Annotated in this window: 53 protein-coding genes and 2 riboswitches (1 of these 55 cut by a window edge); of the genes, 20 read left to right on the top strand and 33 right to left on the bottom strand. The window is 72.8% G+C overall.

The window, feature by feature from the left end:
• Positions 1–767 carry the 5' portion of a metallophosphoesterase family protein gene (locus tag ABWI07_RS35780; protein ID WP_353821279.1) on the bottom strand. 1 nt of this gene lie to the left of the window's left edge, so 767 of the gene's 768 nt are visible here — the first part of the coding sequence; the start codon lies at positions 765–767; its stop codon straddles the left edge of the window (only 2 of its three bases are visible, at positions 1–2).
• A gap of 92 nt (positions 768–859) precedes the next feature.
• Complete coding sequence (locus tag ABWI07_RS35775; protein ID WP_353821278.1) at positions 860–1,555, bottom strand: copper homeostasis protein CutC; 696 nt, start codon at positions 1,553–1,555, stop codon at positions 860–862.
• A 232-nt stretch (positions 1,556–1,787) separates the two neighbouring features.
• Here ABWI07_RS35775 and ABWI07_RS35770 point away from each other — a divergent pair, with 232 nt between their 5' ends.
• Positions 1,788–3,578: an AMP-dependent synthetase/ligase gene (locus tag ABWI07_RS35770; protein ID WP_353821277.1), complete on the top strand. Its 1,791-nt coding sequence runs from the start codon at positions 1,788–1,790 to the stop codon at positions 3,576–3,578.
• Positions 3,579–3,597: 19 nt separating this feature from the next.
• On the opposite strand, the gene ABWI07_RS35765 is transcribed toward ABWI07_RS35770, so the two are convergent.
• The 12 genes from ABWI07_RS35765 to ctaE form a co-directional block, all read right to left on the bottom strand.
• Positions 3,598–4,281 carry an SDR family oxidoreductase gene (locus tag ABWI07_RS35765; protein WP_353821276.1) on the bottom strand — a complete coding sequence of 228 codons (684 nt, stop codon included), beginning with the start codon at positions 4,279–4,281 and terminating at the stop codon, positions 3,598–3,600.
• Positions 4,282–4,352: 71 nt separating this feature from the next.
• Complete coding sequence (locus ABWI07_RS35760) at positions 4,353–5,804, bottom strand: DUF1996 domain-containing protein (RefSeq protein WP_353821275.1); 1,452 nt, start codon at positions 5,802–5,804, stop codon at positions 4,353–4,355.
• Positions 5,805–5,848: 44 nt separating this feature from the next.
• Positions 5,849–6,469, bottom strand: a complete 621-nt coding sequence (locus ABWI07_RS35755) for a DUF4142 domain-containing protein (protein WP_149257419.1) — start codon at positions 6,467–6,469, stop codon at positions 5,849–5,851.
• 18 nt (positions 6,470–6,487) lie between these two features.
• Positions 6,488–7,117, bottom strand: a complete 630-nt coding sequence (locus ABWI07_RS35750; protein ID WP_149257420.1) for a DUF4142 domain-containing protein — start codon at positions 7,115–7,117, stop codon at positions 6,488–6,490.
• 125 nt (positions 7,118–7,242) lie between these two features.
• Complete coding sequence (locus tag ABWI07_RS35745) at positions 7,243–8,754, bottom strand: ferredoxin (protein WP_353821274.1); 1,512 nt, start codon at positions 8,752–8,754, stop codon at positions 7,243–7,245.
• Entirely contained in the window at positions 8,751–9,716 is a 966-nt protein-coding gene (locus ABWI07_RS35740; RefSeq protein ID WP_149257422.1) for a hypothetical protein, read from the bottom strand. Before ABWI07_RS35740 ends, ABWI07_RS35745 begins: the two co-directional genes overlap by 4 nt.
• Before the next feature lie 13 nt (positions 9,717–9,729).
• Complete coding sequence (locus tag ABWI07_RS35735) at positions 9,730–11,829, bottom strand: hypothetical protein (RefSeq protein WP_353821273.1); 2,100 nt, start codon at positions 11,827–11,829, stop codon at positions 9,730–9,732.
• A gap of 988 nt (positions 11,830–12,817) precedes the next feature.
• On the bottom strand, positions 12,818–13,945 hold the full coding sequence (locus tag ABWI07_RS35730; protein WP_149257424.1) for a glycosyltransferase family 4 protein: 1,128 nt from the start codon (positions 13,943–13,945) through the stop codon (positions 12,818–12,820).
• Between the two features lie 82 nt (positions 13,946–14,027).
• Positions 14,028–15,662 carry a cytochrome bc1 complex cytochrome b subunit gene (qcrB, locus tag ABWI07_RS35725; protein ID WP_149257425.1) on the bottom strand — a complete coding sequence of 545 codons (1,635 nt, stop codon included), beginning with the start codon at positions 15,660–15,662 and terminating at the stop codon, positions 14,028–14,030.
• A complete protein-coding gene (qcrA, locus tag ABWI07_RS35720) occupies positions 15,659–16,756 on the bottom strand; it encodes a cytochrome bc1 complex Rieske iron-sulfur subunit (protein ID WP_149257426.1) in 1,098 nt (365 codons plus the stop codon). Before qcrA ends, qcrB begins: the two co-directional genes overlap by 4 nt.
• Positions 16,753–17,664, bottom strand: coding sequence for a cytochrome bc1 complex diheme cytochrome c subunit (qcrC, locus tag ABWI07_RS35715; RefSeq protein ID WP_149257427.1), 912 nt, complete (start codon positions 17,662–17,664; stop codon positions 16,753–16,755). The genes qcrA and qcrC overlap by 4 nt, the downstream gene beginning before the upstream one ends.
• Positions 17,665–17,704: 40 nt before the next feature.
• Positions 17,705–18,352, bottom strand: coding sequence for an aa3-type cytochrome oxidase subunit III (ctaE, locus tag ABWI07_RS35710; protein WP_149257428.1), 648 nt, complete (start codon positions 18,350–18,352; stop codon positions 17,705–17,707).
• Between the two features lie 101 nt (positions 18,353–18,453).
• Here ctaE and ABWI07_RS35705 point away from each other — a divergent pair, with 101 nt between their 5' ends.
• Positions 18,454–18,876: a response regulator transcription factor gene (locus ABWI07_RS35705; RefSeq protein ID WP_149257429.1), complete on the top strand. Its 423-nt coding sequence runs from the start codon at positions 18,454–18,456 to the stop codon at positions 18,874–18,876.
• Positions 18,877–18,976: 100 nt separating this feature from the next.
• Entirely contained in the window at positions 18,977–20,026 is a 1,050-nt protein-coding gene (gene trpD / locus ABWI07_RS35700; RefSeq protein ID WP_149257430.1) for an anthranilate phosphoribosyltransferase, read from the top strand.
• Positions 20,027–20,093: 67 nt separating this feature from the next.
• On the opposite strand, the gene ABWI07_RS35695 is transcribed toward trpD, so the two are convergent.
• Genes ABWI07_RS35695 through ABWI07_RS35680 form a run of 4 tightly spaced genes read right to left on the bottom strand, consistent with a single transcriptional unit; the run spans position 20,094 to position 24,101 of the window.
• Positions 20,094–20,903 (bottom strand): ABC transporter permease, encoded by an 810-nt coding sequence (locus tag ABWI07_RS35695; protein ID WP_149257431.1) that lies wholly within the window; start codon positions 20,901–20,903, stop codon positions 20,094–20,096.
• Positions 20,903–21,817, bottom strand: a complete 915-nt coding sequence (locus ABWI07_RS35690) for an ABC transporter permease (protein WP_353821272.1) — start codon at positions 21,815–21,817, stop codon at positions 20,903–20,905. The genes ABWI07_RS35695 and ABWI07_RS35690 overlap by 1 nt, the downstream gene beginning before the upstream one ends.
• Positions 21,814–23,022 (bottom strand): ABC transporter substrate-binding protein, encoded by a 1,209-nt coding sequence (locus tag ABWI07_RS35685; protein ID WP_200841677.1) that lies wholly within the window; start codon positions 23,020–23,022, stop codon positions 21,814–21,816. The genes ABWI07_RS35690 and ABWI07_RS35685 overlap by 4 nt, the downstream gene beginning before the upstream one ends.
• A gap of 47 nt (positions 23,023–23,069) precedes the next feature.
• Complete coding sequence (locus ABWI07_RS35680; protein ID WP_353821271.1) at positions 23,070–24,101, bottom strand: ABC transporter ATP-binding protein; 1,032 nt, start codon at positions 24,099–24,101, stop codon at positions 23,070–23,072.
• Between the two features lie 78 nt (positions 24,102–24,179).
• Here ABWI07_RS35680 and ABWI07_RS35675 point away from each other — a divergent pair, with 78 nt between their 5' ends.
• A complete protein-coding gene (locus ABWI07_RS35675) occupies positions 24,180–24,896 on the top strand; it encodes a FadR/GntR family transcriptional regulator (RefSeq protein WP_149257434.1) in 717 nt (238 codons plus the stop codon).
• A 17-nt stretch (positions 24,897–24,913) separates the two neighbouring features.
• The gene (locus ABWI07_RS35670; RefSeq protein WP_149257435.1) at positions 24,914–25,615 is read left to right on the top strand and encodes a cache domain-containing protein; all 702 of its coding nucleotides are present in this window, start codon (positions 24,914–24,916) and stop codon (positions 25,613–25,615) included.
• Positions 25,616–25,641: 26 nt separating this feature from the next.
• Here the strand turns inward: ABWI07_RS35670 and ABWI07_RS35665 are convergent, their stop codons facing one another.
• The 3 genes from ABWI07_RS35665 to ABWI07_RS35655 form a co-directional block, all read right to left on the bottom strand.
• Positions 25,642–25,929, bottom strand: a complete 288-nt coding sequence (locus ABWI07_RS35665) for an Lrp/AsnC family transcriptional regulator (protein WP_149257436.1) — start codon at positions 25,927–25,929, stop codon at positions 25,642–25,644.
• A 107-nt stretch (positions 25,930–26,036) separates the two neighbouring features.
• Complete coding sequence (locus ABWI07_RS35660; protein WP_149257437.1) at positions 26,037–26,786, bottom strand: rhomboid family intramembrane serine protease; 750 nt, start codon at positions 26,784–26,786, stop codon at positions 26,037–26,039.
• A 39-nt stretch (positions 26,787–26,825) separates the two neighbouring features.
• Positions 26,826–28,640: a DEDD exonuclease domain-containing protein gene (locus tag ABWI07_RS35655; protein ID WP_353821270.1), complete on the bottom strand. Its 1,815-nt coding sequence runs from the start codon at positions 28,638–28,640 to the stop codon at positions 26,826–26,828.
• Between the two features lie 161 nt (positions 28,641–28,801).
• Between ABWI07_RS35655 and ABWI07_RS35650 the strand changes: the two genes are divergently transcribed.
• The 5 genes from ABWI07_RS35650 to ABWI07_RS35630 all read left to right on the top strand — a co-directional run bounded on the left by ABWI07_RS35650 (position 28,802) and on the right by ABWI07_RS35630 (position 35,996).
• A complete protein-coding gene (locus ABWI07_RS35650) occupies positions 28,802–30,208 on the top strand; it encodes an NYN domain-containing protein (RefSeq protein WP_200841679.1) in 1,407 nt (468 codons plus the stop codon).
• A gap of 189 nt (positions 30,209–30,397) precedes the next feature.
• The gene (locus tag ABWI07_RS35645) at positions 30,398–31,447 is read left to right on the top strand and encodes a C40 family peptidase (protein WP_149257439.1); all 1,050 of its coding nucleotides are present in this window, start codon (positions 30,398–30,400) and stop codon (positions 31,445–31,447) included.
• Between the two features lie 497 nt (positions 31,448–31,944).
• Positions 31,945–32,143, top strand: a riboswitch (cyclic di-AMP (ydaO/yuaA leader).
• Positions 32,144–32,267: 124 nt separating this feature from the next.
• A riboswitch (cyclic di-AMP (ydaO/yuaA leader) is annotated at positions 32,268–32,438 on the top strand.
• Positions 32,439–32,445: 7 nt separating this feature from the next.
• Positions 32,446–33,276, top strand: coding sequence for a CHAP domain-containing protein (locus ABWI07_RS35640; RefSeq protein WP_353821269.1), 831 nt, complete (start codon positions 32,446–32,448; stop codon positions 33,274–33,276).
• Positions 33,277–33,315: 39 nt separating this feature from the next.
• The gene (locus ABWI07_RS35635) at positions 33,316–34,584 is read left to right on the top strand and encodes a hypothetical protein (protein ID WP_149257441.1); all 1,269 of its coding nucleotides are present in this window, start codon (positions 33,316–33,318) and stop codon (positions 34,582–34,584) included.
• Entirely contained in the window at positions 34,581–35,996 is a 1,416-nt protein-coding gene (locus tag ABWI07_RS35630) for a M48 family metallopeptidase (RefSeq protein WP_353821268.1), read from the top strand. The genes ABWI07_RS35635 and ABWI07_RS35630 overlap by 4 nt, the downstream gene beginning before the upstream one ends.
• Before the next feature lie 7 nt (positions 35,997–36,003).
• Here the strand turns inward: ABWI07_RS35630 and ABWI07_RS35625 are convergent, their stop codons facing one another.
• From ABWI07_RS35625 to ctaC, 4 genes are all read right to left on the bottom strand, one after another.
• Complete coding sequence (locus ABWI07_RS35625; protein ID WP_235036556.1) at positions 36,004–37,272, bottom strand: L,D-transpeptidase; 1,269 nt, start codon at positions 37,270–37,272, stop codon at positions 36,004–36,006.
• A 141-nt stretch (positions 37,273–37,413) separates the two neighbouring features.
• Positions 37,414–37,824 carry a cytochrome c oxidase subunit 4 gene (locus ABWI07_RS35620; RefSeq protein ID WP_149257444.1) on the bottom strand — a complete coding sequence of 137 codons (411 nt, stop codon included), beginning with the start codon at positions 37,822–37,824 and terminating at the stop codon, positions 37,414–37,416.
• Positions 37,825–37,827: 3 nt separating this feature from the next.
• Entirely contained in the window at positions 37,828–39,495 is a 1,668-nt protein-coding gene (gene ctaD, locus ABWI07_RS35615; protein ID WP_149257445.1) for an aa3-type cytochrome oxidase subunit I, read from the bottom strand.
• Positions 39,492–40,283 carry an aa3-type cytochrome oxidase subunit II gene (gene ctaC, locus ABWI07_RS35610; protein WP_149257446.1) on the bottom strand — a complete coding sequence of 264 codons (792 nt, stop codon included), beginning with the start codon at positions 40,281–40,283 and terminating at the stop codon, positions 39,492–39,494. The genes ctaD and ctaC overlap by 4 nt, the downstream gene beginning before the upstream one ends.
• A gap of 163 nt (positions 40,284–40,446) precedes the next feature.
• Between ctaC and ABWI07_RS35605 the strand changes: the two genes are divergently transcribed.
• Both ABWI07_RS35605 and ABWI07_RS35600 read left to right on the top strand, forming a co-directional pair.
• Positions 40,447–41,625 carry a cysteine desulfurase family protein gene (locus ABWI07_RS35605; protein WP_149257447.1) on the top strand — a complete coding sequence of 393 codons (1,179 nt, stop codon included), beginning with the start codon at positions 40,447–40,449 and terminating at the stop codon, positions 41,623–41,625.
• Positions 41,622–41,930: a sulfurtransferase TusA family protein gene (locus tag ABWI07_RS35600; protein WP_149257448.1), complete on the top strand. Its 309-nt coding sequence runs from the start codon at positions 41,622–41,624 to the stop codon at positions 41,928–41,930. The genes ABWI07_RS35605 and ABWI07_RS35600 overlap by 4 nt, the downstream gene beginning before the upstream one ends.
• 143 nt (positions 41,931–42,073) lie before the next feature.
• On the opposite strand, the gene ABWI07_RS35595 is transcribed toward ABWI07_RS35600, so the two are convergent.
• Both ABWI07_RS35595 and ABWI07_RS35590 read right to left on the bottom strand, forming a co-directional pair.
• Positions 42,074–43,060 carry a carbohydrate kinase family protein gene (locus tag ABWI07_RS35595; RefSeq protein ID WP_149258024.1) on the bottom strand — a complete coding sequence of 329 codons (987 nt, stop codon included), beginning with the start codon at positions 43,058–43,060 and terminating at the stop codon, positions 42,074–42,076.
• Positions 43,061–43,281: 221 nt separating this feature from the next.
• Positions 43,282–43,644 carry a HesB/IscA family protein gene (locus tag ABWI07_RS35590; protein ID WP_149257449.1) on the bottom strand — a complete coding sequence of 121 codons (363 nt, stop codon included), beginning with the start codon at positions 43,642–43,644 and terminating at the stop codon, positions 43,282–43,284.
• Between the two features lie 236 nt (positions 43,645–43,880).
• On the opposite strand from ABWI07_RS35590, the gene nadA reads away from it, so the two are divergent.
• Positions 43,881–45,035, top strand: a complete 1,155-nt coding sequence (gene nadA, locus ABWI07_RS35585) for a quinolinate synthase NadA (RefSeq protein ID WP_149257450.1) — start codon at positions 43,881–43,883, stop codon at positions 45,033–45,035.
• A gap of 48 nt (positions 45,036–45,083) precedes the next feature.
• Here nadA and pspAB read toward each other — a convergent pair whose 3' ends face one another.
• From pspAB to ABWI07_RS35565, 4 genes are all read right to left on the bottom strand, one after another.
• Positions 45,084–45,653 carry a PspA-associated protein PspAB gene (gene pspAB, locus ABWI07_RS35580; protein WP_353821266.1) on the bottom strand — a complete coding sequence of 190 codons (570 nt, stop codon included), beginning with the start codon at positions 45,651–45,653 and terminating at the stop codon, positions 45,084–45,086.
• 3 nt (positions 45,654–45,656) lie between these two features.
• Entirely contained in the window at positions 45,657–46,574 is a 918-nt protein-coding gene (htpX, locus tag ABWI07_RS35575) for a zinc metalloprotease HtpX (protein WP_353821265.1), read from the bottom strand.
• A gap of 138 nt (positions 46,575–46,712) precedes the next feature.
• Positions 46,713–46,991, bottom strand: a complete 279-nt coding sequence (pspAA, locus tag ABWI07_RS35570; protein WP_149257453.1) for a PspA-associated protein PspAA — start codon at positions 46,989–46,991, stop codon at positions 46,713–46,715.
• On the bottom strand, positions 46,988–47,797 hold the full coding sequence (locus ABWI07_RS35565) for a PspA/IM30 family protein (RefSeq protein WP_353821264.1): 810 nt from the start codon (positions 47,795–47,797) through the stop codon (positions 46,988–46,990). Before ABWI07_RS35565 ends, pspAA begins: the two co-directional genes overlap by 4 nt.
• Before the next feature lie 133 nt (positions 47,798–47,930).
• Here ABWI07_RS35565 and ABWI07_RS35560 point away from each other — a divergent pair, with 133 nt between their 5' ends.
• Both ABWI07_RS35560 and ABWI07_RS35555 read left to right on the top strand, forming a co-directional pair.
• Positions 47,931–48,506 (top strand): DUF3043 domain-containing protein, encoded by a 576-nt coding sequence (locus ABWI07_RS35560; protein WP_235036557.1) that lies wholly within the window; start codon positions 47,931–47,933, stop codon positions 48,504–48,506.
• 111 nt (positions 48,507–48,617) lie between these two features.
• Positions 48,618–49,619 carry an aldo/keto reductase family protein gene (locus tag ABWI07_RS35555; RefSeq protein ID WP_149257455.1) on the top strand — a complete coding sequence of 334 codons (1,002 nt, stop codon included), beginning with the start codon at positions 48,618–48,620 and terminating at the stop codon, positions 49,617–49,619.
• A gap of 87 nt (positions 49,620–49,706) precedes the next feature.
• Here ABWI07_RS35555 and ABWI07_RS35550 read toward each other — a convergent pair whose 3' ends face one another.
• Together ABWI07_RS35550 and ABWI07_RS35545 are read right to left on the bottom strand one after the other, a co-directional pair.
• The gene (locus ABWI07_RS35550; RefSeq protein WP_149257456.1) at positions 49,707–49,904 is read right to left on the bottom strand and encodes a hypothetical protein; all 198 of its coding nucleotides are present in this window, start codon (positions 49,902–49,904) and stop codon (positions 49,707–49,709) included.
• A gap of 37 nt (positions 49,905–49,941) precedes the next feature.
• Positions 49,942–50,856 carry a DsbA family protein gene (locus ABWI07_RS35545; RefSeq protein WP_353821263.1) on the bottom strand — a complete coding sequence of 305 codons (915 nt, stop codon included), beginning with the start codon at positions 50,854–50,856 and terminating at the stop codon, positions 49,942–49,944.
• Between the two features lie 65 nt (positions 50,857–50,921).
• Between ABWI07_RS35545 and ABWI07_RS35540 the strand changes: the two genes are divergently transcribed.
• The 5 genes from ABWI07_RS35540 to ABWI07_RS35520 all read left to right on the top strand — a co-directional run.
• A complete protein-coding gene (locus ABWI07_RS35540; RefSeq protein ID WP_353821262.1) occupies positions 50,922–51,866 on the top strand; it encodes a bifunctional adenosylcobinamide kinase/adenosylcobinamide-phosphate guanylyltransferase in 945 nt (314 codons plus the stop codon).
• A gap of 16 nt (positions 51,867–51,882) precedes the next feature.
• Positions 51,883–52,641, top strand: a complete 759-nt coding sequence (locus ABWI07_RS35535; protein ID WP_353821261.1) for an adenosylcobinamide-GDP ribazoletransferase — start codon at positions 51,883–51,885, stop codon at positions 52,639–52,641.
• Positions 52,642–52,702: 61 nt separating this feature from the next.
• Positions 52,703–54,235 (top strand): leucyl aminopeptidase, encoded by a 1,533-nt coding sequence (locus tag ABWI07_RS35530; RefSeq protein WP_502912884.1) that lies wholly within the window; start codon positions 52,703–52,705, stop codon positions 54,233–54,235.
• Between the two features lie 157 nt (positions 54,236–54,392).
• Positions 54,393–55,784, top strand: a complete 1,392-nt coding sequence (gene lpdA, locus ABWI07_RS35525) for a dihydrolipoyl dehydrogenase (RefSeq protein ID WP_149257461.1) — start codon at positions 54,393–54,395, stop codon at positions 55,782–55,784.
• Positions 55,785–55,820: 36 nt separating this feature from the next.
• A partial coding sequence (locus tag ABWI07_RS35520) for a biotin/lipoyl-containing protein (RefSeq protein ID WP_353821259.1) occupies positions 55,821–56,203 on the top strand: 383 nt, incomplete at its 3' end.

Below are 56,203 nucleotides of genomic sequence, written 5' to 3'. Positions count from 1 at the left end.
CACACGTTCAGGACGTAGGGCACACCGCGCGCGCGGAAGTGCCCGACGTTCACGCATTCGGTGCGGCCGATGCGGATCCGGCTCGCGAGCGGCTGGTGGACGTGCCCGAACAGCACGTACTTCGGCTGCGTGCGGCGGATCGCGTCCAGGACCGCCTCGCTGCCGCGCTCGAACCTGCGCGCCACGGTGTCGTACAGCAGCTCGGGGACGGCGGGCGGGATGTGGCAGCACAGCACGTCCACCTCGCCGACGGCCTCGACCTTGGCGGCGAACGCCTCGTCGTCCAGCTCGTAGGGGGTGCGGTACTCGGTGCGCAGGCCTCCCCCGACGAACCCGAACCGCAGCCCGCCGATCTCGGTGGTCTCGCCGTCCAGGACGCGGTGGCCGTCGCGCAGGTGCGCGTCCCACAGCCTGGGGACGTCGACGTTGCCGTAGGTCAGGTACGCCGGGGCGGGCATGGCCGCGAACAGCTCGGCGTACTGCCGGTTCACGGCGCGCTCGATGTGCGGCCGGGCGTCCCCGTCAAGCGACGCCCACAGGCCCCTGGAGAACTCCCGGGCCTCGGCGAAGCGCTTCTCGGTGCGCAGCGCGATGAAGCGGTCGGCGTTCTCCTGGCCGAAGAGGTCGGCGAAGATCCCCTGCCCGTGGTCGTGGTAGTCGATGAACAGGATCAGGTCGCCCAGGCAGATGAGGGCGTCCGCGCCGTCCGCCGCGCCCGCCAGCGCGTCCGCGCGGCCGTGGACGTCGCTCACCACATGGATCCGCATGAAACCGAATGTAATGCCGCCCACCGCTCCGGTGAACGGGCGGGTCAAGGGGAAGGCGGGGGCGTGGAGGGCGGGGGCGCGGAGAGGGCGGGTCAGCCGGCGGCCGCCGCCACGAGGGTGCGCCACTCCCGGACCAGGGCGGGGTCGACGCGGGCCTCCCAGTCGCCGTCCGGCCGCACGGCCGTGCCCACGTGGAACGCGGTGATGCCCGCGGCGGACAGGACGGCGACGTGCTTGCGGCGCAGCCCGCCCCCGGCCATGATCATCTTCGCCGCGGCGGGGTCCTCGGCGGCGCGCCGGACGAGGACGTCGACGCCCGCGTCCACGCCGCGGGCGGAGCCCGCCGTCAGCACCGTGTCGAGCCGGCCGCCGAACGCGCGGACCGCGCCCCACGCCTGGGCGGGGTCGGCGGCGTGGTCGACCGCCCGGTGGAAGGTCCAGGGCAGCGGGTCGGTGTCGGCGGCGAGCTTGCCGGTGGCGCCCGCGTCGACGTGGCCCGAGGAGTCGAGGAAGCCGAGCACGAACCCGTCGGCGCCCGCGTCCGCCAGGCCGGCGGCGGCGCGCCGCAGCCGGTCCAGCTCGGCGCCGGTGGTGCGGAACCCCGCGTTGGCGCGCAGCATCACCCGCATCGGCAGCGACGTGGCCTCCCGGATGGCCGCGACCAGGTCGGGGTCGGGGGTGAGCCCGTCCGCGGCCATGTCGGCGACGACCTCGAGGCGGTCGGCGCCGCCCTCCTGCGCCGCGCGCGCGTCCGCCGCGGTCAGCGCGATCACTTCCAGCAGCGACATGGCGACCCCCGGGAACCCGCTTGCGTTGTGCGACCGGCTCAAGCGTAGGCGAACCGGCGGCGCGCCTCGGGGCCGGCGGACGGTCTTTGCCGTGCCGTTAACCGCCGGGGTTCGCGGCGTTATTCCTACTCGTGGGTATCATGCGGCATCGAGGGAGTCCGCACATCGCCGCCGCAACGGCCGGTCCGCGCGGGCCCCCGCCGACCTCGAAGATCGACTACAGGAGTGGGCCGTGCGCGAGTTCAGCGTCCCCGCGATGGTGGAGGTACCTGACTCCGCCACTCTGACCGACGCGCCCTTCACCAGGGCCGCCGACGAGCCCGGCCGGATCGTGCTGCGCCGCAAGAGCGGCGACGCGTGGAGCGCCGTCACCGCCGCGGAGTTCGCGGCCGAGACGGCGGGGGTCGCCAAGGGCCTGGTCGCCGCCGGCGTCGAACCCGGCGACCGGGTGTGCCTGCTGTCGCGGACCCGCTACGAGTGGACCGTCCTGGACTACGCGATCTGGGCGGCGGGCGCGATCTCCGTCCCGATCTACGAGACGTCCTCCGCCGAGCAGATCGAGTGGATCGTCGGCGACTCCGGGGCGAAGGCCGTGTTCGCCGAGACCGACGCGCACCTCGCGGCCGTCGCGGAGGTCCGGGACCGGCTCCCGGAGCTGGCGCACGTGTGGGGCATCGACGCGGGCGGGGTCGCGGAGGTCACCCGGCTCGGCGCCGACGTCGGGGACGACGTGGTCGAGGAGCGCCGCCGGTCCCGCACCGCCGCCGACATCGCCACGCTCGTCTACACCTCCGGCACCACCGGGCGCCCCAAGGGCTGCGAGATCACGCACGGGAACCTGGTGTCGACCGCCCGCAACGCCGTGCAGGGGGCGATCGCCGAGATCGCCGTCGAGGGCAGCTCCACGCTGCTCTTCCTGCCGCTCGCGCACGTGTTCGCCCGGCTGATCGAGGTCGCCACCATCGAGGGCGGCATCGTCCTCGGACACAGCGACGTCCCGAACCTGCTGCCGGACCTCGCCTCGTACCGGCCGACGTTCCTGCTGGCCGTCCCGCGCGTGTTCGAGAAGGTCTACAACGGCGCCGAGCAGAAGGCCGCGGCCGACGGCAAGGGCAAGATCTTCAAGGCGGCGGCCGAGACCGCGGTCGCCTACAGCCGGGCGCTGGACGACGGCCGCCCCGGCCTCGGGCTGAAGGCCAGGCACAGGGTCTTCGACGCGCTCGTGTACCGCAAGCTGCGCGCCGCGGTCGGCGGCAGGGTGGAGTACGCGGTGTCGGGCGGCGCCGCGCTCGGCGAGCGCCTCGGGCACTTCTTCCGCGGCGTCGGCATCACGATCCTGGAGGGCTACGGCCTCACCGAGACGACGGCGCCCGCCGCCGTCAACCGGCCCTCCGCCCTCAAGATCGGCACGGTGGGGCGGCCCATCCCCGGCGTCGACGTGCGCATCGCCGAGGACGGCGAGGTCCTCGTCCGCGGCATCAACATCATGCGCGGCTACTGGAACAACGAGGCCGCCACCAAGGAGGCCCTGGACGACGGCTGGTTCCACACCGGCGACCTCGGCTCCCTCGACGACGAGGGCTTCCTGAAGATCACCGGCCGGAAGAAGGAGATCCTGGTCACCGCGGCGGGCAAGAACGTGGCGCCCGCCCCGCTGGAGGACCGGCTCCGCGCGCACCCGCTGATCAGCCAGTGCCTCGTCGTCGGGGACGGCCGCAAGTTCATCAGCGCGCTCGTCACCCTCGACGAGGAGGCGCTCGGCCCGTGGAAGGCCCAGCACGGCAAGCCCGAGGCGATGACGGTGGACGAGCTGCGGCGCGACCCCGACCTCATCGCCGAGGTCGAGGCCGCGGTCGCCGACGCCAACAAGTCGGTCAGCCGCGCTGAGGCGATCAAGAAGCACGTCATCCTCGGCGTCGACTTCACCGAGGAGGCCGGCCACATGACGCCGAGCCTGAAGGTGAAGCGCAACGTGGTGATGAAGGACTTCGCCGACGAGATCGACGCCCTCTACACCGGCTGACCCGGGGTGCCGCCCGCGCTCAGGCGCCCGGCCCGCCGGGGGCCGGGCGCAGGGCGGCGACGGCGTCCTCGATCGGGGTGGAGCCGTTGAGCAGGTCGAGCGTGTGGCGGCGGACGTCGCCCGCGTCGAGCAGGGCGGCGATGACCGCCGCGACGTCGTCGCGGGTGACCGCGCCGTGCCCGATCGGCGGCTCGGCCAGCGCCACGAGCCCGGTGGGCGGGTCGTCGGTGAGGCGGCCCGGCCGCAGGATCAGCCAGTCCAGGGCGTCGCGGCGCCTCAGGTCGTCCTCGGCCTCGCCCTTGGCCCTGATGTAGGCCTCCCAGACCTCGCCGCGCCCGGGCGCGGGCGGCTCGCCGGCGCCCATCGCCGAGATCTGCACGAAGCCGCGGACGCCCGCGCGCTCGGCCGCGTCCGCCGTCAGCACCGAGGCGGCCCGGTCGACGCTGTCCTTGCGCGCCACGCCGCTGCCCGGTCCCGCCCCGGCGGCGAAGACGACCGCGTCCGCCCCGGCGAAGTGGCCGGCGACCTCGTCGGCGGTCGCCGACTCCAGGTCGCACACGACCGGTTCGGCTCCTGCGTCCCGGATGTCCCCGGCGTGGCCGGGGTTGCGGATGATGCTCAGCACGGTGTCCCCCCGTGCGGCCAGCAGCCGGGACAGCCGCAGCGCGATCTGCCCGTGCCCGCCCGCGATCACGATGTTCATGCCGCGATCGTAGGACGCGAGGGTCCCGGGCGCGCGGACGCGCGCCCGGGACCCTCGGAACCGGTCTCCGCTCAGCGGCGGCGCTTGATCCGCGTCCCGGCCCTGCCGTTGATCGTGTTCACCGCCTTCGCCATCAGCTGGTCGTCCATCACGTTGATGAGGTCGCCGTGGTCGGTCACCGGGTCGTGGCCCGACTCGGGGAAGCTGTCCAGCGCGAACGCCAGCGGCTTGGCCGGCAGGTTGTAGGCCAGCGTCATCCGCAGCTGCGGCACGGCCTTCGTGCCCTGCGGGCACTGCCCCGTCCGCTGGTCCGGGAACTGGATGTGGTCGCGGTGGTTGGCGCTGTCGGTGTTCTGGCCGTCCCAGCAGCTCGGGAAGTTCAGCACGCGCAGCACCTTGCTGCCCTGCGGGCACAGCGGGTACTTGTCGGTGAAGGCCCGGTTCTCGAAGCCGGTGCACGTCCAGCTGGCGTGCGCGTTCTTCAGGCCGTTCGTCACCGCCTTGGCGTCACCGGTGGCGACCCGGATGAACCGCGGCATCGCGGTCACCTTGCTGCGCGGGTTGCCGAGGAACTGGAGCTTCACGCTCGACGGGGTGACGATGCTGCCGACGTTGCCGTCCGCCGTGCTCTGCTGCGCCCGGTCGGAGTTGTCCTGGCCGTCGCGGAGCCGGATCACCGGCCAGAAGTAGGCCGACTTGTCGCCGTTGGTGCAGGTGGTCCCCGCGGCGGCGAAGGTCTCGTCGGTGGAGAACGCGTTCGTGTCCAGGTTGCCGACGTAGTCGTGGATGTGGTGCGCGCCGTTCACGACGCCGGGGGCCGCGAGCACGTTGTCGGGGTTGCTGTGGGCCTGCCCCGCGTTCACCCCGCAGCTGGACGCGAACACGCCGGTCGAGGCCTGGCGGCTGCGGCGCGGCTGCCGCACGCGCGGCGCCTTGCGGATGTCGACGAACTGGTCCGCGCGCAGCTCCGGATTCGCCGGGGCCTGCCCGCCGTTCTGGCCACCGTTCTGGCCGCCGTTCTGGCCGCCGTTCTGGCCGCCGTTCTGGCCGTTGTCCTGCCCGCCGCCGGGCTGCTGGCCGCCCTGCGGATCGGCCGGCGGGGTCGTCTGGCCGCCGTCGATCGGGCCGCCGTCACCCATCTGACCGCCATCGCCCATCTGACCGCCGTCACCCATCTGACCGCCGTCACCCATCTGACCGCCATCGCCCATCTGACCGCCGTCACCCATCTGACCGCCGTCACCCATCTGGCCGCCGTCGCCCATCTGACCGCCGGGCTGCTGGCCGCCGCCGGGCTGCTGGCCGCCCTGCGGATCGGCCGGCGGGGTCGTCTGGCCGCCGCCCTGGAGCTTCGGAATGCCGGAGCCGCCCGCGGGCCGGGCCGGATAGGCGGCCGGGTTCGCCGCCCTGGTGGTCGCGGGGGTGTACGGCTGCGCCGCCGCGCCGGGGGTCTCCTGGCAGGCCGTCGCGACCAGGGCGAGCGCCGGGATCACCGCGGCGAAGGCTTTCTTCTTTCGTCCCATGGAAAAGTGCTCCCTTTGAGGGGATTGGATGTGCATTCAACGCGTCAGGAGGCCAAGCCCGTGCTCTCCAGCAGGGAAATGTGCGTGTTGACGACCTTCAGAACGCGTTCGGAGAACTCTCGGATCAACGTGTTCTTGGTCTGCGCACGAATCTTGGAGATGAGCTGGGACATCTTCCGGTCCGCAGTGTGGAGCCGCTGTACGAATGTCTTGTCGTAGTCGGCGCCGAACTTGCCCGACAACTCTCTCAGCCAGTTCCTCTGCGCGCCGTCGGGCGCGTTGGGAATCAGCACCCCGAGTTGCTGCGCCACATAGCGGACATCGGGGTCCGTCCTCTCCAAGTGCTGCGTCCAGATGGTCTCGCCGACCTTCTGCACCCGGGCCGACTCGGAATGCTGCTGAGCCTGTTGACCCGTGGGCATCTCCCACAGTGCGGTCGTTCTGACCTCGACGAGGAGCCGCCTGTCCGATGCGCTCAGCGGCCCCCACTTGGTGTTCACGGTGCCACCCGTGTCCGCCGCGCCGCTGGCGGGAGCCCTGATCGGATTCATGACGGCCACAAAGGCGGCCGTAATGGCGACCGCGGTCGCCAGAAGCATGAGCGCGCGCCCCCGGCCAAGGCGCGAGAGCCAACGCATTTCAGTCATTCCGTAGGAATTCTTCATGGCTCCTCCTCCGCCCCTTCAGTGCAAGGCGCGCCTGGGAACCAGGCCCGTGCTCTCCAGCAGCGAGATGTGCGTGTTGACGAATTTCATACCGGCTTCGATGAAGGGGCGCATCTTGGTGTTCTCGGTCTGCGCGCGGGCCTTGGCGAGAAGTTGGAACACCTGCCCGTGGGCCGCGCGGAGCCGCAGCACGAAGGTCTTGTCGTAGTCATCGCCGTACTTGCTCGACATTTCTCTCAGGTAGCTCTTCTGTGCCCCGTTGGGTTCGACGGGAAGGAGCACGCCGAGCTCCTCCGCGACTCCCCTGGTGGCGACATCCAGCTGCATGTGCTGCCTCCAGATGATTTCGGCGACCTGCCGCACCCGTGGGGCGGACGCACGCTGCTGAGCCTGCTGGCCCGCGGGCATCTCCCACAGATTGGCCTGCCTGACCTTGACGAGTACCGTCCTGTCGAGGGTGCTCAGCCGTCCCCATTTGGTGTTCACGGTGCCGCCGAGGTTCGCCGCCCCGCTGGCCGGGAGGCCCACCGGATTCATGACCACCCCGAATGCGGCCGCCACGGCGCCGCCGGCCCCCGCGAGCAGGAGCCCGCGCCTCTGGAGAAGGCGCGGCCCGCGCTTTTCATCTATTCCGTAGGAGCTTTTCACAATTCCTCCTCCGTCTCTCGCGGTCTCCGTCGCCCACAGCACGGAGTCCTTAGGACATACGCACCGCGTCGACGGCGAGGTTCAACGGTGTCCACCTGAATTCGTTTTCCCGCACGACCCGCAATTCACCGCCTCGACGGTGCTCCCGGGACGCTGTCGACGACGCGGAGCGCCAATGCGGGGCACATGGCGACCGCCTTCTGGACGTCCTTCTCCATCCACGAGGGAATGTCGGTGCCGAGCACGACGGGAAAGCCGTACCGGTCGAGCTGGATCAGCTCGGGCACGAGGTAGGCGCACAGGCCGTGCCCGTCGCACCGGCTCCAGTCGATCGCGACCCGACCCTCCGTGCCGTCCGGCACCGGGAGCGGCAGGACCCCGTAGGTCGACTGGCCGCACCCGGCGCCCCACCGGTGCGCGTCGATGTCGGCGGTGAAGGCCTCCATCGCCGACAGGACGAACTTGGCCGTCCCGTCGGGGTGGGTGCAGGCGCCCCGGCCCCGGCCGACGCCGGCCGCGCGGCGGACGTCCTCCACCGTCCCGGCCCCCTCGGTGAGCGCCATCAGGGACCGGACGACGTCGGGCAGCCCGAGCCGGCACGGCCCGCACTGCCCGGCGGACTGAGCGGCGAGGTAGGACGCGATCCGCGTGACCTCGCCGAGCGGGCAGGTGCCCTGGGTGAGCGGCAGGATGATCCCGGCCCCGACCGTCCCGCCGACGCGCCGCATCCCGGCGCGCGACAGCACCGCCCGCGACACCGCGGCCGGGTCGAGCCACATCCCGTGGTAGCCGCCGACGAGCACCCCGGGCGAGGCAGGAACGTCGCAGTGGTCGAGGACGGCCTGCAGCGGGGTGCCGAGGGGCGCCTCGACGACCTGGGTCCCGCCGATCGTCAGCAGGGTGGTGCCCGGCTCGTCGTCCGTCCCGGCCGAGGCGTACAGGTCGGGGCCGAGGGAGACGAGCACCGCGAGCTGCGCGAACGTCTCGGTGTTGGACAGCAGCGTCGGGAAGCCGTCCACCCCGGAGTCGGACGCGCGGACCTTGACGCCCGGCGGGATCGGCGTCTCCCCGTTGATCGCGCGGATCACCGCGCCGCTCTCCCCCGAGATGAACCGCTCGGTCAGCCGGACCACCCGGGCCGGCATCCGCCGCTCGCTGATCGCGGCGCGGACCGACCGGGCGGCCTCGTCGCTCTCGACGGCCAGCACGATCCGCCGGGTGCCGAGCGCGTTCGCCGCGATCTGCGCGCCGTCGAGCACCAGGTGCGGGGCCCGGCCGAGCAGGACCTTGTCCTTGGCGCTGCCGGGCTCGCCCTCGGCGCCGTTGACCACCACGACGACGTCCTCGCTGGAGCCACGCTCGTCGCCGCGCTCACCGGGCAGCAGCGCGGTCTGGTCGGCGGTCGGGTAGTTGACCCGCGCCGCGACCGCCATCAGCTTGCGGGCGAACGGGAAGCCCGCCCCGCCGCGCCCCCTCAGGTCGACCTGCTCGGCCATCCGCACCAGGTCGTCCAGCGCCGGCGCCCGAAGCCTGCCGTGCACCGCCAGGTGCCGGTCGAGGTCCAGCCGGTCGAACCGGTCGAATCCGAGCGTCAGCCGGGGCCCGCCGATGTTGGAGACGGTGACGGTCGAGGTCATCGGATGACCTCGGTGTCACCGCCCTGCCCGGTCACGGGCATGCCGCGCGGATCGGAGACGGTCCGGCGGGGGTCGTCGTAGCCGCCGGAGCCGAAGTCCCTGTCGTCGAAGTTCCGGTTCCCGAAGTCGCGGGCGTCGCCGAAATCGCGCGAGTCGTCCAGACCGCGCGGGTCGTCGAACATGCCGCGGTAGTCGTCTCCCGCCCTGGCCCGCGCCATCGCGGCGACGCGTCCCTCCTCGTGCTGCCGCGCCGCCATGGCGCGCCGGTCCCGGCGGCGTCCGGCGCCGTCGGGCACCGAGAACGGGTCGATCTCGTCGCCGGCGCGGGACAGCTCCCGCGGCTTGAACACCACGATCATGCGAGTGACCAGGGCGAGCACGACGAGTACGACGCTCATCACGTAGCTGAGCACCACCCAGTTCGCCGCGGGCCGCCCGGTGATCAGGCCGTGCACGATCGCCATCGGCCAGGCCGCGTAGGCGAGCACGTGCATCGACCGCCACACCCAGGCTTTGCCGCGGGACACGAACCGCGCCCGCACCGCACCGGTGATCAAGGTGAGGAACATCAGCCAGGCGGCGACCGTGCCCAGTCCGACCGCCCCCTGCGGGACGACGATCTGGATCGGCGCGGCGATGCCGTTCATCACCTTCACCGAGATGTGCGCGACCAGCATCGCCGTTCCCATGGTCGCGGCCGCGCGGTGCACGGCCTGCGCCAGGACCCGGTGCCGGATCTCCAGGATCAGCCGGTCGGTGGCCAGCACCCCGACCATCACCGCGGTGGTGTAGGACACGAGCGCGAAGACGCCCGCGAAGAAGTTGAGGAAGTACTGCACGTTCGCGATCGCGACGGCGCCCTGCGGCGTCGCCGCGCCGGCGAGCACCAGCACCGCGCCGACGAGCACCAGCCGCAGCGCCCAGTTGGGCACCGCGGGATCATCACTGCTGCGAATTCGCACCGCTCGGACTCCTCTACTTGGTTGCGGCCGGCGTCGGGACGCCGGCAGGTCCGGCGCCGTCCTTCTTCGGCTTCTTGCCGGGGGACGGCGATGACGACGGGGAGTCGTCCGCAGCGGGGACCGGGCCGAGGTTGGCCAGCAGGCCCCCGGGAAGCACCTGCAGGACGCCGCGCTCGGCGAAGCCGAGGAGCGGCTTGGCGCGCTCGCGGAACGTCCAGCCGCCGATCGCGGCGCCGTCGAGCGGGACCGCGCCGCCGCCGCGGCGCAGCCCGAAGCCGACCTCGGCGCGGGGCGCGGCCGCCCCGCCGCAGGGCCGGGCCGTGCCGGTGCGGCCGAGCGCGTCGCCCTGCTCGACGACGCTGCCGTCGCGCAGCTCGGTCATGCTCCGCAGCCCGTAGTACGTGGACGCGAGGCCGCTCGGGTGGATCACCATCACCACCGCGCCGGCCTGGCTGGAGCAGAACCGGTACAGGCGGCCGGCGCCGGAGGACAGGACGCGGCCGTCGCCCCCGGAGAACGCCAGCGAGGCCAGCGGGCGGGAGGCGGCGTCGTCGGAGGTCGTCATCGACCAGACCTGGCCGATCTTCCAGGGCAGCATCAGCCGGTCGCCCGCCCGCGTCCCGTTGACGAGGGTGGTGGCCTGCGCGGAGCTCAGCGCGCCGTACTTGCGCAGGAGGCGCGACTCCGACGCCGACATGAGGTTCGCGGGGGCGGCTCCGAGGAGCGCGGCGAACTCCGTCCCGCCGGAGAGCCCGACCTGCCACTTCCCGCCCGTCCAGTGGGCGGTGTAGAAGGCGAGCTCGGGGCCGGCCGCGCTGGTCTCCGGGACGGGGATCGCGCTCGTGCCGAAGACCCAGGTCCTGTCGGCGCTCTGGCGGGTGGCGCCGACGAACGGCTGCCGGGTCAGCGCAGCCCCGTAGGCCTGCCGCGCGGCGGCGCCCCGCTGCGCCAGCGTCAGCTTCCGGACCTGGGTGGCGAGGACCCCGAGGTCGGGGCCGGCCGGGGGTGCGGCCGCACCGCCGCCGCCTTGCGGCTGCTGCGGCTGCTGCTGCGGGCGCGCGGGCGTCCCGGTGCCGGGCTTCGGCGGCTTGATCGCGCGCTGCGAGCCGACCGGACCGGAGGACCCGCCGAGGGGGCCGCCGTCGAGCAGCGCCCGCTCGGCGATGCCCAGCAGGGACAGGCCGACCGCGGTGGACAGGACGATCGCGCCGATGCCGAGCCGGTCGGCGGGCCGCCGGCCGCGGCGCGGCACCGCCTTGGGGCCGGGGCGCGGCGGCGACTGGCGGCGACGCGGCTCCTGGCGCGGCGGCCGCCGCTCAGGACGCCGCTCCGCGCGGGGTCCGGGCCGCGGGCGCTCCGCGCGCCGCGCGCGCCCGCCGCGCGGCGGGAACTCGCGCGACCGGTCCCGCCCGGACCGCCCGGCGCCCCCGCCGAGCCCCTCGGCCCTCGCGTCGAACCGCTGTGTCCGGGCATCCCGCCGTTCGGTGCGCGCGTCGAACCGCTCGGTGCGGGCATCCCGTCCACCGCTGCGCGCGTCGAAGCGCGCCGTCCGGGCGTCGAACTGCTCGGTGGGCGCGTCCCGCCGCTCGGTGCGGGGACCCCGCCTCGTGCGGGCGTCCTGCCCGCCGTTGCGCGCGTCGAACAATTCGGTACGGGCGTCGAACTGCGGGGTGCGGTCGTCCCGCCTCGTGCGGGCATCGCGGCCCCCGGTGCGGGGGTCCCGCCTTGTGCGGGCCTCGTAGCCCGCGGGGTCGTAGCCGCCGCGCGCGTCGAAGCGCTCGGTCCCCGCGTCGCCGCGCCGGTCGGGCGGCTCCGGCCACTGGGCGCGCGGCCGCCGCCGCTCGGCGCCCTCGCCGGAGCGGCGTGCGCGGGCCTTGGCCTCGCGCCGTTTCGCCTCCCGCCGCGTCGGCTTCGGCTCGCGCCGGGACGACCCGCGTCCCCGCTCCGACCAGTCCGGCTGCTCGGACCACCAGGACCCTTCGGGCCACTGGGGGTCCTCGGACCAGAGCCCTCGCTTGGGCTCCGGTCCCGAGGACGGGCGCGCGGACGTCTCCGCCCACGGTGAAGCATGCGTTTGGCTCCGGGACGCATGCCCGTAATCGCGTCGCGCCATGTCGTCTCCTGTGGAGGAGACGGAGAGCACGGCGAACGCCGAGAGGGTTCCGCGCCGCCGGGCTGTCGCCCGGCGGCCGTCCCGCTGAGACATACCGGGACCGCGGTGTCGGAGCCCGCTCGCTCCCGCCGCGATCCCCGGACGGATTCTCGCGAACCCGCCCGATCACTCCGGGAGCATACGCCCCTGGAGCCGCCTATATGTCAACCGGTGCCGAAAAAGGCCAATGACCCTTCTTCCACGGCGCTTCCGCTCTCCTGGAATACGCGCGGAGGCCACCGAGCGTTCACGCCCTCCCGGGAGCGGAGCCCCGGCACGGACGGGCGCGGCGGGCTCTCCCCGAGGGTTTCGGGCACCGGACGAGGCCCCGCCGCGCACTCCCCCGGCCCCGGCCGATCGGGCCGCCGGCAGGCGGCGGCTTAGCGATGACTGATCCGCTCATTAAGTGCGCATTAATGGCGCGGCGGTGGCCCGCGAACGGCTCTAGCTTCGGAAACGTCAGCGACCGCGGACGCAGAGCAGCGGCAGGAGGTGGGCCCCGATGGCACGATCACCGCGACACGGGATCTCCCCGGGGGCCGTCCACGCCTCCTGCGCGTCCGCGGTCGGGCACCGTCGCGGGGCCGGGCCCCACGGTGCCGGATGCCGGGGCCGTGCCCCGCGCTCCCGTCCACGCGGACCCGATCCGTACCCGCCGGCCGTCCCGCGCGGTGTGCCCGACTCCAGGTTCTCTCCCGCAAGGGCACCGGGTCGGGCGGCGGAGGATCACACCCACCCCACCTCGGCAGGGGCGGTCCGCGTGGAACAGGTCTCCGGGGGCGGGGCGCGCGCCCACGGCGTCGTTCCGGGCTCGGGCGCCCCAGGGTGCCCGAGCCCGGAACGACGCACTCCCGGATCAGGCGCGTTCAGGCGCCGCTGAGCCGCCGCCCCCAGGGCGAGGACCCGCCTACGGCGCGGGGGCGGGTCCTCGCCCTGGGGGCGGTCACGTTCAAGGGGTGAGCAGCTTCCCCAGGCGGCCCGCCTGGACGTCCCACCGCCACTCCCGTTCGATCCAGGCCCGGCCCTTCTCGCCCATGGCGCTGGCCCGCTCCGGGTCTTCGAGAAGGCCCGTCACGGCCTCGGCGATGGCGGGGACGGAGCGGCCCGGCACCACGAGGCCCGTCTCGCCGTCCAGGACGGCGTCGGGGGCGCCGCCCGAGTCGCCCGCGACGACCGGGAGGCCGGTGGCGGACGCCTCCAGGTACACGATGCCGAGGCCTTCCACGTCCAGGCCGCGGCGGCGGGTGCGGCACGGCATCGCGAAGACGTCGCCCGCGTCGAAGTGCGCGGGCAGCTCCTCCCAGGGGACGCCGCCGGTGAAGACGACCGAGCGCTCGACCTCGAGGGACGCGGCGAGGCGTTCAAGGTCGCCCCGGTAGGGCCCGCCGCCGACGAGGAGCAGGGCGGCGTCCGGCAGACACCTGAGGACGCGGGGCCAGGCGCGGATGAGGGCGTCCTGCCCCTTGCGCGGGACGAGGCGGGACACGCACACCGCCACCGGGCGGCCGGCCAGCCCGTGCCGCGCGCGGATCTGCTCGCCGCCCGCGCCCCGGTGGAAGAGCGCCTCGTCGACGCCGGGCGCGAGCCGGGCCATCCGCGCCGCCGCCTCTGGCGACAGCGCGCGCGCCATCCGGGAGCGGGTGTACTCGCCGAGGTAGGTCAGGACGTCGACGCCGTCCCCGATGCGGCCCAGCAGGTTCCGCGCCACCGGTAGCGCCGCCCAGCCCGCCTCGTGCCCGTGGGTGATCCCGACCAGCCGCTCCGCCCCGCGGCGGCGCAGCGCCGGGGCCAGCAGGCCGAGCGGCGCCGCCGCCCCGAACACCACCGAGTCGCAGTCCTCCGCGCGCAGCACGTCCGCGGCGCGGCGCAGCACCCCCGGCTCCGGCAGCATGAGGGAGCCCGGATGCCGGACGACCGGGAACGGCTGCCGCGCGTCGAACTCCGCGGCGCCCTTCCAGGCCGGGGCGTAGACGACGACCGAGCCGGGCGGGCGCCGCACGGCCAGGCCGTGCACGAACGCCTGGATGCCGCCCGGTCGCGGCGGGAAGTCGTTGGTGACGAACAGCGTCCTGGTCATCGCCGGGCGGCCTCCCGGCCGTCCGGCACGCGCAGGGGCCCGCCACCGGCGATGCGGTGACGGGCCCCGGATGCGCGGACGATCAGTGCCGGACCTCGTGCGACGTGGCGCCGCCCTCGATCTCCGCCTGCTCGCCGTGCGGGTGCTCGTGCTCCTCGACGGGGATGTCGTCGAACGTCCACGCCCGGTTGAGGCGCGAGCGCAGGTGCCCGATCGGGCCCTTGGTGCCGGGCGCCGGGATGCCCCGGGCGTCGCGGGCCGGGGCCTCGGGCCGGGCGTTCTCCTTGGAGAGCAGGACGTGCCGCTCCTCGTCGCGCGGCGCCTCGTGCCGCTCGGAGAACTTCCCGTCCGGCGACATCAGGATCACGCCGCTCTCCACGCCGTGCCCGACGACGTCGGCGTCCCGGCGCTGCAGGCCCAGGCAGATCCGCTTGGTGACGATGAACGCGATGATCGGCCCGAGGAAGAACGCGACCCGGAAGAACCACGTCGTCGCGAACAGCGACACGTGGAACTTGTCCGCGATGACGTCGTTGGCGCCGGCGACCCACAGCAGCCCGTAGAAGGTGACCGCCGCGATGCCCGTCGCCGTGCGGACCGGGGCGTTGCGCGGCCGGTCGTTCACGTGGTGGTGGCGCTTGTCGCCGGTCACCCACTGCTCGACGAACGGCCAGGCCGCCGCGCCGCCGAACACGATGCCGAGCGGCACCAGGGCCGGGATCAGCACGTTGAAGCTGACCGTGTGGCCCCAGGCGGAGACCTCCCAGTTCGGCATGATGCGCAGCGCGCCTTCGAGGACGCCCATGTACCAGTCGGGCTGGGAGCCCGACGAGATCGCACCGGGGTCGTACGGCCCGAACAGCCAGATCGGGTTGATCTGGGCGAACGCCCCGAGCAGCGCGAGGACGCCGAAGGTGAACAGGAAGTAGGCGCCCGTCTTGGCCATGAAGACCGGGTAGAAGGGGTAGCCGTACACCTGGTGCTCGGTCTGGTTCTTGACCGGCATCGCCGTGTGCTTCTGCACCCACATGATCATCATGTGCGCGGTGACCATGCCGAGCAGGAGGCCCGGGATGAGCAGGATGTGCAGCATGTACAGGCGCGGGACGATGTCCGTGCCGGGGAACTCGCCGCCGAACAGGAACATGTAGATGTAGGTGCCGACCACCGGGATCGACTCCGCGACGCCCTGCGTGATGCGCAGGCCGGTGCCGGACAGCAGGTCGTCAGGCAGCGAGTACCCGAACAGGCCCTCCAGCATGCCCAGCGTGAACATGCCGATGCCGATCAGCCAGTTCAGCTCGCGCGGCTTGCGGTAGGCGCCCGTGAAGAACACGCGCAGCATGTGCGCGAGGATCGACGCCATGAACAGGATCGCGGCCCAGTGGTGGATCTGCCGCATGAGCAGGCCGCCGCGCACGTCGAAGCTGATGTGCAGCGTCGAGGCGTAGGCCTCGGACATCTTCACGCCCTGCAGCTTCGTGTACGAGCCCTCGTACACGGTCTCCGTCATGCTCGGCTGGAACCAGAGCGTCAGGAACGTCCCGGTCAGCAGCAGGATGATGAAGGAGTACAGGGCGATCTCGCCCAGCATGAAGGACCAGTGGTCCGGAAAGACCTTCTTCATGTTCCGCTTGAAGAAGGTGGTGGAGCCGAGGCGGTCGTCGAGGAACGTCAGCGGCGCCTCGACCGCCTTCGGGGCTGTCGCCTCGCTCATCCGCGCTCCCAGAAGCTCGGTCCGACGGGTTCGTGGTAGTCGCTCGTGGCGATGAGGTACCCGTCCTCCACCGACAGCGGCAGCTGGGGCAGCGGCCGGGCCGCCGGCCCGAAGACGACCTTCGCCGCGTCGGTGGCGTCGAAGGTCGACTGGTGGCACGGGCAGAGGATGTGGTGCGTGGTCTGCTCGTACAGGGCCGCGGGGCAGCCGACGTGCGTGCACACCTTGGAGTAGGCGACGATCCCGTTGACGTGCCAGTTCTCGCGTCCCTTGGCGGGCTTGAACTGTTCGGCGGGGACGTTGATGAGGATGGTGACCGCCTTGGCGTTCTGCGTCAGCACCTGGTCCTCGGGGACCTCCTCCTCGATGCCCTCGGGCAGGACCGTGATCATCGAGCCCGGGGCGGAGAAGTCGCTGACCCGCAGCGGCTTGTTGGTGCCGTCCACGACCAGGCGGACGCCCTTCTTGCCCTCCGCCTGCGCCTTCTTGACGGCCTCGCCCCAGTAGGTGTGGCGGAGCCGCTTCTCCGGCAGCGGGCCGAGGTCGCGCAGCAGCACCAGCGGGGCCAGGCCGAGCGGCGCGGCGGCCAGCAGCAGCGTGCGGCGCAGCAGGGGCCGCTTGGTGATGCCGCTGTCGTCGGCGCCTTCGAGGAAGTCCTCGGTGAAGGCCGCCCGGGTCTCCTCGTCGGCGGCCAGCTCGTGCCGCTCCTGGACGATCGGCTTGCTGGTCATCAGCCGGCGCACCCAGATGGTGATGCCGACGGCCAGCGCGAGGAACGACAGCGCCATCAGGCCGCCGAGCCACAGGTTGGACTCGCGGGCCCGGGTGACGCCGTGCATGCCGCCGTCGCGGCCGCTCCAGCCGATGAAGTAGGCGATGAACGCCACGCTGGCGGCGAACGCGACCAGGAAGAACGTCGCGACGATCCGCTCGGCGCGCTTGGCCGACGCCTCGTCGAGTTGCTCTCCCACGCCCGCCGGCGCCGAAATGTTGTCCTCGGCCAGCAGGGCCTTCTCGCGCGCCGGGGACGGCGTGCCGATCACACGTTCGCGCGGGCCGGGCCGGCCCGCCGTGTCCTTGTTGTCGTCGCTCATGACTTCTTCAGCTTCTTCGGCTTCTTCGCGGTGATCCACATGGCGGCCAGGACCAGCAGGCCGATGCCGACCAGCCAGCCGGCCAGCCCCTCGGTCACCGGGCCGATGCGGCCGAGGCCGTTACCGCCGGGGTTCGGCTCCTCGCGCGTCTGGACGAGGTAGGCGATGATCGCCTGCTTGTCCTTCGGCGTGAGCGTGGTGTCGTTGAACACCGGCATCGCCTGCGGCCCGGTCAGCATGGCCTCGTACATCTGGGTGGGCGTGACGTCGGGGTTCGACAGCGACGGCGCGTACTTGCCACCGGTGAGGGCGCCGCCCTGGCCGGTGAAGTTGTGGCACTGCGCGCAGTTGGTGCGGAACAGCTTCCCGCCGAGCGCGACGTCGCCGGTCTTCGGGTCCACGGCCGACGCCGGGGGGACCGCCGGGCCGCCGCCGAGCGAGGCGACGTAGGCGCTGAGGTCGTGCAGGTTCTTCTCGGCCTGCGCCTTCTGCTTCTCGGCCGCCTCCCGCTTCTCCTTCTCCTCGTAATCGGTCTTGAGGGAGATGTTGAACTCGGGGATCGGCGTCTTGCGCGGTATCTGCGCGCCGGGGTTGGCCGCGGGCATGCGGCCCGAGCCGACCTGGAAGTCGACGGCCGCGGCGCCGACGCCGATGAGGCTCGGGGCGATCGGGTTGCCCTTGGCGTCCTTGGTGCCCTCGGCGTTCAGACCGTGGCAGCTCGCGCAGTTCTTGTTGAAGAGCTGCTGGCCGTTCTTCAGGTCCTGCGCCGCCTGGGCGGTGGTCTGCGCCTCGGCTCGGTCAGTCCGCGGCGAGAAGCCGGCGTAGATCGCGCCGATCGCCGCCAGGGCCGCCAGCACGACGGCGTAGCCCGCCCACGGGCGCCGTCGCCATGCGGTGATCCTTTTCACGGAAGTCCCCGTTCGGGTCATGTCGGGTGGGTCGGGTCGGTCAGACGTCGAGCAGGTAGACGACCGAGAACAGGCCGATCCACACCACGTCGACGAAGTGCCAGTAGTACGAGACGACGATCGCGCTCGTGGCCTGCTCGTGCGTCCACCGCTTGGCGGCGTAGGTGCGTCCGAGGAGGAACAGGAACGCGACGAGGCCGCCGATCACGTGGAGGCCGTGGAAGCCGGTGGCCAGGTAGAAGACCGAGCCGTAGGCCGAGGACGAGAAGGTGAGGCCGTCCTTGGTGACCAGCTGGGAGTACTCGTAGGCCTGCCCGGCGACGAAGTAGGCGCCCATGAGGAACGAGAGCACGTACCACTCGCGCAGGCCCCAGCGGGCCGGGTTCAGCAGGCTCCCGTCACGCCCGACCTTGCCCGCCTCGGCCTTGAACACGCCCATCTGGCAGGTCACCGAGGAGAGCACCAGGATGGTCGTGTTGACCGCCGACAGCGGCAGGTCCAGCGGGGCGCCCGGCCACGCGTCGGGGCCGGACTGGCCGATCGTCACAGAGCGGATCGTGAAGAACATCGCGAACAGGGCCGCGAAGAACATCAGCTCGGACGACAGCCAAACGATCGTCCCCACGCTGACCAGATTGGGACGGTTCGCCCGTGCGTGAGGTGTTGTCTCTATCGCGGATGCTGTCACGCCAGCATTATTGCGCCCCTATCCAGTGAGTGACGCATGACCCCCCATCTAGGGTTCCCCGAGCGTGTCACGGGCGCCGCGCACCCGGTACCCTCACGTGCATGAGCACCGCCCCGGACAGCCCGATGAAGGTCCTCGTCTACAGCGACGACGCGAACACCCGCGCCGAGATCCGGATGGCGATCGGGCGCCGTCCGGCCGCCGACCTCCCGAAAGTCGAGTTCGAGGAGTGCGCCACCCAGCCGGCCGTCGTGGCCCGGCTCGACCGGGGCGGCGTCGACGTCCTGATCGTCGACGGCGAGGCGCAGCCCGCGGGCGGCCTCGGCGTGTGCCGGCAGGCCAAGGACGAGGTGTACGACTGCCCGCCCGTCCTCGCGATCATCGGCCGCCGCGACGACGGCTGGCTCGCCACCTGGTCGCGCGCCGACGCCGTGGTGGGGCTGCCGATCGACCCGATGGCCCTCGCGAACGCGCTCGCCGGGCTGATGCGGCAGCGCCTCCAGAGCCGCCTCCCGGCCCTGTGACCCTCCGCCGCGGCCCTTCCGCTACGCCGTAGCCCTTCCACGACCGCCCTTCTCCGGCATCGCCTCTGACGACGCCGGCCACCACGACCCTGTAGGCGACATGGACGCGCGCACCACCTGGCCCGCACTGCTCAACGCCCTCGTGTCGGGCTCCTCGCTGTCCAGCGAGGAGACGTCCTGGGCCATGAACAGCATCATGTCCGGTGAGGCCACCGACGTGCAGATCGCGGGGTTCGCCGTGGCGCTGCGCGCCAAGGGCGAGACGGTCGAGGAGGTCACCGGCCTCGCCGAGGGCATGATGGACAACGCCACCCCCATCGACGTGCCCGGCGACATCGCCGACCTCGTCGGGACGGGCGGCGACCGGGCCCACACCGTCAACGTCTCCACGATGGCCGCCGTGGTCGCGGCCGCGTCGGGCGTGCGGGTCGTCAAGCACGGCAACCGCGCCGCGTCGTCGTCCTGCGGTGCGGCCGACCTGCTGGAGCACCTCGGGGTCGCGATCGACCTGCCCCCCGAGGCCACCGCGCGGCTCGCCGACGAGGTCGGCATCACCTTCTGCTTCGCGCCGCTCTACCACCCGGCGCTGAAGTACGCCTCGCGCACCCGCAGTGAGCTGGGCACGCCCACGGTCTTCAACTTCCTCGGCCCGCTGACGAACCCGGCGCGCCCCCGGGCCCAGGCCGTCGGGGTGTTCCACCCGCGGATGGCGGGCGTGATGGCGGGCGTGTTCGCCGCGCGCGGCTGCTCCTCGCTGGTGTTCCGGGGCGACGACGGGCTCGACGAGCTGACCACCACGGGCACCTCCACGGTGTGGGTCGTCCGCGACGGGACGGCGACGGAGACGACCTTCGACCCGGCCGACCTCGGCATCCCGCCGGCGAAGCCGGAGGACCTGCGCGGCGCCGACGCGGCCTTCAACGGGCGGGTGGCGCGCGAGACGTTCGCGGGGCGGCCGGGGCCCGTCCGCGACATGGTGCTGCTCAACGCCGCCGCGCTCATCACCGCCTACGAGGGGGCGCCGCCCGCCGCGGACCTCACCGCGACGCTGCGGGAGGCCTACGGGCGCGCCGCCGCCGCGGTCGACTCGGGGGCCGCGACCACCCTCCTCGACCGCTGGGTCGACGCCTCCCGGAGCCTGCGCGGCTGACGCCCGCGCAGGCCTTCACCCGGGCGTTCGCCCCGTCCCCACGGCGCTCAACCCGGCCGCACCGCGCTCACGCGACGCCGCGCGCGCCGTTCGACAGCCGCTGCGCGATGTAGATCGGGATCACCGACAGCACGATCAGGGCCGCGGCGAGCACGTTGACGACCGGGGCCTGGTTGGGGCGGAACAGGTTGTTGAAGATCCAGATCGGCAGGGTCTGGGCGCCCGGCCCCGCGGTGAACGTGGTCACGATGATCTCGTCGAAGGACAGCGCGAACGACAGCAGGCCCCCGGCGAGCAGGGCGGAGCGCAGCGCCGGGAACGTGACGTGCCAGAACGTCTGGAACGTGTCGGCGCCGAGGTCCGCGGACGCCTCCTCCAGGCTGGTGCCGGTGCGCCGCAGCCGGGCGAGCACGTTGTTGAAGATCGTGACGACGCAGAACGTGGCGTGCCCGACGATCACGGTGAACAGGCCGAGCCCGATCCCGAGCGGCTTCAGCACGACCTGGAAGGCGTTGCTGAGCGCGATGCCGGTGACGATGCCGGGCAGCGCGATCGGCAGCACGACGACCAGCGACACCGTCTCGCGCCCGAAGAACCGGTGGCGCGCCACCGCGAAGGCCGCCATGGTGCCGAGCACGAGCGCGGCGGCCGTCGCGCCGAGGCCCGCCTTGACGCTGGTGAGGACGGCCTGCCGGGCGCCCTCGTTGTCCAGCGCCTGCGACCACCAGCGCCCGGTGAACCCGGACGGCGGCCAGCCGAACGTGGTGTCGGCGTTGACGGAGTTGACCAGCACGACCAGCAGCGGCACGTAGATGACGGCGAGGCCGAGGAACATCAGGACGCGCAGCGCGATCCGCGCGGCCGGCGAGAGGGTCATCACAGCTCCCTGAGCGCGCCGGTGCGGCGGGCCGCGGCGAGGTAGCCGAGCATCACCACCACCGGGATCGTGGCGACCGCCGCCGCGAACGGCAGGTTGTTGGCGGCGCCGATGTTGTCGTAGACGACGTTGCCGAGCAGCTGGCTTCGGCCGCCGACGATCTTCACGGTGATGTAGTCGCCGAGCGACAGCGAGAACGTGAAGATCGACCCGGCCACCAGCGAGGGGAACACCAGCGGCAGCACGACGGAGCGGAACGTGCGCAGCGGGCGGGCGCCGAGGTCGCCGGAGGCGTCCAGCAGCGAGTCCGGGAGCCGCTCCAGGCCCGCGTAGACCGGCAGGATCATGTACGGCAGCCACAGGTAGGCCAGCACCAGCACGGTCGCCGTGAGGCCGTAGCCGGGGCCGGAGAGCCCGAACGGCCCGAGCACCTGGTCGACCAGGCCGCCCTGCGCCAGCATCACCCGCCACGCGTACGCCTTGACGAGGTAGGCGGCCCACAGCGGCGCCAGGATCGCGATCACCAGGTACGGCCGGTACCGCGGCCTGGCGACCTTGGCCATGTACAGCGCCATCGGGAAGCCGATGGCGGTGTCGATGAGGGTGACGGCGACGGCGACGCCGAGGCTGCGCAGCGCGACCGTCCGGTACACCGGCTCGTCGACCAGGATCTGGAAGTTGGAGAGCGTGAACTGCCGGACGACCTCGCCGGTGAAGACGTCGGTCGTCCAGAACGCGGTCAGGAAGATCGCGGCGAGCGCGCCGAGGTAGACGACGACCAGCCAGGCGAGCGGCGCCGACAGCAGCAGCGACAGGCGCAGCCGGGGGCGGCGGTACAGCAGGGCCGCCGCCCGGCGCCGGGTCCCCGGCGCCGGGCGGCCGTCCTTCCCGCCGGCGGTGGCGGGAGCGGTCATCCCTTGATCGTGGTCCACGCCTGGGTCCACTTGGAGTAGTCGACGCACTTGACGTCCTTGCGCCCGTCGAGGCACTGGGCGATCGGCGTCGTCCAGAAGTGCACCTTGGAGAAGTAGCTCTCGTCGGTGGCGTGGAAGGTGTCGCAGAACGTCTTGTCCGCGGTCTCCGCGCATGCCTTGGCGTTGGCCGGGGCCTCACCGAACCACTCGGCGACCTGCGCGTTCGTCTTGGGCGAGACGATCCAGTCCAGCCACTTGTAGGCGCAGTTCGGGTTCTTGGACTTCGCGCCGACCATCCAGGTGTCCGACCAGCCGGTGGAGCCCTCCTTGGGCAGGGCGACCTTCACCGGCGCCTTCTCGCCCTGCGCGAGGTTCGCGATGACCTGCCAAGTCGTGCCGAGGACCGAGTCGCCGCTCTTGAACGCCTGGACCTCCTTGGTGTAGTCGGACCAGTACTCGCCGATGAGCCCGCGCTGGGTCTTCAGCAGCTCCACGGCCGCGTCGAACTGCTTCTGGTCGAGCGCGTACGGGTTCTTGATGCCGAGCTCGGGCTTGGCCGACATCAGGTAGAGCGCGGCGTCGGCGATGTAGATCGGCGAGTCGTAGGCAGTGATCTTCCCCTTGTACGGGGAGTTCGCGTCGAACACCGCGCCCCACGAGTCGGGGGCCGTCTTGACCTTGTCGGTGCGCCACATGAGCAGGTTGGCGCCGCGCCCGTGCGGGATGCCGTAGGAGGTGCCGTTCACCGAGTTCCAGGGCTTGTTCTTCAGCCCGGCGAACACGTCGGCGTAGTTGGGCACGAGCTTGGTGTTGACCGGCGCGACCGTCCCGGAGGCGATCAGCCGGAGCGAGGCGTCGCCGGAGGCGGAGACCGCGTCGTACTCGCCGGTCTTCATGAGGGTCACCATCTCGTCGGACGTGCCGGCGACCTTGGTGTTGACCTTGCATCCGGTCTGCTTCTCGAACGGGGTGACCCAGTCGACCTTGGGGTCGTTGGAGCCGTCCTCGGCGTACCCGGCCCAGGCGACCAGGTTGACCTGGCCCTCGCTCTTGCCGAGCGACTGCTGCATCGGCACCTTGGGGACCGAGAAGCCGCCCTGCCCGGCTCCGGTCGCCTTGTCGCCCGAGTCGCCGCCGCAGGCGGCGGCCGCCAGTCCGATCGCCAGCGTCGCCGCGGTGGCGAGCGCCATGCGCGTGGACCACATGGGGAACTCCTTATGGTGGGGGTTTTTTCGGGGGTTTTCGGGGTGGTTCAAGGGGTGCGCGCCGGCGCGGCGCCGGCGCCCGACACGCGGAACTCGTGCGCCTCGTGCCAGCTGATCCGCACGCGCGCGCCGCGCCGGCCCAGCACGTCCATGGAGGAGGTCCGCAGGTTCTGCTCCAGCGCGACGACCCGCTCCCCCGACTCCAGGTCGATGACGAACCGGGTGACCGCGCCCGCGTAGACGACCTCGGCGACCGTGCCGAGCGCCTGCCGGTCCCCCGCGTCCGGCCCGTCCGCGCCGTCCGCGCCGCCGTCGTGGACGTGGAGCTTCTCCGGCCGCACGCAGACCTCGCCGATGCGGTTGGTCGTGCCGACGAAGCCCGCGACGAACTCGGTGGCGGGACGCTCGTACACCTCGGCGGGCGTGCCGACCTGCTGGACGCGGCCGCGGTCGAGCACCGCGATCCGGTCGCTGAGGGTCAGCGCCTCCTCCTGGTCGTGGGTGACGAAGACGAAGGTGATGCCGGCCCTGCGCTGGATGCTCTTCAGCTCGACCTGCATCTCCTCGCGCAGCTTCAGGTCGAGCGCGCCGAGCGGCTCGTCGAGCAGCAGCACCTTCGGCTCGTTCACCAGCGCGCGGGCGAGCGCGACCCGCTGGCGCTGGCCGCCCGACAGCTCGGCGGGGCGGCGCGCCCCCATCCCGTCGAGCCGGACGCTGCGCAGCGCCTCCAGCGCCCGCTCGCGGCGCTTCGCCTTCGGCACCCGCCGCACCTTGAGGCCGTACTCGACGTTGCGGAGCACGTCCAGGTGCGGGAAGAGCGCGTAGTCCTGGAAGACGGTGTTCACGTCACGGTCGAACGGGGCGAGCGACGTCACGTCCCTGCCGCCGAGTTCGATCGTTCCAGCCGTCGGCCGCTCGAAGCCCGCGATGAGCCGCAGCACGGTCGTCTTGCCCGACCCGGACGGGCCGAGCATGGAGAAGAACTCGCCGTCCCCGATGTCGAGGTCGACTCCCGCCACCGCCTCGACGGGGCCGAAGGTCTTGCGCAGATCGCGGATCCTCACCGCTGAAGCCGGCATGACCGAAAACATATGGATTCATAGGTTTAAGTTCAAGTGATGTTCCGGTATCACTGTGTCAACACCGGGAGGGGGCCCATGGACAGCGCGCACCTCGTCGTGTTCGCTCCCGTCGACAACACCGCGCGGGTGCACGCGGTGGTACGGCGCCTCAGCGACGCGATCGCGCTCGGCCTCCTCGGCGACGGCGAACAGCTGCCCAGTGAGACCGACCTGTCGGCATATCTCGGTGTATCAACGGTCACACTACGCGAAGCACTGATGGCCTTGCGTCAACAAGGGCTCATCGACACCCGCCGGGGGCGCGGCGGCGGCAGCTTCGTCCGGGCCCCTGCCAGGGCGTTCGATCTCGATGAGCGGCTGCGTTCGCTCAGCGCGGAAGAGCTCCGCGATCTCGGCGACCACTACGCCGCGATCGCCGGGGCCGCCGCCCGCCTCGCCGCCGCGCGGTCGCTGCCCGGCGACGTCCGGCGGCTGCGCCGGACGCTGGAGGAGATGGACGAGGCGGGCTCCGGCGCCGGGATGTGCCGGCTGGACGGCCGGCTCCACCTGGAGATCGCCGCCGCGTCCCAGTCCGGCCGGCTCACCAGGGAGGAGATCCGGCTCCAGGCCGAGATCGGACCGCTCGTCTGGGCCGTCCACGACCTGCCCGACCGGCGCGGGGGCGTCGGCGCCGAGCACGCCGCGCTCGTCGGCGCGATCGAGGCCGCCGACGGCGCCCGGGCCCGCGATGTCGCTGAAAGTCACGTCTCGAATGCGGTAGAACGTCTGATTGAACGACGGCTCGCACTCTGAGACCCCGAGGGGGACCCATGCCCGCCGAGCCACCGGCCGTCGGCGCGGCGGCGGCACACGTCCGCGCGACCCTGGACGGCGTCTTCACGACCGTGGCGCAGGTGCGCGACGCGACGGAGCGGTGCCTGGAGGACGTCCACCGCGCCGGCCGCACCCCCGCCCGCGCCGACCTCGCCGGGCTGCGCCCGCTGCTGCTCGCGCGGCTCGGCCCGCTGGTCTGCGGCCTCGGCTTCATCGCCGCGCCCCGCCTGCTCGCCGACGCCGCCTGGTACATGGAGTGGTGGCAGACCGGCCCGGCCGGGCGGCCGTCCCAGCTGCTGCGCGACCTGAACCCCGAGAGCAGCGCCCTGTACGACTACACCGCCTGGGAGTGGTTCACGGGACCCGAAGGCGGCGCCGAGAGGACCGTCTGCGGCCCCTACGTCGACTACCTGTGCAGCGACGAGTACGTCCTCACCCTGTCGGCGCCTGTGCGCGTGGCCGGGGAGTTCGCCGGCGTCGCGGCCGCCGACGTGTTCGCCCGGACGTTCGAGAACGAGGTCGTCCCGGCGCTGCGGGAGATCCCCGCGCCCGCGTTCGTCGTCAACGCCCCCGGCCGCGTCATGGCGTCCAACACCGCGAGCTGGCCCCCGGGCGCCGTCTACCGCGAGGTGCCCGGCTACGCCGCCCGCCCCTGCGGGACCGGCGTCGACCGCATCGCCCTCGTGGTCGGCTTCTAGCGCGCGCCCGGCCGCGTCAGTCGGTGTCAGTCGGCGTCGGGGAGGCCGAGGGCGAAGGCCTGCTCCAGGTCGTGCTGGGAGTAGGTGCGGAACGCGATGTGGGTCTCGGTGCCGACGATGCCGGGGACCTTGTTGAGGCGGCCCGGGATCACGTCGTTGAGCTCCTCGTGGCGGCGGACCCGGACCATCACCATGAGGTCGTGGTCGCCGGTGATGGAGTACACCTCGCTGACGCCCTCCAGCGCGGCGATCGTCTCGGCCACCTCGTGGATGCGCGCGACGTCGGCCTTGACGAACACGATCGCAGTGACCACTGCACCCTCCCCGCAGAATCGGACGCTCCGACCCTACCGGGGAAGCCGGGCGCGCGACCGCGAGGGGACGCCCGCGCCGGGCCGGCGGGTACGGGACGGGGCCGCGGTCAGCCGCGGCTGAGCGCGGCCAGGCGGCGGGCCGGACCGGCGCGGCGGGCCAGCAGCGCGAACACCACGCCCGCCACGAAGCCGTAGATGTGCGCGGTGTAGGCCACGTTGCTCTTGGCGTCCCCGAGGGACAGCCACTGCAGGACGAACCAGTAGCCGAGCACCACCCACACCGGCAGCCGGATCACGATGACCGGCGGCACCCAGCTGACGACGCGGCCCCGGGGGTTGAGGATCACGTAGGCGCCCATCACCCCGGCGATCGCGCCGGACGCGCCGATGAGCGGGACGGTGGCGTCGGGCGACGTCCAGGCGAACCCGTAGACGGCGACGAGCCCGAACGCCAGGTAGGCGAGCAGGTAGCGCCACCGGCCGAGCCTGTCCTCCACGCCCATGCCGACGACGAACAGGAAGACCAGGTTGCCCAGCAGGTGCAGGGCGCTGGAGTGCAGAAACATCGAGGTGAACGCGGTCGTCCAGGGCGCCTTGCGGAAGTTCGCGGGGCCGCAGTCGTGCACGACCTCCGAAGGCAGCGGCTGCTGGTCTCCGGTGGTCAGCTCCTTGGGCACGGCGCCGTACTCGAACGTGAAGTGCGTCGCCTTGCACTCGCGGACCGCACCCTTGCCGTACCAGGCGGCGAAGTTCGACATCGGGGTGAGCAGGAAGACGACCACGTTGACCGCGATCAGCAGGTACGTCACCCAGGGGATGCGCCGCGCAGGCTGACTGTCGTAGAGAGGCAGTGCCATGCGGGGTCGTCCTCCGGTTGCCGGGTGTACACCGTCACCTTAGTGGCGGCGCGGCCCGCGAGGGGCCGCCTCAGGCCGGGCGTACGACCGGTCGTAGGCCTTGTCGATCCACTCGCGCAACCCCTCGGCGCCGTGCACCGGACACGTCCACGGGCCGTCGACCTCGACCAGGCGGACGCCGGGCAGGTCGAGCCAGCGCAGGACGCACTCCATCTCCTCGGCGGTCGCGCCCTGCGAGGGGGGCGCGCCGAGGGCGACGCCGCCCGGCGCCTCCCCCGAGGGCGGGAACACCGTCTCGGCCGTCGCGATGAGCGCGTCGACGTAGGGGCGGGGCCGGGCGTTCGGCGGAACGGTGCCGGCCGCGGCGAGCCGGCCGTACCGCACGACCGACAGCTCCCAGCCGCCGTCGAAGGCGGGGCGCGCCGCCACGAGCTGGGGCAGCCGGGCCAGCGCGGCGAGCCGCTGCCCGCGCGCGGCGGCCCGCACGAACGCGGCGAGCCGGTCGCGCTGGGCGGCGGCCTCCTCGTAGCGCAGCTCGGCGGCGAGCCTGTCGATGCGCACCTGGGCGGCGGCCACGACGGGCCGCACGTCGCCCTCCATGACGGCGCGGGCCGTCCCGGTGTGCACGGCGTAGGCGTCGGCGGACTCGCGGCCGTCGCAGGGGGCGCCGCAGCGGCCGAGCTCGGCGAGCGCGCACGAGCGCGCCTTGCCGCGCTCGATGAGCCGGAGCGTCAGCCGCTGGGTGCACTGGCGCAGCGGCACGGCCTCGTGCAGCGCGGCACGCGCCTCCTCCGCCTGCCGCCGCGACGAGATCGGCCCGAGGTAGCGGGCGCCGTCGGCGCGGCACTCCCGCACGATGGACAGCCGCGGGAACGGCTCCACGGTCAGCTTCAGCCAGATCGCCCGCTCGGGGAACTTGGACCGGCGGTTGTAGCGCGGCTTGTGCTCGGCGATCAGCCGCAGCTCGCGGACCTCGGCCTCCAGCCCGGTGGCGCACACGATCGTGCGGACGTTCTCGGCGAGGCCGACCATCTCGCGGACGCGCCACCGCGTCTCCGAGCCGGTGAAGTAGCTGCGCACGCGCGAGCGCAGGTCGCCGCTCTTGCCCACGTAGAGCACCTCGCCGGCGTGGTCCTCGAACAGGTAGACGCCCGGGGTGGACGGGACGTCGTCGGCGAGGTGGCGCTTGCGGCGCTGCTCTGGGGTGGGCGCCTTGGCGAAGCCGCGCATCTCCTCCAGCGAGGTGACGCCGAACGAGCCGAGCCGCTCGATCAGGCCGTGCAGGACCTCGACGGTGGCGCGGGCGTCGGCGAGGGCCCGGTGCGTCGGCTCGTTGGACGTCCGGAAGTAGCGGGCCAGCGTGCCGAGCTTGCAGTTGGGCACCTCGTCGCGGGACAGGACGCGCCGCGCGAGGTCGACGGTGTCGACGACCGGGAAGGCGGGCCACGCGTAGCCGTTCGCGGCGCACGCGGCCTTGAGGAACCCGATGTCGAACGAGGCGTTGTGCGCGACGAGGACGCAGCCGCGCGCGAACTCCAGGAACGCCGGGAGCACCGACTCGATGCGCGGCGCGGCCGTCACCATCGCGGTGGTGATGCCGGTCAGCGCGGTGATGAACGGCGGGACGGGCCCGCCCGGGTCGACCAGCGTGCCGAGCTCGCCGAGCTCCTCTCCCCCGCGCACCTTCACCGCGCCGATCTCGGTGATGGCCGAGTCGGCCGCCGAGCCGCCGGTGGTCTCGAGGTCGACCACCACGAAGGTGACGTCGCGGAGCGGGGTGCCGAGGTCGTCCAGGGTGCCCTGGACGCCGTGCGCCTGGACCCCGCGGCCCTGGACACCGTGCGCAGCCGTCATGTGCGCGACCGTAGAGGACCCCACCGACAGAACTTCGTGCCGCTAGGGTTGGGGGGTGCCGGGACGTCCCGCCGGTCGGGGGCCGCGGGGACGGGCGGGAGGCATCCCGCCGAGGGTTCGGCGCGATCCGTCCGATCACGCGTTCGCCCTGGTTAGGGCGGGTGCGCTCGGGAACACACAGCCCACCGGCGGCGCAGCCCGGAAGGAGCGGGATCATCGACAGCGGCCCCGAAGCGACCCCCGGCCGCGGGGATCCCGCGGAGAAGCTCGCCCGCCCGCTGCCCGAGGCGGTGCGGCAGGGCGTGGTGGAGGTCGCCGCCGACCTGATCGGGACGCTGCCCGCCGACGAGGTCCCCCCGCCGCTGCGCCGGTTCGCGCGGTTCGAGCGCCGCAAGCGCGCCAAGCTCGCGGGCCAGCACATCGCGGCGGCGCTGGAGAAGGACGAGGAGTTCCGGCGGCGGGTCGCCGTGCCGCTCCGAGAGGCGCAGGCCGACCTGGCGGAGGTGGTCGAGGGCGGGGACGTGCCGCCCGCGGCCGATCCGGTGCGCGTCGCGGTGCTGGCCTACCTGCTGCGCCCGGCGGGCTGGACCGCGCTCGTCGAATCGGCGCGCGAGGAGCTGGCGCGCTCGGCGACCGCGTCCGAGGAGGAGGAGGCCGAGCGCCGCATCGCCGCGCTGAAGGCCGAGCTGGCCGCGACCCGCGACGCCCGCGGCGCCGAGCTGGCCAAGCTGCGCGCCGAGCTCCGCGAGACCAAGGCCGAGGTCGCGGAGCTGCGCCGCAAGCTGCACGACGCGCGCACCCGGTACCGGGCGGCGGAGGAGCGCGCCCTCGCGGTCGCCGCCGACGCCGACCGCGAGCTCGCCGCCGCGCGCGAGTCGACCGCCGCCGCGGACAAGGAGCTGCGCAGGCTGCGCGCCCGCGCCGCGCGGGCGGAGGAGGCGGCGGAGGCCGCCAGGCGGGCCGCGCGGGAGGGGCGCAACGTCGACGACGTCCGGCTGCGGATGCTGCTCGACGCGCTCGTGGACGCCGCGCAGGGCGTCCGCCGGGAGCTGGCCCTGCCCTCCACCATCGGCCGTCCCGCCGACGCGGTCGGCGGGCTGGAGCCGGACCGGCTGGCGCACCGCGCGCTGCCCGGCCGGGCCCTGTCCGACAGCGACCCGCAGCTGCTGGACAGGCTGCTCACGCTCCCGCAGGTGCACCTGGTGGTGGACGGCTACAACGTCACCAAGACCGGGTACGGGGAGCTGCCGCTGGCCGACCAGCGCAGCCGGCTGCTGTCCGGGCTCGGCGGGCTGGCCGCGCAGACGCGCGCCGAGGTCACGTGCGTGTTCGACGGCGCGGAGCTGGAGGCGCCGGTCGCCATCGCGGCGCCGCGCGGGGTGCGGGTGCTGTTCAGCCGCCCGGGGCAGACGGCGGACGAGCTGATCGGCGAGCTCGTGCGGGCGGAGCCGCCAGGCCGGTCGGTGGTCGTGGTGTCGTCCGACCGGGAGGTCGCCGACGCCGCGCGGCGCGCCAGCGCGCGCCCCTGCCCCTCCTCCCTGCTGCTGCGCAGGCTGGGCCGCTCCTAGGGCGGGCCCGCCCATAAGGCGGCCATAAGGCTCTCATAAGGCAAGCCTCGCGGTCCGTGATCATCACGTCACGAAAAGTGGATGATGTCCGCAGATGTCAATCAAAGAGTGATGAATCGGTTGTGACGGCTGTTGCCCCTCGCTAATGTCGTCCGCTGACGTCGTTGGACGAGAGGGGCGAAACCGACCGTGGCCAATGATCACATCGGGGCACCGGCGCAGCGGCCTGCCCGCAGGGCGGGTTCCGCGGGCAGAGGCGTCTCCCGTCGCCTGGCGGCCGTCGCCGGCCTGACCGTGGCGGTCTCCCTGACCTGCTCCCCGGTGGTGGCGCACGCCGAGCCCAAGCCGACCCGGGCGCAGGCCCAGAAGAAGCTCGACAAGCTCAACGAGCAGATGGACCAGAAGGTCGAGCAGTTCAACCAGAACCGCGAGAAGCTCAAGGTCGCCAAGAAGAAGTTCGACTCCGCGACCAAGGCGAGCAAGCAGGAGCAGGCAAGCTTCGAGGAGCAGCGGTCCAAGATCGCTCAGATGGCGGCCACCGCGTACAAGAACGGTGACTCGGCCGACGTCACCGGCTTCGTCGGCAGCAAGGACCCGCAGTCGATCCTCGACCAGGCGGCCGTCTTCTCGCACCTGTCGCACGAGCGCAGCTCCCAGCTCACCCAGTTCCTTGCGACGGCCCAGCGGCTCCGCCGCGAGCAGGCCCAGGCGAAGTCCGCCTACGACGAGGTGAAGTCCAAGCAGGACGAGCTGAAGAAGCAGAAGCAGGAGCTCGACAAGCAGGTCCAGAAGCAGAAGGCGCTCGTGCGCCGGCTCGGCGGCGGCACGCCGTCGCGCCCGGGCGGCGGCGGTGGCACCGGCGGCACCTACAACGGCCCGGCCAGCGGTCCGGCCCGCGCGGCGCTCGACTTCGCCTACGCCCAGCTCGGCAAGCCCTACTCCTACGGCGCCGAGGGCCCGGGCTCCTACGACTGCTCCGGCCTGACCATGAAGGCCTGGGCCGCCGCGGGCGTCGGCATCACCCGCACCACCAACTCCCAGTACGCCGCGACCAAGCGGGTGGCCAAGAGCAACCTGCAGCCCGGCGACCTGGTCTTCTTCAGCAACCTCGGCCACGTCGGCATGTACGTGGGCGGCGGCAAGATGATCCACGCCCCGCACACCGGCGACGTCGTCAAGATCAGCGACATCACCTCCGGCTACTACCTGAGCAACTACTACGGCGCCGGACGCCCCTGACGCACCGCCCTGACACCCCCGCGGCGCGGGTGTGACGGGGCCCTCATCGACAACGGACCGGGCTTGACCTGGTCCGTTGTTGATTTTGGGGGGGTTTGCCTTCTCTTGGGGCTTTGGTACCTTGTCACCACTCACGGCGCCCTCCAGACGCCGTGGACCCGCGGCGCCCCCCAGGCGCCCCGGTCCCACGCGGAGCATCCAGCACCCGCGTGACGGCGGCGCGAGCCACGCGCCGCACCCCCGGGCGGCACGCCCCACGTGCCGTCCCGCGGCGCCCGCAGGCGCCGCACGGTCTCGACGCAGACCAGGCCTACCCCCGCCCCACCGTGCGCACGCTTGCCGCGTGCATGGCGCCGAGCGTGCTGCCGCAGTGGCCTACACGGGGCAGGCCCCGGACGGCCCCGGAGACGGGGCGCCGTCCGCACACAACATCAGGCGCCGCTCTTTCGCACGCGGGAGACAGGTCCCGCGCAGGGCCCCATATCGCCCCCAGGATCGCAGCGGCAGCGCCGAATCCGCCGAAGAGCGGAACCGGGGACCCATATCCGCCGGAGTCCGGAGAGTCTTTCCGGACGGGCATTCCGGCACCCGGGGTGAATCGGCGCGTCTCTCCCGGGGCACCGGCGAGAGCCGCCGTAGGGCCACTTCCACGCCCGAACCCGTCAGCTAACCCGGTAGGCGTCTGGAAGAGAAGGAGAGAATCCCGCAGCGGTACCTGGGGCGTGGCCGCCACGCGACCACGCCCCGGCCCCCCCTTTCGCTCCGCAGGCACCCCCCGCCGCCGGAGCTCCCCCAATCCGAACCGGTGTGCCCGCCCCCGGGCACGCCACCGCCGAATCCGCGGACCGCCGTGCCCCGCATGCGCGTCCGACGCGGAACCGGGGACCCACTGTGTCCTTTTCGGGGTGAATCGGCCTGCCTTCGCGGCCGTAGGGCGGCTTCCACGCCCGAACCCGTCAGCTAACCCGGTAGGCGCCATGGAAGCCGAGGAGACCCCCGTGCCACGCGCGCACCGCAAGAAGGCCCCGGGCAAGCACCGGAAGCCGCACCCCCTTTCCATCACGTGGCGGACGACCGGCGGCGTCGTCGTCGGCGCCGCCGTGCTCGGCACCGCCGCCGCCACGGCGCAGGCGTCGGTCCTGCCGTTCGGCTCCGCCCCGGTGAGGTCCGCCGCCGCGGCCGACCTGGCCCCCGGCCTGGCGGCGCACGGCGACCCGTCCAGGCGCAAGTCCGAGGGCGAGCCCAGGATCCGCGCCTCGAAGACCCCCAAGAAGACCCGGCCCGAGCGGCCGTCGGCCGTGTCGTCCGGCAGGCCCTCCGCCAGAGCGGCCGGGAAGTCGCGGCCCACCGCCGCGCAGGCCATCAGGCTCGCCCGCTCGCAGGTGGGCGTCGAGGAGGACGGCGGCGGCGAGACCAAGTTCCAGGAGTGGTACATGTCCACGTCCCGCGCGCGGGAGACGCTCGCGCGCGACGGCGGGTCCCTCGACGGCTACAGCGACGCGAACTGGTGCGACATGTTCGTCTCCTGGGTCGGCGAGCAGATCGGCTTCGGCGACCAGGTCGGCAGCGACGCCTGGACGGTCGCGCACGCCCGCTGGTTCCAGGAGCACGGGCGCTGGGGCACCGAGCCGAGGCCCGGCGCGATCGTCTTCTACGCGTGGGACGGCGGCAAGTCCTTCGACGACATCCGGCACGTCGGCCTGGTCGTCGAGGAGATCGACGACGGCACGATCGAGGCCGTCGAGGGCAACACCGACAACGCCGTCCGCGTAAAGGAACGTTCCACAGACGACGTCGTCGGCTACGGCTACCCGGACTACCGGTCGTGATGCCGCCCCTCGCCCCGCGTCCTGCATAGGATCGCGCCCATGGAGGAAGGCCCCGGGCAGGACGCCACCGTCACGCGGCGCAGGGTCCTCGCCCTGGGCGCGGGCGGGGCCGCCGCCCTGCTCGCCGGAGGCGCCGGCCTGGTCGGCTCGCGCTCCGGCGGCGGGGCGCCCGGCGCCGGCGGCGCCGGCGCCGCCACCTCGCGGGTCGCCGGGACGTTCAGCCCGGAGACGGCCGCCGCCGTCCTCGCCAACCGCGCGCGCGCCGTCCGCGACGGCGACCGCATGGCCTTCCTCGCCAGCGTGGGCGACGCCCCCGCCGCCTTCCGGGACGCCCAGGCCCTCATGTACGGCAACCTCCGGAAACTCCCCCTGGAGAACTGGCGGGAGCGCATCGTCAACACCGAGGCCATGGACGGCGGCAACGCCGTCGTCCGGATCGAGGTGCGCTACAGGCTGCGCGGCTTCGACAGGAGCGACGTGGCCCGCACCCGCTACCTCACGCTGGCCCCGCGCGGCGGGACGTGGACGGTCGTCGGGGACGGGACGTCCCGCGGCCTCACCGACGACGCCGACATCTGGGACAGCGGCCCCCTGACGGCGGTCAGGGGGCGAGCCGGACTCGTCATCGGCGACGGCACCGGCCTCGACCGCATCGCCGCGCGGCTGGACGCGGCCGTCCCGGTCGTCACCTCCGTGGTCGGCAAGGGGTGGGCGCAGCGGGTCGTCGCGCTCGTCCCCGCCGACGCCTCCCTCGCCTCCGCGCTCGCCGGCCCCGGGCAGAGCCTCGGCCAGATCGCCGCGCTCGCCACCATCGCCCCCGGGGACGGCCGCGGCGAGGACCGCGTCATCATCTCCCCCGGCACCTTCGGCCGCCTCAACGAGCTCGGCCGCAACGTCGTCCTCACGCACGAGCTGACCCACGTCGCCACCGGCGGCGCCCGCGACCGGCGCACCCCGCTGTGGCTGATCGAGGGCTTCGCGGACTACGTCGGCTACCGGCGCGTCAAGATCAGTACCCGGTCGGCGGCGGGCGAGCTGCGCCGCGAGGTCTCCGCCGGGCGGGCGCCGTCCGCGCTCCCCGCGGCCGACGCGTTCGCCGGCGGCTCCCCGCGCCTCTCCCAGGCCTACCAGGAGGCCTGGCTCGCCTGCCGGATGGTCGCCGACCGGTACGGTGAGGCGGCGCTCGTCCGGCTCTACCGGGCCGCCGGGCGCGCCCCGGAGGCCGCGGCGCTGCGCGACGTGCTGGGCCTCACGCGGGAGCGCTTCACCGCACTTTGGCGCGACTACGTGAAAGAGGAGCTCGCATGAGCGAGGCGGAGACGGACGAGGGCAGCGCCGAGGGCACCGCCGGCGGAAGGCCGGGCGGCGCCCCCGGCGCCCCGGCACGGCGGCCCCGGGTCGCCGCCGCCGTCACGGCCGCCGTTCTCTTCGCCGGGGTCGCGGCCGTCCTCGCCCTGACCACCCCGTGGAGCCCGCTGCCCGGGCACGTCCCCGGCGGGCGCGTGAGACCCGACCCCGCACTGGACTTCACCCCCGCCGAGATCGCCCGTTCCAGGGCGTTCGACTCGGCCGTCAACCCGCCCGCCTACTCCGGGCTCGCCGTCGGACTCGTCCTGGTCCTGGTGCTGGGCTTCACCCCGCTGGGCGCACGGTTCATCGGCTGGGTCACCGCCAGGACACGTCGCCGGTGGCTGCGCATCATCACCGCCACCCTCGCCCTTACCACGCTGCTGCGCATCGCCGGGCTGCCGTTCGACGTCTGGGGCGAGTCGGTGCTGCGCCGCTACGGGCTCTCCACGCAGAGCTGGCCCGCGTGGCTCGTCGACCAGGCGAAGTCCCTCGCCGTCACGTGGGTCATCTACACGATCGCCCTCCTGCTGCTCTACGCCCTCACCCGCCGCTTCCCGCGCTACTGGTGGACGGGCGCCGCCGCGGGCGGGTTCGTCCTCGTCGTCTTCGTCTCGTTCGTCTACCCGCTCGCCGTCGAACCGGTGTTCAACAAGTTCCACTCGCTGCCCGCGGGCCAGTTGCGCAGCGACCTGCTGGCGATGGCCCGCCGGGACGGCGTGCCCGTCAAGGACGTCCTCGTCGCGGACGCCTCCCGCCGGACGACGTCGCTCAACGCCTACGTGTCCGGGTTCGGCTCCACGCGCCGCATCGTCCTCTACGACACGCTGCTGAAGTCGCCCCCCGCCCAGGTCGAGTCGATCGTCGGGCACGAGCTCGGCCACGCCAAGCGCGACGACGTGCTGTGGGGCACGCTCGTGGGCGCGCTCGGCGTGGCCGGGGCACTCTGCCTGCTGTACCCGCTGATGACGTCCCCGCGCCTCCTGCGGCGCGCCGGGCTCGATCCCGGCGCGCCCGGTCCCGGCGGGGCCGGCCCGGACGCCCGCCGCGGCGGCGGGGCGGCCGACCCGAGGTCCATCGCGCTCCTCCTCGCGCTCGTGACGGCCGGGACGACGCTCGCCGCCCCCGTCCAGAACCTCGTGAGCCGCCGCATCGAGGCCCGCGCCGACGTCCACGCGCTGGACCTCACCCGCGACCCGTCGACGTTCGTGTCGATGCAGCACGCGCTGTCCGTGCGCAACGTCTCGGACCTGGACCCCGACGCGGCGGAGTACCTGCTGTGGCTCACGCACCCCTCGGGCCCCGACCGGATCGCCATGGCCCGCGACTGGGCGCGCATGCACCGCGTCCGGGTCCCGCCGCCGCAGCGCTAGCCGGCGCTCAGTTGCCCTCGGCCCGCTGCGCACCGGGGACCTTGGCCCCCCGCTGCGCCGACAGGGTCGCCGCGTCCACGTGCGGAGCCGTCGTGACCGACCGCTTCAGGGCGCTGCCCTTCGTCCAGTCCTGCCACTTGACCTGCCAGTAGCCCCAGCCGTTCTCCGGCTCCAGCTCCCGGCTGCTCCCGGTCACCGTGATCGGGTCGCCCCGCTGGGAGAGGTTGTAGAACCACTTGGCGTTGGACGGGCTGACGTTGATGCAGCCGTGGCTGACGTTCTCGCTGCCCTGGGCGCCGACCGACCACGGCGCGCTGTGGACGTACTCGCCGCTGTCGGAGATCCGCACCGACTTGTAGACGGTCAGGCTGTAGTACCCGGCGCAGCCGGGACCGCAGCCGTCCCACTCCGACGTCATGACGGTCGGGTCCTCCTTGCCCATCGCGAGGTGGACGCCGTTGGTCGTGGTGTACTTGCGGACCCCGCCGCGCCCCATGCTCGTCGGGATCGTACGGGCCTTCTTCCCGTTGATCCTCACGACCATCTTGTGGCTGTCCTCGCCGGCCGTGGAGACGTGCGAGTCGCCGACCTTGAAGTCGACGCCGTAGTCCTTCCCGCCGTAGACGCCCTGGCCGGTGCGGACGCCGCTCAGGTGCGCCTTGAACGACACCTTCGTGTGGGCGGGCCAGTACTGCTTCGTCCGGAAGACGACCTCCTGGGCGCCGAACCAGTTCCAGCCGCCCTCGACGGTCCGGTCGGCGGTGACCTCCAGGGCCCGCTCCACGGCCGCCCGGTCCTGCACCGGGCGGGCGAAGTGCACGATGATCGGTATGCCGACGCCGACGGTCTCCCGGTTGAACGGCGCCTCGATCGAGACGTCGTTGGTCTTCTTCACCTCGGCCGTCGTGAAGCCGCTGCGGACCGTACGCGTCCGGCCGTCCCTGCCGAGGGCGGTGGCGTCGACCGTGTAGGCCGTGCCCGGCTTCAGCGTCCACCGGGACCGCCACCGGGTCCGGTCGGCGCTCAGGTCGCCCTCGACCACTCCGTCCTTCGTCGCCACCGTCACGTTCTCGATCGTGCCGTGCCGCGCCTCGACGGCGATGGGGCTGTCCGGCCTGAGCTTGCCGCCGCCCCCGCCCGGGGACACCGCGAGCTTCACCTCGTCCCTGCCGTCCGGTGCGACGCCTCCCGAACACGCCGCGGCACCCGCCACCACGCCCGCGCCGACGAGCACGGCGGTGTACCGCCCCCGGCCTCCCGGTCTCGAGCCACTCACCCGCATGTGGACCCCCCGGTCGTTCACCTGGGCGATCGGTCCGCTGCCCAGCCCGGTCGCTGGAGCGGCGCCCAGTATGTGTGAAAGGGCCGGTACCCGCTACAAAGCGGACACCGGCCCCCGATGGGGATCTTTTACTGATCAGTGGGCGAAATGACCCCGATAGTACTCGAACACCATTCCGATCGATGTGAGGACCGCGGCGGCGGCGCCGAGGATGACCAGCCACCAGCCGAACACGACGCCGAGCGCCACGGCCGAGGCCGACAGCCCCACGAACAGCGGCCACCAGCTGTGCGGGCTGAAGAAGCCCAGCTCGCCGGCCGCGTCCGCGATCTCGCCCTCCGGGTCGTCCTCGTACAGCGGCCCGGCGTTGGCGCGCTCGAGGCGCCGGATCGTGAAGTGGACGTAGAACCCGATGAGCCCGGCGAGGCCGACCGCGAGCGCGAGCGCCGTCGTGCCCGTCCAGTCCTTGGACCAGAGCCAGTACACGATGTCGGTGGCGAGGAAGAAGACCGCGCAACCGTAGAACATGAACGCCTGGACGCGCATCGGCTACTCCCCCTTCGCCCCGGCCAGTTCGCCCTTGGCACCCACGTGCGGGTGGTGCAGGTCGAACGCCGGCCGCTCGGAACGGATCTTCGGGATCGAGTTGAAGTTGTGCCGCGGCGGCGGGCAGGACGTCGCCCACTCCAGCGAGTTGGAGTAGCCCCACGGGTCGTCGACGTCGACGCGCTTGCCGCGCTTCCACGTGATGTAGACGTTGTAGAAGAACGGCAGCATCGACGCGCCGAGCACGAACGAGAAGATGCTGGAGATCTCGTTCAGCCCGTGGAACTCGTTCGCGTAGTCGGCGTACCGGCGCGGCATGCCCGCGGCGCCCAGCCAGTGCTGGATGAGGAAGGTGCCGTGGAAGCCGATGAACAGCATCCAGAAGTGGACCTTGCCGAGGGTGTCGTTCAGCATCTTGCCGGTGAACTTCGGCCACCAGAAGTAGAAGCCCGCGAACATCGCGAACACCACGGTGCCGAACACGACGTAGTGGAAGTGCGCCACCACGAAGTAGGAGTCCGACAGCTGGAAGTCCATCGGCGGCGACGCCAGGATGACGCCGGTGAGACCGCCGAACAGGAAGGTCACGAGGAAGCCCAGCGACCACAGCATCGGCGACTCGAACGTCAGTTGTCCTCGCCAGATGGTCCCGACCCAGTTGAAGAACTTCACCCCCGTGGGCACGGCGATGAGGAACGTCATGAAGGAGAAGAACGGCAGCAGCACCTGGCCGGTGACGAACATGTGGTGCGCCCACACGGTGATGGACAGGCCCGCGATGCTGATGGTCGCGAAGACCAGGCCGATGTAGCCGAACACCGGCTTGCGGCTGAAGACCGGGAGGATCTCCGTCACGATGCCGAAGAAGGGCAACGCGATGATGTAGACCTCCGGGTGCCCGAAGAACCAGAACAGGTGCTGCCAGAGCAGCGCGCCCCCGTGCGCGGCGTCGAAGATGTGCGCGCCGAGCTTGCGGTCGGCCTCGAGCGCCAGCAGCGCCGCGGCCAGCGGCGGGAAGGCGATCAGGACCAGGATCGAGGTCAGCAGGACGTTCCACGTGAAGATCGGCAGCCGGAACATCGTCATCCCCGGCGCCCGCATGCACAGGATCGTGGTGATGAAGTTGACCGCGCCCATGATGGTGCCGAAGCCCGACATCGCGAGGCCCATCACCCACATGTCGCCGCCGACGCCCGGCGAGCGGACCGCGTCCGACAGCGGGGCGTAGGCGAACCAGCCGAAGCTGGCCGCGCCGCCCGGGGTCAGGAAGCCCGCGATGACGATCAGGCTGCCGAACAGGAACAGCCAGTACGCCAGCATGTTCAGCCGGGGGAACGCCACGTCGGGCGCGCCGATCTGCAGCGGCATGATGACGTTGGTGAAGCCCGCGAACAGCGGCGTCGCGAACATCAGCAGCATGATCGTGCCGTGCATGGTGAACAGCTGGTTGAACTGCTCGTTGCTGACGACCTGCAGCCCCGGCTTGAACAGCTCCGTGCGGATGATGAGCGCGAGCACACCGCCGAACAGGAACATGAAGAACGAGGTGATCAGGTAGAGGTAGCCGATCACCTTGTGGTCGGTGGACGACAGCCAGGAGGCGATGATCCGCCCCTTGCTCGTCCGCGGCGCGGCGATCGGCGCGCTCGGTGCGTGACTCGTCGCGGTCACTTGGCACCTCCCGCGGCCAGTGCTTGCTTCGAATCGGCGATGAACTTCTGGTACTGCTCCGGCGTCACGACCCGCAGCTGGAACAGCATCCGGCTGTGGTCGACGCCGCAGAGCTCGGCGCAGCGGCCCTCATAGGTGCCGAGCTTGTTCGCCGTGAACTCGAACTCGTTGGTGTAGCCCGGCATGACGTCCTTCTTGTAGATCAGTGCCGGCACCCAGAACGAGTGGATGACGTCGTTGGCGTGCAGCCGCACCCGCACCGTCTGGCCCGAGGGGATCGTCATCACCGGCTTGGCGGCGGCGGGCCCGTTCGGGGCGACGGGCTGGCCGACGACGGAGGCGACCGTCTTCTCCTTGCCCGCGGCGTCCTTCTCCTTGTAGTCGAACTGCCAGCTCCACTGGAACCCGGTCACGTCGACGACCACCTGCGGATTCTTGGTGGTCTTCTCGACGAAGTTCTCGTCCCTCGCGGTGAAGTAGAACAGGACCGCGATGATGACGAACGGGACCGCCGTGTAGAGGATCTCGATCGGCATGTTGTAGCGGACCTGCGGCGGCAGGTCGTCGGAGCGCTTGCGGTGGAACAGCACCGCCCAGATGATCAGGCCCCAGACCACGGCCCCGACCGCGAACGCCGCGATCCAGGAGCCCTGCCAGAGCTTCAGCATGCGCTCGCCCTGGACGCTGATCGGCTCGGGCAGGCCCAAGCGGCTACCGCTGCACGCGGTGGCGGACAGCGCCAGCAGTCCTAGCGCGCCGGCGCTTTTCAATGCGCGGCGACTGCGCACAGGCGTACGCCGCTCCCTAGAGCGGGTCGGACTCACGGAATGCCTTCCCCACGGATGAAAGCCCGGTCGGCCGGGCGGAGAGATCGGTGTTTACACGTGTGGTGGACACCCTAGCGCGAGGGTCGCGCGAACCCCCGATCGGGTGCCCGGTTAGTGTTCTCACGTGGCACGACCGAGCACTCCGGGCGGCTATTTCGACGCCGCGTCCACCGAGCCGCCGCACCCGGCGGCCCGCGCCGCCCTGCTCGAGGCGCTGGACGCGGCCTGGGCCGATCCCGCCCGGCTGTACGGGACGGCCCGCGGCGCCCGGCTGCTGCTCGACCGCGCCCGCGCGCGTGTCGCCGGCGTCCTGGGGGCCCGTGCCGACGAGGTGTCGTTCACCTCATCGGGCACCCAGGCGGTGCACCTGGCGGTCCTCGGGGGGCTCCAGGCGCGCCGGCGCGCCGGGCGGCACCTGGTCGCGGGCGCCGTCGAGCACTCCAGCGTCCTGCACGCCGCCGAGCTGCACGAGCGCGACGGCGGCGAGGTGACCCTCGTCGGCGTCGACCGCACCGGGCGCGTCGACGCCGCCGAGTTCGCCGCGGCGCTGCGCCCCGACACCGCGCTGGCCTGCCTCCAGTCGGCCAACCACGAGGTCGGCACCCTCCAGCCCGTCGCCGAGGTCGCGGAGGCCTGCCGCGCCGCCGGCGTGCCGCTGTTCGTCGACGCGGCGCAGTCCATCGGCCGGGCCGACGTCCCCGGCGGGTGGTCGTACCTGGCGGGCAGCGCCCACAAGTGGGGCGGCCCCGCCGGCGTCGGCGTGCTCGCCGTCCGCAAGGGCGCCCGGTGGCGCTCGCCGCTGCCGGACGACGAGCGCGAGGGGCGCCGCGTCCCCGGGTTCGAGAACGTCCCCGCCATCGCGGCGGCCGCCGCCGCGCTGGTGGCCTACCGCGCCGACATGGCGGCGGACGCGCCGCGCATCTCCGCTCTGGTGGACCGCATCCGGACGGAGGTACCGCGGAGCGTCCCCGACGTCGAGGTGGTCGGCGACCCGGTCCGGCGGCTCCCCCACCTGGTCACGTTCTCGTGCCTGTACGTGGAGGGCGAGGCGCTGCTGACCGAACTGGACCGGCTGGGTTTCGCGGTTTCCTCCGGCAGCTCGTGCACGGCGGATACGCTGCGTCCGAGCCATGTGCTGGAGGCGATGGGAGTGATTACCCATGGGAACGTGCGGGTATCGCTGCCGCGTGGCGTCGGTTCGGAGGACGTGGACCGGTTCCTCACCGCGCTCCCCGATGCCGTCGCCCGCCTCCGCCGGACGACGATGAACACCCTCGAGACAGGGAGGCGGTCGCGCCCATGAGGTTCCGAGGCCGCGCCAGGACCGGTCCCCCGCCCGGCGACGCGGCGCCGCCCCCCGCGGAGCCGGAGGGCCCGCCGCCCGTGCTCGTCATCGACGCGCTGGGCCGCAAGTGCCCCATCCCGATCATCATGCTGGCCGAGCGGATCAGGGAGGTCCCGGTGGGGCAGATCGTCGCGGTCCTCGCCGACGACGCCGCCGCCCGCACCGACGTCCCCGCCTGGTGCCGGATGAAGTCCCAGGACTTCGTCCGCGAGGAGACGCTCCAGCAGGGCGGCTGGGGCTTCCACATCCGCCGCACGTACTAGGGGTCCGCGAAGACCGGGGCCGCGGAGGGCCGAGGCACCGCGGCGGGTCCGGGCGCGCGGACGCCCGGAGACACGGAAGCCGGGAACACAGAGGGCCGCGCCGGTTCGGCGCGGCCCTTCGTGCATGCCCGGATCTGGCGGTCTTACGGGGTCGGGCAGGCGACGTGCGGCTCGATGTCGGCCGCGGCGTCGGCGCCGTAGACGGCCGCGAAGCGGTCGAGGAACGCCCGGCGGCCGAGCGTGTACTCCTGCGGGCCGGCGGCCTCGAGGGCGTGCGCGGCGATGGCGTTGCCGACCTGGGCGGCGCGTTCGAGCGGCAGGCCCCAGGCGGTCGCGGACAGGAAGCCGGCGCGGAACGCGTCGCCGACGCCGGTCGGGTCGACGACCGAGTCGACCGGGACGCACGGGACGTGCACGCCCTCCTCGCCTTCGCGGTCGATGACGACGCCCTTGGCGCCGAGGGTGGTGACGCGCACGCCGACCCGGGACAGGATCTCCTCCCCCGACCAGCCCGTCTTCTCCTCGGCGAGCGCCTTCTCGTACTCGTTGCTGAACAGGTAGGCGGCGCCGTCGATGAGGCGGCGGACGTCGGCGCCGCCCATCCGGGCGAGCTGCTGGGACGGGTCGGCCGCGAACGGGATGCCGCGGCCGCGGCACTCGTCGGTGTGCCGCAGCATCGCGTCGGGGTCGTTCGGGCTGACGACGACGAGGTCGAGGCCGCCGACGCGGTCGGCCACCGGCTGGAGCTCGATGGAGCGGGCCTCGCTCATCGCGCCGGCGTAGAACGTGGCGATCTGGTTCTGGTCCTGGTCGGTGGTGCACAGGAAGCGCGCCGTGTGGTGGATCTCGGACACGTGCACCGAGGCGGTGTCGACCGTGTGCCGTTCGAGCCAGGAGCGGTAGTCGGCGAAGTCGTCGCCGACGGAGCCGACGAGGATGGACTCCTTGCCGAGGCTGCCCATGCCGAAGCAGATGTTGGCGGCGATGCCGCCGCGGCGGATCTCCAGCTCGTCCACCAGGAAGGACAGCGACACCCGGTCGAGCTGGTCGGGCAGGAGCTGGTCGGTGAACTTCCCGGGGAAGGTCATCAGATGGTCGGTCGCGATGGACCCGGTCACGGCGATGCGCACGGCGTCGCTCTCCTCGTCGTGGTCGTCCGGCTGTTTCACCGGCTGTACGAACCCGTCAGGCTACTCACCATCGCACCACAGATGGCCGCCCTGCGACACTTCGCCGCGTCCACCGCCGGAGGGCAGCAGGAAGGGGCGGTCCGGGCCCAGTGGCCCGGCCCGCCCCTCGCGGCCCCTCGGGGGCCGTCGCGCTCGGCGCGTGTCAGCGCGCTCGGCGGGCGTCAGTTGAAGGAGTCGCCGCAGGCGCAGGAACCCGACGCGTTCGGGTTGTCGATCGTGAAGCCCTGCTTCTCGATCGTGTCGACGAAGTCGATGGTGGCGCCGGTCAGGTAGGGCGCGCTCATCCGGTCGACGCGCACCGACAGGCCGCCGAAGTCCTGGATCTGGTCCCCGTCCATCTCCCGCTCGTCGAAGAAGAGCTGGTAGATCAGACCGGAGCAGCCGCCCGGCTGCACGGCGACACGCAGCGCAAGGTCGTCGCGGCCCTCCTGCTCGAGCAGGCCCCTGGCCTTCTCGGCGGCGGCGTCGGTGAGGATGACGCCCTGCTGCGTGGTCTCCTGCGTGGTCTCGCCTGAAACCGTCATGTGTTCAGCTCCCGGGTCTCGCTGCGCCGCGGTCGCGGCGGACTGTCGCTTGTCCTCGAAGACGTCTCACGCCTCTTCCCGTAGGACAACGTACCTCGCTACATGGCCATTCCGCTTCTCGGCGATGTTTAACGCCATGGGCGGGTGCGTTCTACGTCACACCGCCACCACCCCGGTGTGTGTGCCATCATTAGTCGTCAAAGCGACGATAAGTCCCGTCGCGAAGGGAGACCGCCGTGACCACCCCAGTGCGCGACCTTCCGCTGCTGCTGCTCGGCAGCGGTGCCGACCCCGCGAGCGAACGCGGCGTGGACTGCCCCGGCGAGCTGCCGCCGGCGTCCGACCCCGCCCTCGTCGAGCGGGCCCGCGCCGCCAAGGCGGCGCTCGGCGACCGGGTGTTCGTGCTCGGCCACCACTACCAGCGCGACGAGGTCATCCAGTTCGCCGACGTCACCGGCGACTCGTTCAAGCTGGCCCAGCGGGCCGCGGCCCGCCCCGAGGCGCCCTACATCGTCTTCTGCGGCGTCCACTTCATGGCGGAGTCGGCCGACATCCTGACCGCCGCCCACCAGCGGGTGATCCTGCCGGACCTCGGCGCGGGCTGCTCGATGGCCGACATGGCGACCTTCGACCAGGTCGAGGAGTGCTGGGAGGTCCTGGAGGACGCCGGCGTCGCCGACGACGTCGTGCCCGTCACCTACATGAACTCCTCGGCCGACATCAAGGGCTTCGTCGGGCGGCACGGCGGTGTGGTGTGCACCTCGTCCAACGCCAAGCGCGCCCTCGACTGGGCCTACGGCAAGGGCAAGAAGGTCCTGTTCCTGCCCGACCAGCACCTCGGGCGCAACACCGCGGTCCTGGAGATGGGCTTCTCGCTGGACGACTGCGTCGTCTACAGCCCGCACCGCCGCGAGGGCGGCCTCACGCACGGGCAATTGCGGGACGCCAAGATGATCCTGTGGCGCGGCCACTGCTCGGTGCACGGCCGGTTCAGCAAGGAGTCGGTCGACGACGTCCGCGCGCGGGTGCCCGGCGTGAACGTCCTCGTGCACCCCGAGTGCCGGCACGAGGTCGTCACGGCCGCCGACCGGATCGGCTCGACGGAGTACATCATCAAGACGATCGAGGCCGCCGAGCCCGGATCGTCCTGGGCCGTCGGGACGGAGCTGAACCTCGTCCGGCGGCTGGCGAACGCCCACCCGGACAAGAACGTCATGTTCCTCGACAAGACCGTCTGCTACTGCTCGACGATGAACCGGATCGACCTGCCGCACCTGGTGCTGTCGCTGGAGTCGCTGGCCGCCGGCGAGGTCGAGAACGTCATCGAGGTGGACGAGGAGACCGCGCACTACGCCCGCATGGCTCTGGACCAGATGCTCGCCCTGCCCTGACCGGGCGCCGGGCATCCGGAGGCCGAAAGGGAGCGGGGGCCGGAGGGATCAGAGGCCGGGGGCGCCCCAGACGGGGAACCACCGGCCGAGGTCCTGTTCGAACCGCAGGTCCGCGCCGATCGCGCCGCGCACCTGGAGCTCGAGCGCGTTGTCGCGTTTGTCCCCGGGGAGCGGCGCGAACGGGTAGAACGTGCCGCGCTTGTAGAGGTAGACGAGCGCAAGGCGCTGCCCGTCCGGCCCCTTGAACCCGACGAGGGAGCACAGCAGGTGCGGGCCGAACCCGCCCCCCTCCAGCGTCGCGTTCACCGCGTGCAGGTCGGTGACGAGGTCGGGCAGCTCCTCGGGCCGGTGCTCGGCGAGCAGCCACGTGTAGCCGTAGCCGTCGGTGCTGATCTGGACCTTGGGGCCCTCGTCGGCGTCCAGCAGCTCCTGGACGTCGGCCTGGAGCCGCGCGAACGCCCCGCCCTCGGCCGCGCGGAAGCACACCGAGCCGAGCCCGGTCGGGGTGAACCCCGTCGCCGCCTCGAGGGTGACGGCCGCCGTCGACAGCCCGAAGATCTGGTCGAGGTCGGGCTTGGCCGGCTTGGACCGGCCGAGCAGGGTGTCCAGGAACCCCACGGATCACACTCCCCTGCTGAGCTGCTCGGAGATCTTCGACAGCTGCGCGAGCCGCCGGTCCAGCGACGGGTGGGTGGAGAACAGCGCCGAGACGCTGACGCCCCTGCCGAGCGCCGGGGTGAAGAAGAACGCGTTGAACGCCTGCGAGGAGCGCAGGTCGCTGGTCGGGATCCGCGCGATCTCGCCGCTCACCTTCGTCAGCGCGCTGGCGAGGGCGGAGGGGCGGCCGGTCAGCAGCGCGGCGGCGCGGTCGGCCGACAGCTCGCGGTAGCGCGACAGGGCGCGGGTGAGCAGGAAGCTGACCGCGTAGGCGAGCGCGCTGGCCGCGACGACGGCGAGCAGGATCAGCCCGGTGTTCTGGTCGTTGCCGCGGCGGCCGAACCCGCCCCACAGGCCCCACTGGAGCCCGAACCTGGTGATCAGGCCGGCGAGGATGCCGAGGAACGAGGCGACCGTCATGACCGCGACGTCCTTGTGCGCGACGTGCGCCATCTCGTGCGCGAGCACGCCCTCCAGCTCGACCGGGTCGAGCCGGCGCAGCAGCCCGGTCGTCACGCAGACGACGGCCTTCTTCTGGTTGCGGCCGGTGGCGAACGCGTTCGGCACGTCGGTGTCGGCGATCGCGACCCGGGGCTTGGGGGCGTCCGACATCGCGCAGATGCGGTCGATGACGCCGTGCAGCTCGGGCGCCTCCTGAGGGGAGACGACCCGGCCGTGCATGGCGAACAGCGTCATGCGGTCGGAGAAGAAGTACTGGGCGAGGAGGAACAGCACCGCGAAGACCAGCGCGACGCCGGCCCAATTCGGTACGAAGACGAAAAATGCCCCCACAAAGACGACGTACACCAGCCCCAGCAGGAACATCGTCACGAGCATGCGCGATGTCAGCCCCCGGTCGGAGGCGTAACGCGTCCTGGCCATTCGGCCACCCCCAGTCCTTGCTCCTATTCACTTGTACGAACGCCCGGAGCACGGGTTTTGTGCCCGGATGTCCATAACATCACCCCCGCTTGCCCCCGCGCGGACCGTCCCGGAGGACGGCCCGGGGCCCCTGCCGGGTCAGTCCGGGATGAGACCCTCGTCCCCCAGCATGGAGCGCACCTCGTCGATGTGCGCGTCGGCCGGGGGCAGGATCAGCTCGGACGGCTCCAGGCTGTCCGGCGGCAGCGGCTTGCCCACCTTGCGCACGTTCTCCAGCAGGGCGTGCAGCGCGGTGCGGAACGCGGTCTCGTCACCCGACTCGATCGCCGCCTCGAGCTCGGCGTCGAGGGTGTTGAGGGAGGACAGCTCGTCCTCGGCCACGTCCAGCTGGCCCTCCCCCATCAGGCGGACGATCACTGGGCACCCCCGGGGTTCTGCGGCCACGGGGCCTGCTGGGGGGTGTCCTGCTGCTGCTGGTGCGGCTGCGCGGTCGGCGAGCCCTGGTTCAGCTCCTTGGGCGCGGGGCCCTGGCCGAGTTCGGCCTTGAGGCGCTCCAGCTCCAGGTCGACGCCGGGGCCGGAGCCCATCCGGTCGAGCTCGGCCTGGATGTCGTCCTTCGGCCCGGAGAAGTCCTCCAGGGCGCCGGAGGCCAGCAGCTCGTCGATCGCGCCGGCGCGGGCCTTCATCGTGTCGGTCTTCTCCTCGGCGCGCTGGATCGCCAGGCCGACGTCGCCCATCTCCTCGGAGATGCCGGAGAACGCCTCGTTGATCTTGGTCTGCGCCTCGGCGGCCGTGTAGGTCGCCTTGATCGTCTCCTTGCGGGTGCGGAAGGAGTCGACCTTGGCCTGCAGCCGCTGGGAGGCGAGCGTGAGCTTCTCCTCCTCGCCCTGCAGCTGCTGGTACTGCCCGCGCAGGTCGTTCAGCTGGCCCTCCAGGCCGGCGCGGCGGGTCAGCGCCTCGCGGGCGAGGTCCTCGCGGCCCACCTGCAGCGCCTTCTTGCCCTGGTCGGTCAGCTTGCTCTGCTGCTGTTCGAGCTGGTTGATCTGCAGCTCGAGACGCTTGCGCGAGGTGGCGACGTCGGCGACCCCGCGACGGACCTTCTGCAGCATCTCCAGCTGGCGCTGGTAGGAGTAATCGAGGGTCTCCCGAGGGTCTTCCATCCGGTCCAGGGCCCTGTTCGCCTTGGACTTGAAGATCATCGACATTCGCTTCATCACGCTCATCGCGCGGCGCCGGTCCCTTCGTGCTGTCGCCTCAGTCGTGAACTGGGCTCAATGACCACTGCTGGGGTTCTTATCACCCTACGCGTTAACGCGCGAGGCAGCCACGATGTTCGCAGCCGGTAGGCTGATACCTGTGTTCAAGCGTCGTACCCCGGAGGCCCCGCCGGATCCTCCTCAGGTAGTAAAGCCCGGCGGCAAGGGCCGCCCCACGCCCAAGCGGAGCGAGGCCGAGAAGCGCCGCCGCCAGCCGATCACGGCGCCGGCCAGCCGCAAGGAGGCCTACCGCAAGGTGCGGGAGCGGCAGGCCGTCGAGCGCGCCAAGGCGCGCGAGGGCATGGCCAAGGGCGACGAGAAGCACATGCTCAAGCGGGACAGGGGCCCGGTCCGCCGGCTGGCGCGCAACTACGTCGACGCCCGCCGCACGTTCGGCTCCTACCTGATGTACCTCATGTTCGCGCTGGTGCTGCTGAGCATGCTGCCGATCCCGGCGGCCAAGCTGCTGGTGCTGTTCGTGCCGCCGCTGCTGCTCCTCGTGGTGTTCGCGGAGGGCCTGATGCTGAGCCGCGGCATCAAGCGGCTGGCCGCCGAGCGCTACCCCGGCGAGGACTCCAAGGGCGTCGGCATGTACGCCGCGATGCGCGCGATGCAGATCCGCCGGCTGCGGATCCCGAACCCGCAGGTGCGGATCGGCGAGAAGGACAAGGTCTGAGGACGGGCCCGGAAAGGGCTCCGGAGACGGGGCCCGGCCGGTGTCCTGCGCTGCGCCGGCGGGGGCGTTCTCCGCGCATCGCACGATCAACCCGGGGCTAGGGTCGGGGCCATGGAGTTCCGAAACCTGGGCCGGAGCGGTCTGAAGATCAGCGAGATCGCGTACGGCAACTGGCTCACCCACGGCTCGCAGGTCGAGGAGGACGCGGCGCGCGCGTGCGTGCGCGCCGCCCTCGACGAGGGCGTCACCACGTTCGACACCGCCGACGTCTACGCCGGCACGCGCGCCGAGGAGGTCCTCGGGCGCGCGCTGAAGGGGCAGCGGCGCGAGGGGCTGGAGATCTTCACCAAGGTCTACTGGCCCACCGGCCCCGGGGTGAACGACCGGGGGCTTTCGCGCAAGCACGTCTTCGAGTCGATCCACGGGTCGCTGCGCCGCCTCGGCACCGACTACGTGGACCTCTACCAGGCCCACCGGTTCGACTACGAGACCCCGCTCGAGGAGACCCTGCGCGCCTTCGACGACCTCGTCCGGCAGGGCAAGGTCCTCTACGTCGGCGTGTCGGAGTGGCGGGCCGAGGAGATCGAGCGCGCCCTCAAGATCGCCGACGAGATGGGCTTCGACCGGATCGTCTCCAGCCAGCCGCAGTACTCGATGCTGTGGCGGGTCATCGAGGAGGAGGTCGTCCCGCTCTGCGAGCGCGAGGGCATCGGGCAGATCGTCTGGTCGCCGATCGCGCAGGGCGTCCTGACCGGCAAGTACAAGCCGGGGCAGCCGCTGCCGGAGGGGTCGCGCGCCACCGACGACAAGGGCGGCGCCGACATGATCAAGCGCTACCTCGACGACGACCTGCTGACCCGGGTGCAGAACCTGCGGCCGGTCGCGGACGACCTCGGCCTGTCGATGGCGCAGCTCGCGATCGCCTGGACGCTGCAGAACCCGAACGTCTCGGCCGCGATCGTCGGCGCGTCCCGCCCCGAGCAGGTCGCCGACAACGTGAAGGCGGCCGGGGTGAAGCTGGACGCCGACGTGATGAAGCGGATCGACGAGATCCTCGGCGGGGTCGTCATCCGCGACCCGGCCAAGACCGTCAGCCCGCGCCGGCGCCCCTGAGCCGGGCAGGTGCCGGAGGGCCGCGGAGCGCGACGCTCCGCGGCCCTCGCCGTTCGCGGCCCCGCCGCCCCGGGTCGGCGGGGCCGGTCACTCGGGGTCGTGCAGGCTCATCCCGTAGACGACGGTGTCGCCGTCCAGCAGGGCGACCTTGTCGACCTCGTCGGCGCGCAGCCCCCGCCAGTTCTCCCCCAGCCAGCTCTCCGCGTCCGCCTGGGTGGAGAAGGTCTCCTCCGACATGCCGATCATGCGCCCGTCGGCCTTCTCCAGCCGCCAGCTCCACGCCATCGCCCTCGACCTCCCTCGTCGCGGTGAGACTAGCCGGTCAGGACGCGGCCTCTATGGCGCGACGCAGCGCGTCCGGGCTTTCGGTGTCGGACTGGGCGAGCGTCCGCCCGTTGACCCGCACGCTGGGCGTGCCCTGGATCCCGGACGAGATGTAGCCCTGGCTGACGGTCCGCACGCCGGCCGCGTAGCGCTGGCTCTTGACGCACGAGGTGAACTCGCCGCTCGTCAGCCCCAGCGGCGCCGCGTAGGCCAGCAGCTCCTCCGCCTTGTAGCCCGGGGTGCTCTCGGTCGCGGGCTGATGGGCGTAGAGGGCGTCCTGGTAGGACAGCCAGTGCGCGCCGTCGGTGACGCAGCGCAGCGCCGCTGCGGCCCGCAGCGAGTTGTCGTGGGCCGGCCGGGTCCCCTCGCCGAAGATCAGCATGGGGTGGAAGACGACCTTGGCGCGGCCCTCGACGGCCAGTTGCTTGAGCATCGGGTCGTGCTTGCGGTCGAAGGCGCCGCACGGCGGGCAGGCGAAGTCCTCGTAGATGTCGACGACCGGGGACGTGACGCCCGGACGGGCCATGACGAGGCTCCCGTCCGCGAGGGGCGTGGCCTCCGCACCGCCGGCGATCTTGCCGACCCTCAGCTGCCGGTCCCCGCCGCCGTCTCCCCCGCCGTCGTCCCCCCGAACGAGGAGGGCGAACACGACGCCCGCGACCAGCACCAGCGCCAGCCCGGCGCCGACCAGCGCGATCACCAGGCCGCCGCCGCCCCGGCGTCCGGGCGGCGGCGTTCCGGGCGGCGGCATCGGGGGCGTGCCGGGCGGATAGGACGGCCCGGCGGGCCAGCCCTGGCCCGGGGGCGGTCCCGGCGCGGGTCCGCCGGGCGGGACGTGAGGCGGGCCGTAGGGCGGCTGCTGCCCGCCCTGGCCCGGTTGCGGGGGCCAGGGCGCGTTCGGGGGGTTGCCCACCGGACTCCTCCAGGGGGGACGTCGTGATCCTTCGAGCCGAGCGTAACCGTAGAGTTCCGGACGGGATGAACATCGAGCTTCGCGGCATCGCCGCCGCACAGGGCTGGCCGGCCCCGGGGTGCCGGTGCGCGTCGTGCGGCCGGCTGCGCTCGGCCGGCGTCCGGCACGCGCCGTTCGCCGCCGTGGTCGACGGCGTCGCGCTGGAGGACCTCCCGCGCACGGACGTGCCCGGCGGGTACGAGGTCATCGCGCCCGGCGGAGGGCGGGCGCTGGTGGCGGCGGGTCCGGGGACCAGGCCGGAGCCGCCGGCGGGCGCCGAGTACGAGGCCGTGCTGCTGGACCTGGCGGGTTCTCCGGAGCACCTGGGGTACCTGCGCCGCGTCGGGGCCGTGACGCCGGCGACGCGGGTCGAGGCCGTGCACGTCGACCACCGCCTGCCCTCGCCGTCCGAGCTGGAGCGGCGCATGGCCTTCTGGAACCGCTCGGAGCACGGCCCGTTCCGGACGCTGCTCCTCGGGGGCGGCCGGTCGGGCAAGTCGGCCGAGGCGGAGCTGCGCCTGGCCGCGTGCCCGGACGTCCTCTACATCGCGACCGGCCCGGTCCGGGACGACGACCCCGGGTGGGCCGAGCGCGTCGCCGCGCACCGGCTCCGCCGCCCGGCGTGGTGGCGCACGGCGGAGACGACCGATCTCGCGGAGGCGCTCGCGTCCGCGACCGGCCCGGTGCTGGTGGACGGCATCGGCACCTGGCTCGCGGCCGCGATGGCCGAGACGGACGCCTGGGAGGAGCCGTCGCGGGTGCGGCCGCTGGTGGACGGCCTCGTCGCGGCCTGGCGGGGCACGGCGGCGCGGGTCGTCGCGGTGAGCGACGAGGTCGGGCTGTCGCTGGTGCCCACGACTCCGTCCGGGCGCGCGTTCCGCGACGCCCTCGGCCTGGTCAACCAGCGGCTCGCGGCCGAGTCCGAGGAGGCGGCGCTGGTCGTCGCGGGCCGCGTCACGGAACTCGGATGACCGGCAGGGGACCCCGATGACCGCGGGCCTGCGGCTGGCGGTCACGCTGCTCACCGTCGTCCCGCTGCGCACCGGCCGGGTCGACCGGGCCGCCGCGCGCTCGGCCATGCTGCTCGCCCCCGCCGCCGGGCTGGTCCCCGGCGGCGCCGCCGCGCTGGTCCTGCTGGCCGGCGAGGCGCTCGGCCTGTCCCGCCTGCTCGCGGCGGCGCTCGCGGTCGCCGCGACGGCGGCGGCCACCCGGGCGCTGCACCTGGACGGCCTCGCCGACCTCGCGGACGGGCTCGGCAGCGGGCGTCCCGCCGCCGAGGCGCTGGCGGTCATGAAGCGGTCCGACATCGGTCCGTTCGGCGTCGTCACCCTGCTGCTGGCGCTGCTCGTCCAGGCGGCCGCGCTGGCCTCGGCGCCGGACCCGGCCGTCGCCGCGCTCGTCGCGGCGGTCACCGGCCGCCTGGCGCTGCCCTGGGCCTGCCGCACCGGCGTGCCGTCCGCGCGGCCCGGCGGCCTCGGAGCGCTGGTGGCGGGCACGGTGCCGGCGCGCGCCGCGTTCGCCGCCACGGCCGTCGTGCTCGCCGCCGCGGCGGCCGCGGGCGCCGCCGCCGGCGGCCTCGGCGGCGCGCTGCACGGCACGGCGGCGGTGGCCGCCGGGCTGGCCGCCGCGCTGCTGACGCTCCGCCGCGCCGTCCGCCGCCTCGGCGGGGTGACCGGCGACGTGCTCGGCGCCCTCGTCGAGGTCGCCGCCACGGCCGCGCTGATCGTCCTCGCCGCGCTGCCCTGAGGGCGCGACGGCCTCCCCGGGGCCGCGCGGGCGCGCGGGCCAGGGAGCGCCCGGGCGGGCAATGCTTGATCCAAAAGGGCGAAACCGGTCACCAAGAGGACTAACATCGGGCTACGTGACGAGCATCAGCCTTGACAGCGCAGACCTGGCCGGACTCGACGTCGACGCGATCGTGATCGGCGTCGCCCCCGCGGAGGCGGGTGCCGCACCGGCCGCCGGCGCCGAAGCACTCGACCGCGCGATGGACGGCAGGCTCGCCGACGCGCTGGGCGCGCTCGGCGCCACCGGCAAGGCCGGCGAGGTGACCAGGCTGCCGTCGCTCGGCGCCGTCCCCGCCAAGATCGTCGTGGCCGCCGGGCTGGGCGAGAGCCCCTCCGCCGAGGACCTGCGCCGCGCCGCGGGCGCCGCCGTCCGCTCCCTCGCCGGCACCGCCCGGATCGCGGTCGCGCTCCCCGCCTCCGGCGCCGCGGACGTCGAGGCCGTCGCGCTGGGCGCGCTGCTGGGCGCCTACTCCTTCGACTCCTTCCGCACCGGCGACGACCACAAGAGCCCCGTCGAGGAGATCCGGCTGCTCGCGCCCGCGTCCGAGGAGGCCGCCGTCGGGCGCGCCCGCACCCTCGCCGCGTCCGTCAAGCTCGTCCGCGACCTGGTGAACACCCCGCCGTCCCACCTGTCCCCCGAGGACTTCGCCGGCGAGGCCGAGCGGGTCGCCGGCGAGACCGGCCTCGCCATCGAGGTGCTGGACGAGAAGGCCCTCGTCGAGGGCGGGTACGGCGGCATCACGGGCGTCGGGCAGGGGTCGGTGAACCCGCCGCGCCTCGTCCGGCTGGCCTACGCCCACCCCGAGGCGTCCAGGACCCTCGCCCTCGTCGGCAAGGGCATCACGTTCGACTCCGGCGGCCTGTCCCTCAAGCCCAGCGAGGCGATGGACTGGATGAAGTCCGACATGGGCGGCGCCGCCGCGGTGCTCGGCGCGCTCGCCGCCATCGCGGAGCTGCGCCCCGCGGTCAACGTCGTCGGCTACCTCGCGATCGCCGAGAACATGCCGAGCGGCACCGCCCAGCGCCCGTCCGACGTGCTGCGCATCTACGGCGGCAAGACGGTCGAGGTCCTCAACACCGACGCCGAGGGCCGGCTCGTCATGGCCGACGCCCTCGTCCGCGCCGGCGAGGACTCCCCCGACCTCATCGTGGACGTCGCCACCCTGACCGGCGCGCAGCTCGTCGCCCTCGGCACCCGCACCGCCGGCGTCATGGCCAACGACGACGACGTGCGTGAGAAGGTGGTCGCGGCGGCCGAGCGCGCGGGCGAGGCCGCCTGGGGCATGCCGCTTCCCGCGGAGCTGCGCAAGGGCCTCGACTCGGCGGTCGCCGACATCGCCAACATCAGCGGCGAGCGGTGGGGCGGCATGCTGGTCGCCGGGACGTTCCTCAAGGAGTTCGTGCCGGACGGCGTCAAGTGGGCGCACCTCGACATCGCGGGCCCGGCCTTCCACAAGGGCGAGCCGTACGGGTACACGCCGAAGGGCGGCACCGGCGCGGCGGCCCGCACGCTGGTCCAGATCGCCGAGGACGTCGCCGCGGGCGTGCTGTAGTCGCCACGGGAATCCCGCGGGGGCCCCGCACGCTGTGAGCGGGCGGAGAACAGAATAGGTTTTCTTGTGGCGGTGGGGGCCCGGGTACCGGTGCGCCCCGCCCCGCCCAGGGCGCCGCGATCCACGCGGCGCCACAACCGGGGAAAGGGAGCGTCCAGTGGCCAACAACGGCCCCTTCGACATCGTCGTCCTAGGTGCCGGCAGCGGCGGTTACGCGTGCGCATTGCGCGCCGCCGAGCTCGGCAAGTCGGTCGCGCTCATCGAGCGGGACGAGTCGCTCGGCGGGACGTGCCTCAACCGCGGCTGCATCCCCACCAAGGCGCTGCTGCACGCGGCCGAGGTGGCGGACCAGTCCCGCGAGGCCGCGAAGTTCGGCGTGAAGACCACCTTCGAGGGCATCGACGTCGCCGGAGTGAACGCCTACAAGGACAAGGTCGTCTCGACGACCGTCAAGGGCCTCACCGGGCTGATCAAGTCCCGGGGCATCGAGGTCGTGCACGGCACCGGCCGGCTGGCCGGCCCGACGGCGGTCGAGGTCGACACCGCCGAGGGGACCCGCCGGATCGAGGGCGCGCACATCGTGCTCGGCACCGGGTCCGCGCCGAAGTCGCTGCCCGGCCTGGAGATCGACGGCGAGCGCGTCATCTCCAGCGACCACGCGCTGCGGCTGGAGCACGTCCCCGGCTCGGTCGTCATCCTCGGCGGCGGCGTCATCGGCGTCGAGTTCGCCAGCGTGTGGCGCTCGTTCGGCGCCGAGGTCACGATCGTCGAGGCGCTGCCGCACCTGCTCCCGCTGGAGGAGGAGTCCAGCTCCAAGCGCCTGGAGCGCGCCTTCCGCAAGCGCGGCATCAAGTTCGAGCTCGGCACCCGGTTCGAGAGCACCAAGACGACGCAGGGCGGCGTCTCGGTCACCCTCGAGGGCGGCAAGACGATCGACGCGGAGCTGCTGCTGGTGGCGGTGGGCCGCGGTCCGGTCTCCGACGGCATCGGCCTGGCCGAGGCCGGCGTCGAGACCGAGCGCGGGTTCGTCAAGGTCGACGAGTACTGCCGGACGAACGTCCCCACGATCTCCGCGGTCGGCGACCTCGTCCCGACCCCCCAGCTGGCGCATGTCGGCTTCGCCGAGGGCATCCTCGTCGCCGAGCGGCTGGCCGGGCTCACCCCGCCGCCGATCGACTACGACGGCGTCCCTCGCATCACCTACTCCGACCCCGAGGTGGCCTCGGTCGGCATCACGTCCGCCGTGGCCCGCGAGCGCGGGTACGAGATCAAGGAGGTCACCTACGACCTCGCCGGCAACCCCAAGAGCAAGATCCTGGGGACGCAGGGCGAGGTCAAGGTGATCGCCGCCGCGGACGGCCCCGTCCTCGGCATCCACATGGTCGGCGCACGCGTCGGCGAGCTCATCGCGGAGGGGCAGCTCATCTACAACTGGGAGGCCCTGCCCGGCGAGGTCGCCCAGCTGATCCACCCCCACCCGACCCAGTCCGAGGCGGTCGGCGAGGCGCATCTCGCCCTCGCCGGCAAACCACTGCACGTGCACGGCTGACAAGCCGCACAAGTATTCCGAAGGAGTCGCTGAGACATGCCGGTCTCCGTCACCATGCCCCAGCTCGGCGAGAGCGTCACCGAGGGCACCGTCACCCGCTGGCTCAAGAAGGAGGGCGAGCGCGTCGAGACCGACGAGCCGCTCCTGGAGGTGTCCACCGACAAGGTCGACACCGAGATCCCCTCCCCCGCCTCGGGCATCCTCACCAGCATCACCGTCGCCGAGGACGAGACCGTCGAGGTCGGCGCGGAGCTGGCCGTCATCGGCGACGAGGGCGAGGCGCCGTCCGGCGGCGGCGCCCCGGCCGCCGAGGAGCAGGAGGCGGAGCCCCAGCAGCAGGAGGCCCCGCAGCAGACGCAGCAGCAGGCCCCGCCGCCCGCGGCGTGGCCGCCGCCGGCCCAGCAGCAGCCCGCCGCCCC

Source organism: Actinomadura sp. NPDC000600 (assembly GCF_040492135.1).
Lineage (GTDB): Bacteria > Actinomycetota > Actinomycetes > Streptosporangiales > Streptosporangiaceae > Spirillospora.
This window is presented reverse-complemented; position numbering and strand designations above follow the sequence as displayed.

Coding starts and splice junctions, on each gene's coding strand:
- ABWI07_RS35530 (WP_502912884.1), top strand. CDS start 52,703: ATGCTTGATCCAAAAGGGCGAAACCGGTCACCAAGAGGACTAACATCG.
- ABWI07_RS35695 (WP_149257431.1), bottom strand. CDS start 20,903: ATGACCCTCTCGCCGGCCGCGCGGATCGCGCTGCGCGTCCTGATGTTC.
- ABWI07_RS35620 (WP_149257444.1), bottom strand. CDS start 37,824: ATGCGCGTCCAGGCGTTCATGTTCTACGGTTGCGCGGTCTTCTTCCTC.
- ABWI07_RS35555 (WP_149257455.1), top strand. CDS start 48,618: ATGGAGTTCCGAAACCTGGGCCGGAGCGGTCTGAAGATCAGCGAGATC.
- ABWI07_RS35675 (WP_149257434.1), top strand. CDS start 24,180: ATGGACAGCGCGCACCTCGTCGTGTTCGCTCCCGTCGACAACACCGCG.
- ABWI07_RS35765 (WP_353821276.1), bottom strand. CDS start 4,281: ATGAACATCGTGATCGCGGGCGGGCACGGGCAGATCGCGCTGCGGCTG.
- ABWI07_RS35535 (WP_353821261.1), top strand. CDS start 51,883: ATGACCGCGGGCCTGCGGCTGGCGGTCACGCTGCTCACCGTCGTCCCG.
- ABWI07_RS35550 (WP_149257456.1), bottom strand. CDS start 49,904: ATGGCGTGGAGCTGGCGGCTGGAGAAGGCCGACGGGCGCATGATCGGC.
- ABWI07_RS35590 (WP_149257449.1), bottom strand. CDS start 43,644: ATGACGGTTTCAGGCGAGACCACGCAGGAGACCACGCAGCAGGGCGTC.
- ABWI07_RS35680 (WP_353821271.1), bottom strand. CDS start 24,101: ATGCCGGCTTCAGCGGTGAGGATCCGCGATCTGCGCAAGACCTTCGGC.
- ABWI07_RS35540 (WP_353821262.1), top strand. CDS start 50,922: ATGAACATCGAGCTTCGCGGCATCGCCGCCGCACAGGGCTGGCCGGCC.
- ABWI07_RS35735 (WP_353821273.1), bottom strand. CDS start 11,829: ATGGCGCGACGCGATTACGGGCATGCGTCCCGGAGCCAAACGCATGCT.
- ABWI07_RS35730 (WP_149257424.1), bottom strand. CDS start 13,945: ATGACCAGGACGCTGTTCGTCACCAACGACTTCCCGCCGCGACCGGGC.
- ABWI07_RS35755 (WP_149257419.1), bottom strand. CDS start 6,469: ATGAAGAATTCCTACGGAATGACTGAAATGCGTTGGCTCTCGCGCCTT.
- ABWI07_RS35630 (WP_353821268.1), top strand. CDS start 34,581: ATGAGCGAGGCGGAGACGGACGAGGGCAGCGCCGAGGGCACCGCCGGC.
- ABWI07_RS35670 (WP_149257435.1), top strand. CDS start 24,914: ATGCCCGCCGAGCCACCGGCCGTCGGCGCGGCGGCGGCACACGTCCGC.
- ABWI07_RS35655 (WP_353821270.1), bottom strand. CDS start 28,640: ATGACGGCTGCGCACGGTGTCCAGGGCCGCGGGGTCCAGGCGCACGGC.
- ABWI07_RS35565 (WP_353821264.1), bottom strand. CDS start 47,797: ATGAGCGTGATGAAGCGAATGTCGATGATCTTCAAGTCCAAGGCGAAC.
- qcrA (WP_149257426.1), bottom strand. CDS start 16,756: ATGAGCGACGACAACAAGGACACGGCGGGCCGGCCCGGCCCGCGCGAA.
- ABWI07_RS35760 (WP_353821275.1), bottom strand. CDS start 5,804: ATGGGACGAAAGAAGAAAGCCTTCGCCGCGGTGATCCCGGCGCTCGCC.
- ABWI07_RS35685 (WP_200841677.1), bottom strand. CDS start 23,022: ATGTGGTCCACGCGCATGGCGCTCGCCACCGCGGCGACGCTGGCGATC.
- ABWI07_RS35600 (WP_149257448.1), top strand. CDS start 41,622: ATGAGGTTCCGAGGCCGCGCCAGGACCGGTCCCCCGCCCGGCGACGCG.
- ABWI07_RS35705 (WP_149257429.1), top strand. CDS start 18,454: ATGAGCACCGCCCCGGACAGCCCGATGAAGGTCCTCGTCTACAGCGAC.
- trpD (WP_149257430.1), top strand. CDS start 18,977: ATGGACGCGCGCACCACCTGGCCCGCACTGCTCAACGCCCTCGTGTCG.
- ABWI07_RS35775 (WP_353821278.1), bottom strand. CDS start 1,555: ATGTCGCTGCTGGAAGTGATCGCGCTGACCGCGGCGGACGCGCGCGCG.
- ABWI07_RS35690 (WP_353821272.1), bottom strand. CDS start 21,817: ATGACCGCTCCCGCCACCGCCGGCGGGAAGGACGGCCGCCCGGCGCCG.
- ABWI07_RS35745 (WP_353821274.1), bottom strand. CDS start 8,754: ATGACCTCGACCGTCACCGTCTCCAACATCGGCGGGCCCCGGCTGACG.
- htpX (WP_353821265.1), bottom strand. CDS start 46,574: ATGGCCAGGACGCGTTACGCCTCCGACCGGGGGCTGACATCGCGCATG.
- qcrB (WP_149257425.1), bottom strand. CDS start 15,662: ATGAGCGAGGCGACAGCCCCGAAGGCGGTCGAGGCGCCGCTGACGTTC.
- ABWI07_RS35635 (WP_149257441.1), top strand. CDS start 33,316: ATGGAGGAAGGCCCCGGGCAGGACGCCACCGTCACGCGGCGCAGGGTC.
- ABWI07_RS35660 (WP_149257437.1), bottom strand. CDS start 26,786: ATGGCACTGCCTCTCTACGACAGTCAGCCTGCGCGGCGCATCCCCTGG.